This is a genomic window from Stenotrophomonas sp. RIT-551, from assembly GCF_026241915.1.
GTDB classification, from domain to species: Bacteria; Pseudomonadota; Gammaproteobacteria; order Xanthomonadales; family Xanthomonadaceae; genus Stenotrophomonas; species Stenotrophomonas bentonitica_A.
This window is the reverse complement of sequence record NZ_JAPJIU010000011.1, coordinates 1-57671: the sequence shown is the minus strand read 5'-3', so window position 1 is coordinate 57671 and position 57671 is coordinate 1. Positions and strand designations below refer to the sequence as shown.

The following is a 57671-nucleotide window of genomic DNA, read 5'->3' as shown; positions in this document are numbered from 1 at the left end:
ATTTTCGACCTGTGCGTCGATCAGCGGCCAGCCCCAGCCGTCCAGCCGATGGGCCAATCCGGCCAGGGCGACCTTGGAGCCGCCGGTGGCCGCACTGAACATGCTCTCGCCAAAAAACATCCGGCCGATCGCTACGCCATAGATGCCGCCGACCAGTTGTCCGCCATCGAACACCTCCACCGAGTGCGCGAAGCCCAGCCGGTGCAGTTCGATGTAGGCATCGCGCATGTCGCGGGTGATCCAGGTGCCGTCCTGCCCCGGCCGCGGGCTGGCCGCGCAGGCATCGATCACCTGCGCAAAGCAGCTGTCGGCGCGCAGCGTCCACGTGCTCTGCCGTAGCGAGCGGCGGAAACGGCTGGACAGGTGCACGCCGTCGGTGCGGAACACCATCCGCGGGTCCGGGGACCACCACAGCAGCGGCTGGCCCTCGGAGAACCACGGGAAGATGCCGCCGGCATAGGCATTGAGCAGGCGCACCGGCGAGAGGTCGCCACCGAGCGCGAGCAGGCCATCGGGATCGCGCAGGGCGGTCTCGGCGGGCGGGAAGGGGGCGTCGGGTGCCTCGTCCAGCCGCCAGGGCAGGCGGCGGGTCATGCCGCGTCCGCCTTGAACGGGCTGTGCGCGGCCAGCACCTGCCGATAACGGGCAGTCTCGGCGCGCTCCTGCGCGCACCACGCAGCCAGTGCCTCGGCAAAGGCCGGTTCGGCGATCCAGTGCCGGCTGCGCACGGTGTGTGGCAGGAAGCCGCGCGCCAGCTTGTGCTCGCCCTGGGCGCCGGGCTCGAAGCGGGTGAGTCCCTCGCGCAGGCAATACTCGATGCCCTGGTAATAGCAGGTTTCGAAATGCAGGCCGGGCAGGGTGGCGCCGCCCCAGTAGCGCCCGTACAGGGTGTCCGCGCCGCGCAGGCACAGCGCGCCGGCGACCGGCGCTCCGTCGCGCATGGCCAGGAAGATCACCAGCGCGCGCGGCATCGTGCGGGCGAGATGCTGCAGGAATGGCAGCGTCAGGGCGGGCGAATTGCCGTACTCGGCGAAGGTCTGCAGGTAGAAGCCGTGCATGGCGCGCAGATCGCCATCGGTCGCCTCGTCGCCGTGCACGATGCGATACGTGACGCCGCTGCGGGCGAGCTTGGCGCGTTCCTGGCGGATGTTCTTGCGGTGCTTGTGGTCCATCGCACCGAGGAAGTCGTCGAAGTGCTGCCAGCCGCCCGGGTTGTGCCACTGGAACTGGATGTCCTCGCGCAGCAGCCAGTCCGGGCTGAAGGCAGGGTCTTCGTCGGCAGGATGGAAGTTGATGTGCGCCGAGGACCAGCCCAGTCGCGCCACGTCGCCTGCCAGCAGTCCCAGCAGCGCGCCACGATCTTCCTTCGTGCGGGCGAGCACGCGTGGGCCGGTTACCGGGGAATATGGCACCGCGCCCAGCCATTTCGGGAAATAGTCCAGCCCGTACTGTGCATAGGCATGCGCCCAGGCGTGGTCGAAGACGAACTCGCCATGCGAGTTGTCCTTCAGATAGCCGGGGATGGCGGCGACCAGGGTTTCCCCGTCCCACAGCGTGAAGTGGCGTGGCCGCCAGCCCCACTCCGGGCGCAGGCAGCCATGCTCTTCAAGGCCGGCCAGGAAGGCGTGCGACAGGAACGGGTTGCGGCCGTCGTGCAGCGCGTCCCAGGCAGCGGCGGGAACATCGGACAGGCGGTGCAGAAAACGTGGATCGGGCATGGGCAGAGGATAGAGCAGGTAGAGGATCTCAAGCGCAGTGCGCAGGCCCGGCCAGCAAAAAGGCCGGTGAATCATTCACCGGCCTTCGGGTACTGCGCGATGCGGGTGGCCGATCAGCTCGCCTGGCCCTTCGCGTCCAGGTAGCGCTCGGCATCCAGTGCGGCCATGCAGCCGAAGCCGGCCGAGGTGATCGCCTGGCGGTAGTGCTGGTCGGCCACGTCGCCCGCGGCGAACACGCCTTCCACCGAGGTCTGGGTGGCGTTGCCGCCCAGGCCCGAGCGGATGTCCAGGTAGCCGTTGTTCATGGTCAGCTGGCCATCGAACAGGCTGGTGTTGGGGTGGTGGCCGATCGCCACGAAGAAGCCGTGCGCCTGGATGTCGCGGGTGCTGCCGTCCAGGGTGGACTTGACGCGCACGCCGGTCACGCCGGCCTCGTTGCCCAGCACTTCGTCGATCTGGTGGTGCCAGACGGTCTCGATCTTGCCGGCTTCGACCTTGGCGAACAGCTTGTCCTGCATGATCTTCTCTGCCTTGAGGGTGTCGCGGCGGTGGACCAGGTAGACCTTGCGGGCGATGTTGGACAGGTACAGGGCTTCTTCCACGGCGGTGTTGCCGCCGCCGACCACGACCACGTCCTGGTCGCGGTAGAAGAAGCCATCGCAGGTGGCGCAGGCGGACACGCCGCGGCCCTTGAAGGCTTCTTCGCTGGGAATGCCCAGGTACTTGGCGGTCGCGCCGGTGGCGATGATCAGGGCGTCGCAGGTGTACTCGGCGCTGTCACCGATCAGCTTGAACGGGCGCTGGGAGACATCGGCGGTGTGGATGTGGTCGAAGATGACCTCGGTTTCGAAGCGCTCGGCATGCGCCTGCATGCGGCTCATCAGGTCCGGGCCCATCAGGCCGTGCGCATCTCCAGGCCAGTTGTCCACCTCGGTGGTGGTCATCAGCTGGCCGCCCTGCTGCAGGCCGGTGATCACGACGGGCTTGAGGTTGGCGCGCGCGGCGTAGACGGCGGCGGTCCAGCCGGCCGGGCCGGAACCAAGGATCAACAGGCGGGAGTGCTTGGAGTTGCTCATGTAAGCTCGCAATAGAAGGTAGGGCGGGAGTACCGGCGCAGTGATTGCGCGGCATCCGAGCGAAGTCATAGAGTGGCGGCAGGGGCGGGGCGATTCAAGGCGCGCAGTGGAACGCGGCGACCCGCGCAGCACGACGCCCATTCCGGCGCCGGGGTTTTGACGCTGACCGTGCCGGCCAGCGGCCGGCACCTACCGGGGTGGGGTCCAGTCGTTTATTATCAAGCACTAACAGTGCATTCCCAAGGTGTGGTCTAAGGTGGCGAAACAGGTCCCGGAACGATCCAAGGCGTCCGACAGCAAGGCAGCGCCGCGCAAACCGGCCAGCGTGGACAACCCGCGCCGGCAGCGCCTGTGGCGCGACCTGGGCTTGCTCGCGGTCGCCCCGGCGCTGCTGTATCTGGTCGCCAGTCTGTTCACCTATTCGGCCACCGACCCGGGCTGGTCGCATACCGGCAGCGTGGTCGCGCCGGTCCACAACATGGGTGGCCGCGCCGGTGCCTGGATCGCCGACGTGCTGCTGCAGCTGTTCGGCTACATGGCCTTCGTACTGCCGATCGTGCTGGGCGCACTGGCGTGGATCGCGATGTTCGGCCTCAAGCGCGAGGCCAAGGGCGAGCATGACCTGGACCCGGCCCTGCGCCTGGTCGGTCTGGTCGGCTTCCTGATCGCCGGTACCGGCTTCCTGCACCTGCGCCTGTTCGTCGCCGATGTGGCCCACGCCGGCGGCATCCTCGGCAAGCTGGTGGGCAGTTCGCTCAGCGTCGGTTTCGGCGCCCTGGGCGCGAATCTGTTCGTGCTGGTACTGCTGCTGGCGTCGATCACCCTGGCCACGGGCATCTCCTGGTTCGTGGTGATGGAGAAGATCGGCAACTGGGTGCTGGCGCTGCCGCCGTTGTTCAACAAGAAGAAAGAGCAGGCCACCGAGTGGCAGCAGACCCGCGCCATGCGCGAGGAGCGCCAGGAAGTGCGCAAGGTCGACGCCGAGGTCCGCGCCAAGCGCGAGCCGGTCAAGATCGAGCCGCGCCCGGAGCCGGTGCTGGAGAAAAGCGACCGGGCCAAGCGCGAGACCCAGATTCCGATGTTCCGGGGCGTCAATGGCGATGGCTCGGACGTGCCGCCGCTGGCGCTGCTGGATGATCCCAAGCCGCAGCCCAAGGGCTACGACGAGGGCACGCTGGAGACGCTCTCGCGCCAGATCGAGTTCAAGCTCAAGGACTTCCGCATCGATGCGCAGGTGGTCGGTGCCTATCCCGGCCCGGTGATCACCCGCTTCGAGATTGAACCCGCGCCTGGCATCAAGGTCAGCCAGATCAGTTCGCTGGACAAGGACATCGCGCGCGGCCTGTCGGTCAAATCGGTGCGCGTGGTCGATGTGATCCCGGGCAAATCGGTGGTGGGTCTGGAGATCCCCAACGTCACCCGCGAGATGATCTACCTCTCCGAACTGCTGCGCTCCAAGGAATACGACAAGTCGGCCAGCGTGCTGACCCTGGCGCTGGGCAAGGACATCGCGGGCCGCCCGACCGTGGCCGACCTGGCGCGCATGCCCCACCTGCTGGTAGCCGGCACCACCGGCTCGGGCAAGTCGGTGGCGGTCAACGCGATGGTGCTGAGCCTGCTGTACAAGGCTTCGCCGAAAGACCTGCGGATGCTGATGATCGACCCGAAGATGCTCGAGCTGAGTGTCTACCAGGGCATCCCGCATCTGCTGGCGCCGGTGGTCACCGACATGAAGGAGGCCGCCAACGGCCTGCGCTGGTGCGTGGCCGAGATGGAACGCCGCTACAAGCTGATGAGCGCGGTGGGCGTGCGCAACCTGGCCGGCTTCAACAAGAAGGTCAAGGATGCCCAGGATGCCGGGCAGCCGATGATGGACCCGCTGTTCAAGCCCAATCCGGAACTCGGCGAGGCCCCGCGTCCGCTGGAGACGCTGCCGTTCATCGTCATCTTCATCGACGAATTCGCCGACATGATGATGATTGTCGGCAAGAAGGTGGAAGAGCTGATCGCGCGCTTGGCGCAGAAGGCGCGTGCGGCCGGCATCCACCTGATCCTGGCCACGCAGCGCCCCTCGGTGGATGTGATCACCGGCCTGATCAAGGCCAACATCCCGACCCGCATCGGCTTCCAGGTCAGCTCCAAGATCGATTCGCGCACCATCCTCGACCAGTCCGGCGCGGAAACGCTGCTGGGCCACGGCGACATGCTGTATCTGCCGCCGGGCACGGCATTGCCGGACCGCGTGCACGGCGCGTTCGTCTCCGATGAGGAAGTGCACCGCGTGGTCGAGCACCTCAAGGCCAGCGGCCCGACCGACTACATCACCGGCGTGCTGGACGAGGTGCAGATGATGGGCGATGGCGTGGTGGTCGGCCCCGGCGGACTGCCCGAGGCAGGCGGTGGTGGCGGCGACGAATCCGATCCGCTGTACGACGAGGCCCTGCGCATCGTCACCGAAACCCGTCGTGCGTCGATCTCCGGTGTGCAGCGTCGCCTGAAGATCGGCTACAACCGGGCCGCGCGCCTGATCGAAGCGATGGAGGCCGCCGGGGTGGTGAGCCCGCCGGAGCACAACGGCGATCGCAGCGTGCTGGCCCCGCCACCGCCCAAGTAAGGCCGGGCGCTCCCCGGCCGTCATTGATCGGCACCCGGCCGGCGACGTGCTCGCCGGCCGCTTCGCACAAGGAACCTGCAATGAAGCCGATGCGCTGGATGATGGTAGGTGCGCTGCTGGTCGCGCCCGTGGTGGCGCAGGCCCAAGCCCAAGCCCAAGCTGCGCCCCCGGCTGCCGCACCGGTCGCGCCGGGTGGGCAGGGTGCGGGCACTGAGGCGCAGGCCAGCAACAACTTCAGCTTCGTGCGCTATCGCGCCGACTACGTAGTGCGCCCCGATGCCGGCAACACCCAGACCGAAGAGTACGAGATCCTGCTCAAGACCAAATCGGCGGTCGAGCAGTTCAGCCAGGTGCGGCTGAGCTACAGCGAGAAAATGGAAACGCTGGAGGTGCTGCAGGCCTATACCCTGACCGCCGATGGCCAGCGCCGCGACGTGCCCGCCGACCGCATCTACACGCAGGAAAGCTACTCCAGCGCTGCCGCAGCGATGTATGCCGACCGCAAGGTGCGGGTGGTGGTGTTTCCGAACCTGGCGCCGGGCACGCGCGTGGTCTACCAGACCCGCCGGACCCAGAACACGCCGTACTTCCCCGGCTACTTCGGCCTGTGGGAAACCTTCAGCGTGTTCACGCCGTATGACGATGCGCGCGTGACCCTCACCGCCCCGGCCAGCCTGCCGATGCAGGTGGAGCAGCGGGGCGTGCGTGGCAGTGAGAGGCCCCGGATCCGCAATGGCCAGGCGCAGTGGGAGTGGACCTACCGCCGCAGTGAGCCGCTCAAGGCACAGAACTGGTCCGCCGCCGCCTGGGAGTACAGCCCGGGCATCATGGCCAGCACGTATCGTGACTGGTCGCAGGTGGCACAGGCCTATCAGCTCAAGGGTGGCGAGGCGGCCGCGGTCACCCCGCAGATCCAGGCGCTGGCGGACCAGCTGACCCGTGGCATCACCGACCGGCGCGAGCAGGCCGCCGTGCTGTACCGCTGGGTCGCCCAGAACATCCGCTACGTGGCGGTCTACCTGGGCAACGGTGGGCTGGAGCCGAACCCGGCGCAGAGCATCCTCGACAATCACTACGGCGACTGCAAAGACCATGTGGTGATCCTGGAGGCGCTGTTGGCTGCACGGGGCATCCAGAGCACCCCGGTGCTGATCGGCGCCGGTGGCGGGCCGACCCTGCCGACCATTCCGCTGCTGGGCCGCTTCAACCACGCGATCACCTATCTCCCCGAGTTCGACCTGTATCTGGACTCGACCACGTCCTATGCGCGCTTCGGCCAGCTGCCCGACGCTGATCTCGGCGCACCGGTGCTGCACACCCGCCAGGCCGTGGTGGCGCGCACCCCCGCCAACGATGCCAGCCGCAACGGCACCGGGCTGGAGGTTGATTTCCGCTTCGACGCGGCTGGCAACCTGGTCGGCCAGACCCTGCAGCAGCCCAGCGGCGTGGCCGAGATCGGCATGCGGGCCGCCTTCGCACGGCTCAACGCACAGAACCGGGCGCGGGCGGAAGAATCGATCATGGCCGCCTCCGGTTTCGATGGCAGTGGCGCGCTCACCCTGCTGGGGGATCCGCAGGACCTGACCCGTCCGTTCAACTTCCGCTACGACTTCCAGGCCAGTGACTACTTCGATTTCGCGGTTCTCGGCGGCATGGTGCTGCCCGATGCGCCGGGCGGTGAGTCGTTCCGTGACCTGTACGCCAGCACCTCGGCGCCGGACAACGCTACGCCGTTCTACTGCAACGACAGTCTGCGCGAGGAGCGCTATCGGCTCACCTTCCCGGCCAGCGTGCCGATCGTGGCGATTCCGCGCAGCCAGCAGTTCGACAATGCGGGTGGGCAGTACACGGTGGAGTGGACGCGCGAAGGGCAGGTGGTCACCGCGCGCCACCGGCTGCATCAACGCGCCGTGCGCGGGGCGGACGCGCTCTGCCAGCCGCAGGACTACGCGGCGTTCCGCGAGCTGTACCAGCAGGTCCGGCGCGGCTTCCGCGGGCAGGTGGTGTACGGCGATCTGAAGACGGTGCAGGCCGGGCCCTGAGTACGCTCGGTACACCCGCTTCCAGCGCATAATGCGCCCCTGATCGCCCATTCAGGATTGAATGGGCACACTGCCTTCCATCCTTCCCATTCGCCTGGATACCTCGCATGCACACCACCTTCCGCCGCTCCCTGCTTGCTGCCACTCTGGTTGTCGCCGGTGTCGGGTCGGCGTCGGCCTGGGCCGGCGCCCGTGATGAGCTCAATCGCTTCACCCAGGGCCTGAAGGGGCTGGATGGCCAGTTCAGTCAGCAGGTGTACGACAGCAAGGGCAAGGTCAAGGAAACCACCAGTGGCCGTGTCGCGTTGTCCGCACCGCGCCTGTTCCGCTGGGAATACATCAAGCCGCACGAGCAGCTGATCGTGGCCGATGGCAAGAAGGTCTGGGTCTACGAGCCCGACCTGGAGCAGGCCAGCGTGCGCCCGCAGGGCCAGGAAGAGCAGAACAGCCCGCTGACCGCGCTGATCAATCCGGCCCTGCTGGACAAGCAATACGACGTCAGCGAAGAGGCGGCCGTGCGCGATGGCCTGCAGTGGCTGGCACTGAGCCCCAAGCGCGAAACCGATACCGCCTTCCAGTACGCCGCGCTGGGCTTCAATGCCCAGGGCCTGGCACGCATGGAAGTGGTGGACGCGGTCGGCCAGCGCACGGTGATCAGCTTCACCGGCTGGAAGCGCAACCCGGGCTTTGCCTCGGGCACCTTCAGCTTCACCCCGGCCAAGGGCGTGGACGTCATCGGCGAATGACGGTGTAGATGCCGGCCGGGCCGCTGGCCGGCATCTACCCTGCAATCCGCCGCGATACACTAGGCACGTGGCCAGAAACCGAACGACTTTCAATGGGCCCGATCTGCTGACCGTGGATCGGGACAACATGCGTCCTCTCGCCGAGCGGATGCGTCCGCAGACGCTGGATGAGATGGTGGGGCAGAAGCGCCTGCTCGCCCCGGGCAGCGCACTGCGCCGCGCGGTCGAGTCCGGCCATGTGCACTCGATGATCCTGTGGGGCCCACCGGGCTGCGGCAAGACCACGCTTTCGCTGCTGCTGGCGCACTACGCCGACGCCGAGTTCCGCGCGATCTCCGCCGTGCTGTCCGGTCTGCCCGAGGTACGCCAGGTATTGGCCGAGGCTGCACAGCGCTTCGCCGAAGGCCGGCGCACGGTGCTGTTCGTGGACGAGGTGCACCGCTTCAACAAAGCCCAGCAGGATGCGTTCCTGCCGCACATCGAGCGCGGCACCATCGTGTTCGTTGGCGCCACCACCGAAAATCCGTCCTTCGAACTGAACTCGGCGCTGCTCTCGCGCTGCCGCGTGCACGTGCTGGAGTCGGTCTCGCCAAGCGACATCGTCGAGGCGCTGGAGCGGGCGCTGCAGGACACCGGGCGCGGCCTGGGCGCGGAGCATCTGCAGGTCGCGCCCGAGGCGCTGCTGGAGATCGCGACCGCCGCCGATGGCGATGTGCGGCGCGGGCTGACCCTGCTGGAGATCGCGGCCGAACTGGCCAGCGGCGATGGCGGGCGGATCAGCCCGGAGATGCTGGTGCAGGTGCTGGCCGACCGCACCCGCCGCTTCGACAAGGGCGGCGAGCAGTTCTACGACCAGATTTCGGCACTGCACAAGTCCGTGCGCAGCTCCAACCCGGATGCCGCGCTGTACTGGCTGACCCGGATGCTCGACGGCGGCTGTGATCCGTCCTACCTGGCCCGGCGGCTGACCCGCATGGCCATCGAGGATATCGGCCTGGCCGATCCGCGGGCGCAGTCGATGGCGCTGGAGGCGTGGGATATCTATGAGCGCCTGGGCAGTCCGGAAGGCGAGCTCGCCTTCGCGCAGCTGGTCCTGTACCTGGCCAGCACCGCCAAATCGAACGCCGGGTATGCCGCGTTCAACAAGGCCAAACAGGAAGTGCGCGAGACCGGCACCCAGGAGGTGCCGTTGCACCTGCGCAACGCGCCAACCAAGCTGATGAAAGAGCTGGGTTACGGCAAGACCTACCAGTACGACCATGATGCCGACGGCGGGATCGCGCTGGACCAGACCGGCTTCCCCGATGCGATGGGCGAGCGCGTGTATTACGAGCCGGTGCCGCGCGGGCTGGAGATCAAGCTGAAGGAAAAGCTGGACCGCCTGCGTGCCGCGCGCGAACAGGCACGCGCGGAGAAGGGCAGCGAGTGATGGACGGCATCGGCGTCTGGTGGCAGCAGCTGGGCCTGGTGATGGCGGGCGGCGCACTGGGCGCCGCACTGCGCTTCATGGTGGGCGATGCGATGCTGCGCCAGTTCGGCAACGGCTTTCCGTGGGGCACGCTGACGGTGAACCTGGCCGGTGCGTTCGTCGCCGGTTACGTGATGATCTGGCTGCAGAGTCGTGGCACGGCGGCGCTGTACTGGCGCGCGTTCCTGATCGTCGGGATCGTGGGCGGATTGACCACGTTCTCCTCGATGATGCTCGAATCGCTGGTGTTCACCCGCACCGACCGCAGCGTGATGGTGCCGCTGTACCTGGGCGTGAGCCTCGTCGGCGGGATGCTGCTGGTGTGGGCGGGCGCGCGTGTTGCAGAGGCGTGGCGCTGACGCTTGCGTCGCAAATGCAGAAATCCACGGAAAACGCTGGATTAAAGTGATGTCTCACGATATCGTGCGCGCCCCCGTTTGCATCCTCGTCCGTCATGCGCGATGAACAAGACCCCGGAACACTGGAACTGACGCTGCCGCGCAAGCGCGGCCGTCCGCCCACCTTCGGCTACGCGATGACCGATGCACAGCGCGCCGCCCGCTACCGGGCCCGCCGCGCCGGCCAGGCTGGCCACGCCGATGTGCGCAACTGCAGCGACATGGTGCTGCTGGACAAGATCCGCGCCTCGATCACCAGCAAGGACCCGGAACTGACCGGGTTCCTGGTGCACGTGCTCTGGCAGCGCTACCCGCTGCAGCTCAAGTAAGGACAGCCTGCCACTGGCGATACAGCCTGGCGTCGTGGTCGATCCACTGGTGCGTGATCCGGATCGACTGCATGCTCAGGCCGGCGTGACGTCCTTGCTGGCGCGCTCGTGGTTGAGAAGTTCGCCAAGGCGCATCGCCAGCATCTTGACCAGCGGGTCGGCGGTGGCGCGATGGAGCAGGGCGATCTCGAACGTATCGATCGGTGGCAGGCCTTGTTCGGCACCCAGCACGGTGTGCTCGCGGCTCAAGGCACGCGCCGGCAGCAGGCTGATGCCCATGCCATCGGCCACCGCGCCCTGGATCCCGCTCAGACTGGAACTGGTGAAGCTGATCCGCCAGCGGCGCCCGAGCGCTTCGATCGCGTCGATGATGTCATCGCGGTAGAGTCCGCGCGGCGGAAAGGTGACCAGGGGCACCGGATCCAGGCCGATGCAGCCATTGCGGGCACTGTCGATCCAGACCATGGTCTCGGGCCAGCAGGCCACCGCGGCGCGGCTGTTGCGGCGCTGCTTGACCAGGATCAGGTCGAGTTCGCCGTGATCGTAGCCGTGGGCCAGATCGCGGCTGAGGCCGCTGGTGACCTCCAGCTTCACCTGGGGATGTTCGCGGTTGAAGGCGCCGAGCAGCTGGGTGGTCGCGGCGCTGACAAAGTCCTCCGGTACGCCCAGCCGCACGGTGACGGCCACCGTGGTACCGGCCAGGGCCTCCAGCAGCTGATCGTTGAGCGCCAGCAGTTGGCGCGCGTGACCCAGGACGATCTCGCCGGCATCGGTGGGATGCACATCACGGTTGCCGCGCACCAGCAGCGGATGGCCGGCCATTTCCTCCAGCCGGCGGATCTTCTGGCTGATGGTGGATTGGGTGGAATGCAGACGGGCGGCCGCCGTGGTAAAGCTGGCGCAATCGGCCACCATCACCATGGCGCGCAACAGGTCCAGGTCGAACAGGGCCCGATTCGGTTTTTCACTGGCAGTCATGGCGCCATTGTGAAGTGCAATGACCACGGCCGCCATGGCCATGCCCGGTGGCTACACGTCCGCGGGCGTCGGCACGGCGTCGGCGGTGCCTGGGGCCAGGCTGCGTGCCACCCGCTCGCCAGCAGCCCGTAGCCGCTCGATCAGTGCGGGTGGCCCCAGTACCTCGAACTCCAGGTCCATGGCCAGCAACCAGTAGATCACCGAGCCCATCGGGTTGGCGCCACAGCGCAGCAGGCAGCGTTGGTCATCCACACCCTCGAGCACCCCGGCCGACGCAGGGATGCGCTGGCGCAGGGCAGCCAGGGGTGCGTGCAGGATGATCCGCGCCTCATCGGGGTACTGCCCGAGCGAGAGCGATCGCGCCACCCACTGGCGCAGGTCGCCGTCGCCGGGCCCGGCGCGGGGCGCGAAATGCGCGCCCACCACGGGCGTACTGGTGATCCGGTCGATGCGGAAGGTGCGCCAGTCGTCGCGTGCGGGGTCCCAGGCAACCAGATACCAGCGCCGATCAGTGTGCACCACGCCTTGTGGCTCCACCTGGCGAGAACTCGGCTGACCTGTGCGGTCGATGTACTCGAAGGCCAGTTGCAGTTGGTCGCGGCAGGCAGCGGCCAGGGCGGTCAGCCGACCGGCATCGACCAACGGTCCGATCTGATCGGTGGGCAGGATCGCTGAGCGCAGTGCCTCCAGCCGGGGCCGCAGGCGCGGTGGCATTGCCTGTTCAATCTTGACCAACGCAGTGATCGCGGTCTGCTCGATCCCGCTGATGGTGCCGGTCACCGCGGTGCGCAGCGCGATTGCGGCCGCCAGCGCTTCATCGTCGTCCAGCAGCAGTGGTGGCAGGGCCCGGCCCGGACGGAACGCGTACCCTCCGGCGACACCGGTGCTGGCGTGGATGGGGTAGCCCAGCTGGCGCAGCCGGTCGATGTCGCGGCGGAGCGTGCGTGGGTGGATGCCCATGCGCTCGGCCAGCATGCCGCCGCCCCAATGCGGGCGCGATTGCAGCAGGGACAGCAGGCTCAGCAGGCGGGCGGAGGCGGTCAGCATCGGGGAAGCGTAGCAGCCATTGCGGGCGGGTTCTGTCCGCAAGGGTGGCTAGCCTTGTGGCCACGGTGCAGGACCGCTTCGGTCGCACCCCTGACCACCCTCAAGGAGTTCCAGATGTCCCTCGTCTTCTATTGGCACCCGATGTCCAGCGCCACCCCGATCGCCTGCGCCCTGGCCGAACTGGCCGTCCCTCATGAGCGGGTCAGGATCGACATCCGCGCCGGCGAGCAGCGCACGGCCGACTACCTGGCCATCAATCCCAACGGCAAGGTGCCGTGCCTGGTGGTGGATGGCACGCCGATCTTCGAAGCCCTGGCGATCCACCTGTGGCTGGGCGAGCACTACGGCGTGGCCAAGGGGCTCTGGCCGCAGGACGGCACACCGGCGCGGCTGGAGGCGATGTCGTGGTGCACCTGGGCATATGTCACCTATGGCGCGGTGATCGGGCGCGTGTGGCTGGCCACCACGGACGATGCGCTGCGCCATGCCGACCATGCCGCAGCCGGCATCCGCGCGGCCAATGAACTGCTGGACGTGCTGGAGGCGCGCCTGTCGCAGCAGCCCTGGATGCTGGGTGAGGCCTACTCGCTGGCAGATCTCGTGGTGGGCAAGGTGGTCGGCTACGGGACCTTCGTGGGCGCTGCCGTGGACGCGCACCCGGCCGTGGCGGCGTGGCTGGCGCAGCTGCAGGGACGGCCGGCGATGCAGGGCGAGATGTGAAGCAGCATGCTCATCTGCAATGCGCATGACGCGCATTCCAAAATTTAACTGGTGAATGGACCGGGCCCGACCGTAAGGTGGCCCGGTTCTCCATTTTGCGGTGCACTGCCCATGTCCCTGCGTCTTGCCCTTCCGGTGCTGCTTGCACTGGCCCCTTCTGCATTCGCGGCCGAGCAGGCCGACCTGATGATCCGGCATGCGACCGTGGTCGATGTGGAGCATGCCTCCACCGTGCCGGACCAGACCGTCGTGGTACGCGGCCAGGACATCGTGGCGATGGGCAGTGATCGTGCGATGCGCAAGGCGTGGAAGGCCCGCGAGGAGGTCAACGGCAAGGGGCGCTATCTGATCCCGGGCCTGTGGGACATGCACGTGCATTTCGGGGGCGGCCCGGAGCTCATTGAGGAGAACAAGGCGCTGCTGCCGCTGTACATCGCCCATGGCATCACCACCATCCGCGACGCCTCCGGCGATCTGCCCGGCCAGGTGCTGCAGTGGCGCGGCGAGATCGCCAGCGGCCGGTTGGCCGGCCCGCAGCTGTTCACCTCGGGCGCCAAGATCGAAGGCATCAAGCCGGTCTGGAAGGGCACCATCGAAGTCGGCTCGCAGGCCGACCTGGATGCGGCGTTCGTGCGCTTGAAGCGCGACCGCGTCGACTTCGTCAAGATTACCGACAGCACCCTGACCCCGGAATTGTTCCTGGCGGCCGTGCGCGGTGCACGCGCCAACGGTCTGCGTGCATCCGGGCATATTCCGATGGCACTGACCGTGCAGCAGGCGGTTGATGCGGGCATCAGCTCGATCGAACACCTGGACTACGCCTACAAGGCAGGCGTCAAGGATGAGGCCGCGATCGCCGCGGACTTCGGCGCCAAGCGCATCGATCGCGCGCAGGCCAACGCGCGCTTGGATGCGGGCTTCGACCGTGACACCGCCATGGCCGCCTATCGCGGTTTCGCGGCCAAGGGCGTGTTCGTGACGCCGACCCTCAATGGCGGGCGCATCCTGGACTTCCTGGACCAGGACGACCATCGCAACGATCCCTACCTGGCCTACATCGGCCCGAAGTTGCAGGCCACCTACGCCTGGCGCGTCGAGCGCGCGGCGAAGGCGACCCCGGCACAGATCGACGCCCGCCATCGCGAGTACCACCAGGTCGCCGCGGTGCTGCCGATGCTGCAGCAGGCCGGCGTGACGATCATGGCCGGTACCGATGCGGGCTTCCTCAACTCGTTCAACTATCCCGGTATCGGCCTGCATGACGAGCTGTCGCTGTTCGTCAAGGAAGGGCTGACCCCGGCGCAGGCCCTGTCCGCGGCCACGCGCGCGGGGCCGGCCTGGTTCGGCACCCTGGATCGTTACGGTGCGGTCGCGCCCGGCAAGGCGGCCGACCTGGTGTTGCTGGAACGCAATCCGCTGGAGGATATCGAGGCCACGCGCGGCATCCAGTACGTCGTGCTGCGCGGCCAGGGCTATGACCGCACGGCGCTGGATGCGCTGCTGACGCAGACCAGGGCGAAGGTCGCTGCGTGGAAGGCGGAAGCGGCGAAGGAGTGACGCCTTGGCGCGCTCACCCGAGTGGTGGGCGCGCCCGCGTCCGGGGGATACGGGTCCGCGGGCGCACAGCTCGGGTGTCGTGCCGGCCTACGGCCCCGCCGGCGAATTGAACTCCAGCGTACGGCCGTCGGCCAGGTGGGCGGTGGCGCTGCGCGCCGGAAGCGGACGGCCATCCACCTGTCGTGGTTGATCGGAGAAATTCGCCACGATCACGCTGCCATCGGCAAATGTGGTCTGCTGCACCTGCCCGGCGGCATCGCGCCAGCGGAAGTCGGTCAGCGCCTGGTCGAACAAGTGCTCATGCACGGGACGGAAGAACGCGTCCAGCTGGCGCAGGTAGGCGATCCGTGACGGGGCGGTCGCCACGCTGAGGTTGAGCAGGGGCGGTACGTTGTACAGCTGCTGAAGCAGCTCGGTGGTGCTGCGGCTCTCGCGGAACTTGAGGCTGTCCAGGGTCCAGTGATGGGTGCTGACCACGCTGTCGTGGAAGGCTGCCTGCAGCAAGGGCAGGCGACGGGCCGGGTTGAAGTAGAGCTGCTGGTAGCGGGGCTTGAGCCGGCTCTGTTTGAAGAAGAAGGCAGGCTGGTGCTCCGGCGCCCACGCCCCGAGGTAGTACGGCGAGTCGCGCTCGCGGCGCATCTGCGGGTCGCGCCAGCCAAACCCGGCGGTCTGCGCGCCGTGTGCGAAGACGATATGCCGGTTGACCACGGCCGAGCCTACTTCCGAGCCGACCACCAGTGCCTGGGTGTCGGCCAGCCAGGCGAGGGCCGCGTTGCGGTTGGCCGCATCCTGCGCCTGCGGGGTGGGCTTGGCCGGGTCGCTGTCATCGAACAGCATGCCGGTCGCTGCGACATCCAGGAACCAGCTGTTGTAGGGCGTGGTGGCGCGCAGGTCCCGCACCCGACGTTCCATCAATGGCCGGATACAGGCTGCGTTGGTATACACCCCGCTGCCCTGGAACCCTTTGATCCGCTGGCCATCGGGTTTCATGATTCCGCAGCGCTCGAACGCGTCCTGCCCAAGCTGGGCTGACAGCCAGGACGGATTGTCGTTGCCGTCGGGCAGGGCGGTGTCATAGGAATCGTACGGCGCCACCAGGTAGCCCGCTTGTACGCCTGCTTCCACGCCACCCGGGCTCGCCCAGCCCGCCGTCCAGTCCGGCAGCCCCAGCCACAGCCGCGGCAGGCCCGCGGCCTGCAGGGCGCGGATCATCCGCGGCGACGCGCTGTCGCCCCGCATCGCCTCGGGCTGCAGCGCCGTGCCCAGGGTGGCATCCAGCTGGTGCCGGCGCTGCTGCATGGCCTGGGCGGTGTCACCGGGAAACTGTTCCGCCAGCGCGGCATTGATCGCGGCCACCAACACCTGTTGCACATAGGGGCCGCTGTGTGCGGCGGCCAACGCCTCCAACGCCTCGTCATCCTTCTGGATCCACGCGCGTGGCAGCAGCGCCTTCAGCGTCGCCCAGTCGCGCACGTCCTGTTCCACCAGCAGGCGGTCACCCCACAGATACAGGTGGCTGGCACCGATGAGCTTCTCACCGTCCGGCAACGCGGCGAGTTTGTCCTTCAGCGGCACGAAACCGCCCTGCGCCTGCAGCCACGCCCGGTAGCGTTTGGCCGGCGCCAGCCAATCCGGCGCATCCAGGCTGACGATGACGGTATACGGCTCAGACACGTTGAGCGCATTGAAATGGTGCTCGGCGGCGACCGCGACGCCTGGCCCATCGGCGCTGAAGTGAACGGTGTTGTTGAACGGTGTCGCGAACAGGATCGACAGCACGCGATCCGGCCACGCCAGGCCGATCACGGGCAGGGTAAGGTCTTCGGTGGTGTTGATCTCGCCGTAGGCATCAAGCAGTTCATCCCGCCAGACGGTGTCATCGGCGGGAAGGTAGTAGCCCTCGTGCAGCGGCAGCAGCAGGGCGTGCGGACCGGCGGGCAGTCGCGGCCAGTGCACGCTGCCCTCGGTGGTCCGGTTGAAGTGCATCTGCAGCGTATCGCCGACCAGCTCGGCCCGTACCTGCGTTGCATCGCCCCATCGCCATCGACCGGTAGCGGCGGTCTGCTTCAGCGCCGACACCGTGCCGGCGCCGCCCGCCGAAGAGATGCGGGTGGTGGTGCCGTCGGCCTGGGTGGCGGTCACCGCCAGCGTTGCAGGATCGATCTCGACGCGCCACGCCGGGTTGGTCAAGGTCAGGGCGTGGCTTTGCGTTGCGGGCAGCAACAGCAACAGAACAAGGAAGTACTTCATGCAGGGTCCGGGCGAAGGTGGCGTGCGGGGCGAGGCGGTCGCCGGAGAGTAAAGCGCCGGCGGTCGCCGGCGCCTGCTGCACGTCACAGTTGATGCGCGGGGTGCTGTCGCGATTCATGAAGCGTGCGGCGCATCATGCTCGTGTCGGTGCTTCAGCCTCGTCGCACGGCGTGCTGCCTTCTCCGCTACCGCTCACCGCTCACCGCGCTGCCGTCGCTGCCGTTGCAATCCGCTCGCCCAGCGCGAACGCACTGTGCAGGTGGGCCTGAGCGTCACCCGTGTCGGTCTCCAGCAGCAGGGTGGACGAGAGCACCGGCGCGCCGCAGTAATCGAAGATGCCGGTATCGATCTGGGTCTTCATAGCCTCGGTGTAGCCGCGCTTGTGCCAAGTGCGCGCATCGGCGCCCCCCAGGCCGACCAGATGGACGGACAGGTGCCCCAGTTTCTTGAGCACGCCTTGGCCGCTGCTGTCGTCATAGGCCCAGCCGCCCGTGAAGACGCGGTCGATCCAGCCCTTCATCAGCGCCGGCATGCTCCACCAGTAAACGGGAAACACCAGCACGAGTGCGTCGGCGCGGTCCAGGCGGGCCTGTTCGGCCAGTACATCGGCCGGGAACGCGCTCAGGCGGTGGTGGCCGTCCAGGTCGTGCCGGGTGTAGCGGGGGTCGAAGCCCTCGGCATGGAGGTCGGCCAGTTCCACGGTCGCGCCGGGGGCGGTGGATAGGCCGTCCGCGATGCGGCGGGCGACGGCCTGGGTCAGGGCGTCGGGATGGGGGTGAGAGGTGACGATCAGGGTGTGCATGGGCGTCCAAGGAGAGGAGGTTGTATACTTTCGGTAAGTTACGAACTGTAAGTTACGATTGGTATATAGCGATGTCAAGCCCGCTCGACTCTGCCGTTCCGGGGGCGCCTCGCCGCCGCATGACCCGCGACGATCGCCTGCGCCAGTTGCTGGAGGAAGCGTGGCGGCTGGTGCGCGAGGAAGGCACCGACGCGCTGACCCTGGGGCGGCTGGCCGAGCAGGCCGGGGTGACCAAGCCGGTGGTGTATGACCATTTCGGTACGCGGGCCGGTCTGCTCGCGGCGCTGTACCAGGATTTCGATGCGCGCCAGGGCGTGGTGATGGAAGCGCGCTTTGCAGACAGCGGTCCGACGCTCGCCGAGAAGGCGCAGGTCATTGCCGATGCCTACGTCGCCTGCGTCATGAAGCAGGGGCGTGAGATTCCCGGCGTGATCGCGGCGTTGGCCGGTTCGCCCGAACTGGCACGGATCAAGCGCGATTACGACGTCGTGTTTCTCGAGCAGTGCCGCGCGCTGCTGTCACCGTTCGCACCCTCGGGCGTGCTGGCCCAGGCGGGATTGTGGGGCATGCTGGGCGCGGCCGAAGGGCTCTCCTATGCCGCCACCACGGGCGATATCACCGCGCAGCAGGCCGTGCAGGAGCTGGCGGCGACGATCACCGCGATGGTGACGCGTAGCTGAGCGCTTTGTGCGGTGCAGGGCCATGGGCGTGCGAGTGAGCGATGGCCGGACGCGTATGATGTCCCGCCCTCTTGGACTGGATCCCATGCGCGTTTTCCTGCCTGTGCTTGTACTTGCTGCCGCGATCGGTGCAGCGCTGCCCGCTGCTGCCACGACGATCTCGTTGAACGAGCGTCTCAAGGCGGCGTCGCGTATCGAGGTGAACCAGGTGCCGCCGAGCGGTGCGTCATTGCTGGCCCATGTGCAGCAGTTCCGCAACGGCGACAGCCTGATCAGCCTGGGCGAAGGCGAGGGCACGCCGGTGGTGCTGACGCTGTGCAACGGCAAGGCGCATTTCAATCTGGAGGCGAACTGGCCAGGCGCGCCCGAGGCGAAGACGCAGGAAGAGAAGCAGATGCGTGCGTACGGGATGTACATGGCGGTGATGGGCGGCATGGCGATGGTGCAGGCGGCCGCGGGCGATGCGCTGGCACTGCCTGCCCCAGGACAGACCGCTACCGTGCAGCACGAAACGCCGTGGGCCTATGGCGAGGAGCACTACGCGGTGGCGGTGACCAGTGCGACCAGTGGCGAACTGCGGGTCAGGGCCACCAAGACCGGGACTACCGCCAAGGCGCCCTCCGGGGCGGATGACGTAATCAGTACCGATGACGACCAGGCCGCGCGGCTGGCCGAGCTGGAGCCGGTGGGTACCTGGCGGGAGCTGGTGATCGGCTCGGCGCCGATGGCAGCGTCGCTGCCGGACACTTTCCCGCTGAAGGGCTGGATGTCCGTCCCCGGCAAGGGCGGTGCGACCGTGGGTGCGGCACGCAAGGCGTCGGGCGATTGCGCGCGCTGAGCCCGTGCATGGCGAGCGCGATGGCAGGGCGCTCAGCGCAACGTCAGTGATACCCATTCTCATTTGAGTTACACTGGCGGGATAGCACTGTCTCTCGCTTCGGGTTGTCATGATCGTTTCTTCCTCCCTGATCTCTTCCGTATCGCCGTGGCTGCGCACGCTGGGCGTGGCCACCGCCATCGGCATGGCCGCGTTGTCGCCCGCGGCGGCGCAGCAGCGCAATCCCGAACAGAAGGTTGGCGAGACGGTGTTGGACCAGCCGGCGCAGAGCTATCGCTTTGAACATTTCGTGCTGGACAGCCCCGACAAGGCCCGCCGCTGGCGCGTGAACATCGGTGTCCCGGCCAAGGCGACCGCTGCGCCCGCCCCGGTGCTGTACATGCTGGATGGCAATGCCGCGGCGATGGTGCTGGACCAGGCCATGTTGGCCGACCTGGCCGCGCACGCCGCGCCGGTGCTGGTGTTCATCGGTTACGACAACGACCTGCGCATCGATTCGCCCGCCCGTACCCGCGATTACACCGCATGGATCGACACCGCCGACGATGAGAACGGCACGTCGCAGTCCAGCGGTGGCGGTGCCTATGCGTTTCTGGATCTGATCGAACGCCGGATCAAGCCGGAAGTGCAGCGCCGCGCGAGCATCGATCTGCAGCGGCAGTCGCTGTGGGGCCACTCGCTCGGCGGTCTGTTCGTGGTCAGTACGCTGTATACCCGGCCGGCCGCCTTCCAGCATTACGTGTCGGCCAGCCCGTCACTGTGGTGGAGCCAGGGCGCACCGCTGGGCGACATGGAACGCCAGTTCATCGCCAACAACCAGAGCCAGCCGGCGCAGGTGACGGTGATGCTCGGCGGTGACGAGCGCACCGGCAACCGCGGTGTGCGCGACATGACCAATCCGCGCGTGGTCGCGCACCTGCGCCGCATCGGCGGCGCGACCCCGGATGCCGCGCAGCAGCTGGCGAGCCGGTTGGCGAAAGTGCCCGGTCTGACGGTGCAGTACCGCGAGTTCCCCGGCCTTGGCCATGGGCCGATGCTGCCGGCCTCGCTCAAGGCCACGCTGAGCCAGCTGTACGGCATCGCCGATCGCAGCGGCACGCCCGCGCCGGCGCCCTGATTTTTCGATACCCAGGCAGTTCCGTGGCCTTGTGCCACCGCCGCAACGGACCGCGGCCACGCCAAGGCAAGCACTGTGACAACGCGCCAACCGGCGCGCCCCCAACAGAAGGAGTCTGCTGATGTACACCCTGAAATCCCTCCCGCGTGTCGCCACCCTGGCCCTCGCGCTGTCCCTGGCCAGCCCGTCGCTGTTCGCCCAGCCTGTTTTCGATGCCCCGGCCAACGGCTTCCGCGGTGAAGTGGTCAGCCGCGGCCAGAACGTGGTGCCGGGCAGCGATGCCGAGGTGATCGGCCGTCAGTTCGTGCCGGGCCAGCAGGTCACCCTGCTGCGTGGCGAGACGGTGCTCAATGCCACCCCGTACGTGGTCGATGCCGAGGGCAACTTCAAGGGCAAGGTTGCGATTCCCTCCGATGCCGTGCCCGGCCAGCAGCCGGTGATCGTGCGTGCCAGCCAGCCGTCCGCGGCAACGGTGTTGTCGCTGCGCGTCTCGCCGAACCTGCCGCTGAGCGGCCAGCAGAACTTCAACCAGACCTCGGCCAAGCTGGTCCAGGGGCTGTATCAGTCCGCGTACAGCGCGGCCAGCAACGCGGTGTTCGTCACTGCCGCCGTCGGTCGCCCGCCGGTGACCCAGTCGCAGCTGCTCAAGCTGGACCCGAAGAGCCTGAAGGTCACCGCCAGGATCACCCCGGCTGAAGTTCCGGGTGGCAAGGGCGGTGCGGTGTTCGCGGTGTATGGCGTGGGCGTGGATGATGCCAACGGCAACGTGTGGGTCACCAACACCCGCCAGGACACCGTGGCCGTGTATCGCCAGAAGGATCTGTCGCTGGTGCGCCAGTTCGATGTCGGCGCCGTACCGCATGCCCGCGACATCGTGGTCGATGGACGTCATGGCAAGGTGTTCGCTTCGGCCGCCGGTGAAGATCATCTCTCGGTGTTCGATGCCCGTACCCTGCAGCCGCTGGAGCCGATCACCCTGGCCTCGGGCGTGGACGACAAGAAGTTCGTGCCGATGAGCCTGGTGCTGGATGAAGCGTCCGGCAAGCTGTTCACCGTCAGCATCGGCACGCCCGAAGCGGCCGTGATCGACACCACCACCGGCAAGGTGGAGAAGGTGATCGATCTGGGTAACTCGATCAGCGCCTCCGGCGTTGCCTATGATGCCGCGGCGGGTCGCCTGTACGTGGCCTCGCAGGGCACCGACAACCTGTTGATCGTCGATGTCGCCAGCGGCAAGGTGCTGCACGACGTGCCGGTCGGCGCGGGTGCGCTGAACGTGGCCTTCGAGCCCGTCTCCAAGCTGGCCTACGTGACCAATCGCGGCGCCGGCACGGTGACGGTGGTCGATGGCAACGGCAAGGTGGTCGGCAACCTGGATGGCGGCACCTTCCCGAACCATGTGCGTGAGGATGGCAAGGGCAACGTGTTTGCCGTCAACAAGTCGCGTGATGCCCAGGACCCCAAGGGCGACCGCATCACCCGCATCAGCACCCGCGCGAACTGAGTTCAGCGCACTGCGTTGCTTTGACGGCGGGGCGGACAGCCCCGCCGTTCTGATTGAAGAGGAACTGCCATGAAGTCCAATGATGTCCGCCGCAGCCTGCTGGCCCTGTCCCTGGTCGCGGTGATCGCCGGTTGCTCGAAAGAGCCCGCCGCCCCTGCCACCGACACCGCTGCGACACCCATCGCGCAGTCCGCCGAAGCACTGCCGGAGGGTTGGCAGCGCGTGGTGGGCGTGGACGTGCCGGACATCGAGGGCGCCACCCAGCAGTTGCCGGCGCAGGTCACCTCCGACGATGGCGTGGCCACGACGGTGACCGATACCTCGAAGATCATCGCCGGTGGGGATGACATCATCGCCGTGCTCGAAGCCCTTGGCCTGGATGATCAGGTGTACGCCGCGCCGCTGCGCTCGGCCACCGAGTCCGGCCGCAAGGCCCCCAAACAATTCCTGTTCAACCGCACCACCGGCGTGGAAGGCGTGTTGAGCCTGCAGGGCACCCTGTTCCTGGGCAACAGCCTGCGTCGCCATTCCGATCTGGCCGCCAAGCTGCGTGGCGCGGGCGAGGCGGCGGTGATCGTGGACGATCTGCAGCCGGCGGCCGACAAGGTGCGCAAGGTCGCCGCGGCGGTGGGCATGGCCGAGCAGGGTGAAGCGCTGGCCTCGAAGGTGCAGTCTCAGCTGGATGCGGCCAAGGCGAGTGGTGCCGCGCTGGCGTGGCATCCGCGCGTGATCCATGTTTCCGCGACCGGTGCCGGCGGGGCGCCGACGGTGGCCGGCTCGGACAGCGCCTCGGGCAAGCTGATCACGCTGGCCGGTGGCATCAACATCGGCGATGAAGCCGGCGTGGCCAACTATTCCGCATTGAGCAATGAAGGCGTGGTGGCGGCAGCGCCCGACGTGATCCTGGTGACCGAGAACGATCTGGCCCTGTTCGGTGGCCAGGCGGGTCTGTGGCGCGCGTATCCGACGCTGCGCCAGACGCCGGCCGGTGCGGCCAACCGCGTGTGGGTGATGCCGGATGTGGAACTGAAATCGGCCAGCGTCGCTTCCGGCAGTGGCGCGGTCGCGCTGGCGGCCGCCTTCGCCACGGTGCCGCGCCCGTGAGGGCGTAAGGCATGGTGGTGTCGAGTCCTGCGCGTCGCCGTGGCGCGACGGTGCTGATATGGGCCGCGGTCGGTCTGCTGATTGCGGTGATCGCATCCTTCGCGGTGGGTCCGTTGCGGCTCCCACCGATGGAGGTGCTGCAGGCGATCGGGGTGAAGCTGGGGCTGGTCGATCCGGCCAGCGTCAGCACCCGCGATCTGGCCGTGGTGTGGCAGCTGCGGATTCCGCGTGCCTTGCTGGGCGCGATGGTGGGCGCTGCACTGGCGATGGCCGGTGCGAGCCTGCAGGGCCTGTTCGGTAATCCGCTGGCCGACCCCGGCATTGTCGGCGTGACCCAGGGCGCCGCCCTGGGTGCGGTCTCGGCCATCGTGCTGGGTGCCGGTGCGTTCGGCGCGTGGACGTTGCCGCTGGCGGCGTTTGCCGGTGCCGGTGGCGCGATCACGCTGACCTACCTGCTGGCACGGCCGGGGCAGGGCAGCGGCACGGCGACCTTGCTGCTGGTCGGCATCGCGATCGCCGCGTTCTGCTCGGCCGTGATCGGCTTCCTGACCTATATCGCCAGCGAGAGCGAACTGCAGTCGCTGGTGTTCTGGCAGATGGGCTCGCTGGCCCAGGCCGACTGGATGGATGTGATCGCGGTGGCGCCGGTGTTCGTGCTCGGCACGATCGCCCTGTTGCGCCTGGCGACGCCGCTGGACATGCTCGCCCTCGGTGAGCGCCAGGCCCAGCACCTGGGCCTGGATGTAAAGCGCACCCGGCTCAAGCTGATTGCCTTCAGTGCATTGCTGGTGGGCGCTGCGGTGGCCTTCGCCGGCTCGATCGGTTTCGTGGGCCTGGTCGTGCCGCACGTGGTACGTCTGCTGGTCGGTCCGGGCCATCGCTGGCTGCTGCCGGTCTCGGCCGTGGCCGGTGCCCTGCTGATCGTGGTCGCCGATACCGCCGCGCGCACGCTCGATCCGCCGTCGGAGATTCCGCTGGGGCTGTTCTCGGCCGCGCTCGGCGCGCCGTTCTTCCTGTGGCTGGTGATGCGCCAGCGCCACCGGAGCGGCTCATGAGCGCGCTGCTGCAGCTGCAGTCGGTGCAGTTGAGCCGCGGCGCGCGGCGCATCCTGGATGACATCACGCTGGACTTCCTGCCCGGCTCGGTGACGGCACTGGTCGGTCCCAACGGTGCGGGCAAATCGACGCTGCTGGCGGTGGCTGCAGGTGATCTGGCGGCCGAGCAGGGTGAGGTGCTGCTGCAGGGGCAGCCGTTGGCCGCGTGGAAGGCCAAAGCGCTGGCCCGCGAGCGCGCGGTGATGCCGCAGGAGCATGCGGTCCGTTTTGCCTTCCGTGTGCACGAAGTGGTCGCGATGGGCCGCCTGCCGCATCCGCCGGATCCGGTGAAAGACGCAGCCTGCATCGCCGACGCGCTGGCGCGTGCGGACCTGCATGCATTGATCGAGCGGGAAGTGGAGCATCTGTCCGGTGGCGAGGCGGCGCGCACGACCTTCGCCCGCGTGCTGACCCAGGACACGCCGGTGCTGCTGCTGGACGAACCCACCGCCGCACTGGATCTGCGCCATCAGGAACGCACGCTGCGCGCGGTCCGTGAACTGGCCGATGCCGGCGCCTGCGTGATCGTGGTGCTGCATGATCTGAATCTGGCCGCCGCCTATGCCGACCGGATCGTGCTGCTGGAACAGGGCCGCGTGGCGGCCGATGGCACACCGACCGAGGTGCTGACACGTGAGCATATCGAACGGGTCTACCAGCAACCGGTGCTGGTGCTGCGTCACCCACAGCGTGATGTCCCGCTGGTCGTGGTGACCGATCCCTAGCGTCGGGTATTTCTCCCGGCGCGTTGAAGGTATGACGGGCGCCGGCCAGCGGCCGGCACTACCGTTGTCGGGAGGGTCGGTTACCAGCCGAAGCGCGCGGTTGCCATCACGGTGCGGCCGCTGCCGTAGTAGCACGACGACACGCCGGTGCAGGTCGACACGAAACGCTTGTCGGACAGATTGCTGGCATTGAGTGCCAGCTGCACCTGGGTGCCACCGATCTGGCCCACGTCATAGCGGATCGCCGCATCGAACAGGGTGTAGGACGGAATCCGGTACAGGTTGGCGCTGTCGCCGTAGCTCACGCCGTTGTAGCGCGCGCCCGCCGCCAGGCTCAGGCCCTGCAGTGCACCGGCCTGGAAGGTGTAGTCCGCCCAGAACGAGGCACTGTAATCGGGCACCATCGCCAGTTCCTTGCCCTTGTAAGGCGCCGAGCGGGTCATCTCCGAGTCCATCCGCGAGGCGGCGCCGATCAGGCTGAAGCCCTCGATCGGGGTGATCCGGCCTTCCAGTTCAATGCCGCGCACCCGTCCTTCGTCGCCCTGGATCGAGCAGGTCGCCGTGCCCGTGGCGCCGCAGTTGCGATGCGACGCCACCGGATCGTCCACGATCATGTTCTGCTGGCGCAGGTCGTACAGCGACAGCGTCACCAGGCCGTCCACCGAGGCGGGCTGGTACTTCAACCCCGCCTCCCACTGCGAACCGGTCACCGGCTCGAACGCGGTCTGGGTGAAGCTGTCCAACGGCGACTTGGTCGAGGGCTGGAACGATTCGGCGTAGCTCACATACGGGGTCAGCCCGTTCTCGAATACGTACAGCACGCCCGCGCGACCGGTGAAGGCCTCGTTCTTGATCACATTGCGCCCGCCCGGCGTGGAGATGCCGGTGGCGATATTGCGGTTGGCGCTGCTGCTGTCGTCCTTGGTCCAGTCGTAGCGGCCGCCCAGGGTCATGCGCCAGTTGCCGAGCGCCAGCTGGTCCTGCAGATACACGCCGCTCTGCCGGTTGATGCCGGCGGTCGGGGTTTCCGTGGTCACTGTCGGCCGGTAGGTCGAATAGACCGGATTGAAGATGTCGATCGGGCGCGGGCTGCTCATGGCACTACGCACGCCCTCCCAGTCCGCACGTTGCCAGTCCCAACCGAGCAGTACGGTGTGATCCACCGCGCCGGTACTGAAACGGGCCTGCAGGCGGGTGTCGAAGGTGTCGCCATCGGAGTCGCCGGTGCCCATCACGCCGCGACGGTTCTGGGTGCGGCCATCGGCGTTGAGTGCGCCGAAGGTGACCACGCTGCGGAACAGCGAATCGACATGGGTGCGCCGCGCGCTCTGGGTCAGCGTGAGGTGGTCGTTGAACTGGTGCTCGAACATCCAGCCGGCGGTCCACAGGGTGCGGTCGAAGGTATTCCAGTCCGGCTCGCCAATGAAGGTGCTGTTCTTCATGTAGCCCGACGCCGTCGGGTTGAGCGTGCCGGCAGCCGGCAGGAACTGGTAGGTCGAGCCGCCATCGTCCTTCTGGTACATGCCCAGCAGGGTCAGGCGGGTACGTTCGGCAAGCTGCCAGGTGTAGCTGGGGGCGAGGAACCAGTGCTGCTGTTCGGTGCGCTTGATCTGGGTCTGGCCGTCGCGATACAGGCCGACCAGGCGGAACAGGTGATCCTCGCCCGCGGTGCCGGCACCGACGTCGAAGGCGGCGCTGTACTGGCCATTCGCATCCACGCCCAGACGCAACTGCTGCGCCTGGTCCGGCATCGGCGTTTTGCTGACCTGGTTGACCATGCCGCCGGGGGCGACCTGGCCATACATCACGGCGGATGGACCCTTGAGTACTTCCACGCGTTCCAGATTCCAGCTGTCGAACATGCTGCGGTTCCACTGGCTGCCCTGCGGCGCACGCATCCCGTCCAGGGTGACGTTGTTGGACCAGCTGCCGGCATCGAAGCCGCGGATGCGGAAGTCGTCCACGCGGTTGTCGATGCCCGAGCTTTCCAGGCTGACGCCAGCGACGTAGCGCATCGCATCGTTGAGCGACTGCACGCCGCGGGCGTCGAGCTCGGCGCGCTCGATCACTGATACCGATTGCGGGGTTTCCGCCAGGGCGGTACTGGTCTTGGTCGCGCCGCTGGTGCTGTTGGCGGCGCGATAGGCGTTGACGCGCACGGCATCCAGATCGGTGGCGGTCTGGGCGTGCGCGACGGGGACCAGGGCGGCGGCCAGGCAGGCCAGGGCCAGCAGGTTGGGGCGCAACCGGCGCGGATTCAGGGGCAGAGAGCAGGACATGGGCAACAACTCGACAACGCGGAGGAAGGGGCGCGGGCGCCGGCTCGATGCCTCATCGGCAGTGCCGGCCTCGCGGGAGTCGCCGAAGCGACGCATAGGCCGCCATTCTAAGGATTTGCGCCGCATACGCAATTGCGACACATTCGCATGTTCGAACGGGCAGGGGCCATTGCCGTCCCATCCATGACAGGCATGTCGCTCGACTGGACTTCATTGTTGCGCAGATGCATCCAATGAGGGCTTGTGGCGGCCCGTCAGAGGTCTACAATGCCGGCTACACCCCAGGTGACCCCATGACTTCGATGCCGCTTCTGACGTTTTTTACCCTGACCCGCGTTTACGCGGCACGGGCGCGTCTGCCAATCGGAGTGCGAGGCTGCTGACCGGAACACCGGTCACCCTGGACCCCAAGCAGAGCGCCCACCGGGCGCTCTTTTCGTTTCCACGTACCAGAACTGTTTGAAGGAGAACGTGCCATGCACCAGATCGCCGAGCCCCAAACCTGGCCGCACGCCCGTTAGCCAACGGCGGCGTGCGGCTCCTCGATGTTGGCAGCGAGACCCATTCCATGAACACCCATACCCCGCACCAGACCCTTTCCCTCCGGCGCAACCTCGGCATCATTGCCCACATCGACGCCGGCAAGACCACGCTTACCGAACGCCTGCTGTGGAAAACCGGCGAGATCCATCGCGTCGGCGAAGTCCACGACGGCGCGGCGACCACCGATTTTTCGACGATCGAGCGCGAGCGCGGCATCACCATCGGCGCGGCCGCCGTGCAGGCGCATTGGGCGCCACGCGATGAGCCGATCCATCACCTGACCCTGATCGACACCCCGGGCCATATCGATTTCGCGATCGAAGTGGAACGCTCCCTGCGCGTGCTGGACGGCGCGGTGGCGGTGTTCTCCGCAGTGGACGGCGTGCAGCCCCAGTCCGAATCGGTCTGGCGCCAGGCGCGTCGCCACGGGGTGCCGCTGATCGCCTTCGTCAACAAGATGGACCGCACCGGTGCCTCCTTCGAGCGCGTGCTCACGCAGCTGCGCGAGAAGCTGCGCGCCACCCCATGGGCGCTGGGCGTACCGGTCGGCACCGAAAGCCAGTTCAGCGGCTGGGTGGACCTGGTTGACCGCAGCACCGTGCAGTGGGACGACAAGGGCGGCGCCTTGCGTCACGCCTGGACGGCCGATGAGGCTGCCCAGTGGCTGCCGCAGCGCGAGGCCCTGATCGAAGCCGTGGCCGATGCCGATGACGTGCTGGCACAGGCCTGGCTGGAAGGCGAGGCGATCGACAACGCACAACTGCGCGCGGCGATCCGTCGCGGCGCGCTGGCGGGTGCGGGCGTGCCGGTACTGGCGGGCTCGGCGTTCAAGAGCAAGGGCGTGGAGACGCTGCTGGACGCGGTGGTCGACTACCTGCCTTCGCCAGTGGATCGGCCAGCGGTGGTCGCCACGGAGAACGGCACCGACGTGCGGCTGCCGCCCGACCCGGATGGCCCGCTGGCGGCGCTGCTGTTCAAGATCACGCACCAGAACCACGGTGCGCTGAGCTTCGTGCGGGTGTACTCGGGCACGCTGAAGGTGGGCGACGCACTGGCCAGCTCGCAGCACGCACACGGGCGACGCGTCAGCCGCCTGGTGCGGGTGCAGGCCGACCAGACCCACGACATCAAGCAGGCCGTGGCCGGTGACATCGTGGCGGTGCTGGGCTGGAAGGATGCGGTCAGCGGTGAAACGCTGAGTGCGCCCTCGCGCCCGCTGCTGCTCGATACGATCCAGGCGCAGCAGGCCGTGCTGGCGTGGCGGTTGACCGCGGAAAAGGCGTCCGACCTGATCCGCATCAGCCAAGGCCTGGCCAGCCTGGCGCAGGAGGATCCGTCGTTCCGCGTCGAGACCGATGCGGACAGCGGTGAAACCCTGATCTGGGGCATGGGCGAGCTGCATCTGGAGGTCATGGTCGAGCGCCTGCGCACGGAGTGGGGCGTCAACATCCGCACCGGCGAGCCGCGCGTGGCCTACCAGGAAACGCCTAAGCGCGCCGTGCAGCGGGTGGAAGGCAAGGTGGCCAAGCAGACCGGTGGCCAGGGCCAGTTCGCCCAGGTGTTGATCGACCTCGCCCCGCGCGAGGATGGCGAGGTGACCTTCGTCGATCGCACCGTGGGCGGCGCGATTCCGCGTGGGTTCGTCAATGCGGTGGAGAAGGGCGTGCGTGCCGCACTGGGCGAAGGTCCGCTGGGCCATCCGGTGGTCGGTGTCGAGGTGACGCTGGTGGACGGACAGACCCACGTCAAGGACTCTTCGGACATGGCCTTCCATCGCGCCGGCAGTGAAGCGGTGAAAGCGGCGCTGGCCCAGGCGGACACGCAGCTGCTGGAACCGGTGATGGAGATTGCCATCCACGCACCGTCGGGCAACGTCGGCGATGTGGTCGGCGACCTCAACCGCCGCAGTGGGCGGGTGGCCTCGATCGAGGACCAGGACGGGCAGGCCGAGGTGCTGGGGTATGCCCCGCTGGCGCGGCTTGGTGGCTATACCACGTCGCTGCGCTCGCTGACCCAGGGGCGCGCGTCCAGCGACATGCGCTTGAACGGGTATGAAGCGGCGCAGACGGCCTGACGGCCAAAGCGGAACGGAAAGGGAGCCGGGCAACCGGCTCCCTTTACCTGTCAGCGTTGGGAGTCCGCACAGCCGGATGCACACGGCCACAGATAGAATATCCAGTGCAGTGTCGCTGACAGCGTGAGCTGTCCGGCGACCGGATGACATCCTTGGAGTACCACCATGAGCAATACGTATTTCTATCCCATCGGCACGCCGGGCCAGCCCTGGGGTGACACCGAACGCGCCCGGTGGCGCGCAGGCCAACAGCGCCAGCGCAGCTACCACGACGATGTCGTGGCCGCGCTCGAGCGCCTGGGCGAGCGTTTCGATGTGGTGCAGTACGGGCAGCTGGACTACGCGCCGGATCATTACCCGCTGTTTGCGGTGGTCAGCCATGAGTGGGATCCGGCACTGCCGACCGCGCTGGTGACCGGAGGCGTGCACGGCTACGAAACCAGCGGCGTGCATGGCGCGCTGCAGTTCCTGGATCAGAACGCCGAGGCGTATGCAGGCCGTATCAATCTGATCGTGGCGCCCTGCGTCAGCCCGTGGGGCTATGAGCGCATCCAGCGCTGGAATCCCGATGCGATCGATCCCAACCGCAGCTTCCGTGGTGATGGCCAGATCGAAGAAGCGGCGTCGCTGATGCGCTGGATGGCCGCGCGTGGCGATGACCTGCTGGTGCACCTGGACCTGCACGAAACGACCGACAGCGACCTGCATGAGTTCGATCCGGCGCGCTGCGCCCGCGATGGCATCGCCCTGGTGCCGGACATCATTCCCGATGGCTTCTACGTGATCGGCAACAGCGAAGATCCCCAGCCGGCGTTCCAGCAGGCGTTGATCGCCGCAGTGGAGAAGATCACGCACATCGCCCCGGCCGATGCCAATGGCGAGCTGATCGGCATGCCGCTGCAGTCGCCGGGCGTGGTCTGGGGCGAATCGCGTTCGATCGGCGCCTGCGCCGGCTTCACCGACGCGCTGTACGCCACCACCACCGAGGTCTACCCGGACAGCCCGCGGACGTCGCCGCAGGAATGCAACGATGCGCAGGTCGCGGCGGTATGCGCCGGCCTGGACTTTGCGCTGGCGCATCCGCGCCGCTGATGCTCTCGTTGGAGGTCGCCGCCCAACGACGGGCGGCGCCTTGCTCCTCACGAAGGGTTGACCTGCCGGGTCAGCTTTTCAGCCACCGCTCGCAGCCTGCGCTGCTGTCGGTCGAGCTGGCGGCCTTCGCGCAGGTTTCGGTCATCCGTGCCTGCAGCCGGGCCAGGCTTTCCGCGCCGTGATGGTCGCGGCTCCACGCCTGCAATGCACCGCCCAACCGTTCAAACCGCTGGCGGGTGCGCTGGTGGTAGCCGGCTGGCTGGGCAGCCAGATCGGCGATGACCTCGGTGGTGGCCGTCTCGATCGCCGGCGCATCGTCCGGGCTCAAGCGCAGCAGCCCCTCAACGTAGAGAACGCCCCACTGCACGCGCGTGGCCGGTCCCTGCGCACCCTGGTAGGCCTTGTGCAGCCAGGAGATGGCAGAGGCCTTGTCGCCACGTTCTTCAGCCAGTTCGGCCAGTTCGGGCATGTAGTAATAGGGCGTCTGGCTGCGGTCCAGCTCGGCCAGCAGGAGCTTCTCGGCCGCGGCATCGTCCTTGATCTGGCGGAGTACATAGACGGCGGTACTGATCGTGGCCTGGCGTTCGTGTGGTGTGGTCGCGGCGGCATCGGCGGCCGCGACACGCTGCTGCGCCTTGGCCTTCAGCGCCGCTGGAATGTCCTGGTCGGGATGCTGCTGGCGCTGCAGGGCAAGCTCGGTGATGACGGTGCCGAGCCGCGCATCGGCTTTGTCGCCGAGGGCATGATCGGCAGCATCCAGCGCGCCCAGCAGCTGCGTTCCCAGTTGCTGGGCCTGGTCCGGGGTGGCACTGGCGCGGGCCACCAGGGCAGGGCCCTGATAGCCGAGCAGGTCCCGATTGGCCCGCACTTCCGCAGGGGAGGCGAGAACGGCATCCAGCAGGGCGCGGGTGCTGTCGCGCTGCGCGGCGGTCGGCGCGTTGTCCGGCTTGCCTGCACCGCGCGCCAGCAACGCGAACCGCCGCTGCAGCGCCGGTTCGGGCGCAGCAGTGGCCAGTTGCTGCAGCAGTGACGCTGCATCGCGCTCGCCCGCCAGGCGATTGGCATCCACTTCCCAGCCGTAATCGCCGAGCACGCGCCAGTCCTCCGCGCTGACATCCTGTGGTGCCGTCAAGGCATGCTGCAGCACCTCGCTCACGGCGGTGCGACGGCTGGCAGCCAGGGTGAGGGCGCGGGTCAGGGCCTCACTGTCGTTGCCACCGGCCAGGCGGGTGAGCTCGTTGCGCTGCGGGTCAAGCACGATCAGGGTCGGGTAGCCGCGCACGCCGAAGCGCTCGCCCCAGGCCTGTGCGCCTTCCTCGTCCCCGTCCAGATAGACGGGCACGTACTGACGGGTCAGCGCGATGAAGGCCGGATCCTTGAACAGCGTGGCCTTGAGCTGGTTGCAGGGCGGGCACCACACCGCGCCCCAGTACAGCAGCACGGGCTTGCCGCTGTCGCGCGCCTCGGCGAAGGCGTCGTCGACGTCGCCATGGCGCCAGGCGATCTCCGCAGGTGCCGGCGCGGTAGCCGCGGGCGCCGCAGCGTCAGCGGGAGAGGGGGCCGGCGTGCAGGCCGGCAGCAGGGCAACCACGCCCAGCAGACCAAGGGACAGAGCAAGGCGCATCAGGACATCCAGGCAGTTGGAGAGGGCAGCAGACAGGCTCGATTGTAGGAAGCCGCGCGGCCGCGGGTGAGCTGACACTGATGCAGATTGCTCATGACGGCAGACCCAGCAGTGATGAGTCACGCGCCGCACACCTGCGCCCGCTACGCGTAACCACGCAGAACCTGCCTGCGCGGTGACCCGTGTCATGGTTTCGTCGCTGTCGATATCGCCATCGGCAAACACCACATAACCCCTGCGCATTTCTGCATTGGGGCGCGAGCGGGGTTAATGAATGTGCGATGTCCAATCCGCCCCGAGGCGGTCACAGACATGGCTTCCCCCACTACCCGTACGACCTTCGATGACGACAGCTCGTTTTTCCCTGCGCCCGCGATTGCTGGCGTTGGCGGTGTTGCTTGCCACCGCCTCCCCGACCCTGCATGCACAGTCCACCACCGGTGCGATCGCCGGCCAGGCGCCGCCATCGGCGCAGCGCATTTTCGTTCGCAGCGATACCGGCCTCACCCGCGAAGTGACCGTCGACGCGCGCGGTCGCTATACCATCAGCCAGCTTCCGCTCGGCCGGTATTTGGTCGAGGCGCGCGACGCCGACGGCAAGGTGCTGCAGACCCGCCAGGACGTCGCACTGACGGTTGGTACCAGTACCGAAGTATCGTTCGGCGATGTCACCCGCCTGGATGGCATCCAGGTCAGCGCGGACCGTGCCGCCGCCGCGATCGATGTGAGCAGCGTGGATTCGCGTACGGTCATCACCGCAGAGCAACTGCAGCGGCTGCCGCTGGGCCGTTCGGCCGAGGCCATCGCCCAGCTCGCACCCGGCGTGATCGGCAACAGCGGCAACGGCACCTACGCTGGCCCAACCGGCGCCCAGCTGGTCAGCTTTGGCGGTTCATCCGCAGCGGAGAACGCCTACTACATCAACGGCTTCAACAGCACCGATCCGCTGCGCGGTCTGGGCGGGCTGACCTTGCCGTACGGAAGCATCGACCAGCAGGAGATCTACACCGGTGGCTACAGCGCCAAGTACGGCCGCTCCGATGGTGGCGTGATCAATGCGGTCGGCAAGCGCGGAACGAATCAGTGGCACTTTGGCGGCCAGGCCACCTGGGAGCCGGCATCCACGCGTGCTGACAAGGACGATGTGCGTTATCCCGGCGATGGCGCGCTGTATGCGCCGGAGAGCAAGGACCGCGAATGGGTCAGCACGCAGAGCATCTATGCCGGCGGCCCGTTGATCGAAGACCGGCTGTTCTTCTTCGGCTCCTACGAGCTGGAGCGCCGTGAGGGCACGGATGTCAAGAACGTGGAGGCGACGAATTCCTATTCCCGCTACGAGTACGAGCGCCCCCGCTGGTACGCCAAGGCGGATTGGAACATCACCGACAATCACCTGCTGGAGCTGACCGGCGCCTCCAGCCGCAACGTATACCGTGGCGACATCTTCGCCTATGACTACGACACGCTCACCCGTGGCGCCCAACGTGGCAAGGACGACACCACCAAGACCGGTGGCGACCTGTGGACAGCCAAGTACACCGGCTACCTGACCGACCGGCTCACCGTCAGCGCGCAATACGGCGAAATGCGCACGGATGACTACATCGGCAACCCGGCCTACGATGGCAGCCTGACCTACCTCAACAGCCCCAACCTGCAGAATCCGGCGTTGACCGGTGGCACGCCGATCACCAACGCGCAGACCACGTCGCTGCTGGTCAATCCGGATCGCGGCAACCGCAGCAACAACCTGCGCCTGGATGCGAACTACGTGTGGGGCGACCACAGCATCACACTCGGCATCGACAACCAGAACGCCCGCGCGTTGAACCGCGGTTCGGTCGCCTCGGCCGATGGCTACTACTGGATCTACGGGCAGTCCAACCCGAACGTGCCGATCAATACCGGCCTGGGCGTGCCGGCGACAGGTGGCATCCGCAATGGCGAGGACGGCTATTACGTACGCCAGTATGTCTACAGCGCGCTGGCTTCGGTACGGGCGTCGCAGCGGGCGCAGTACATTGAAGACAACTGGCAGGTCACCGACCGGCTGCTGCTCAATCTTGGCCTGCGCCTGGACCAGTTCACGAATTTCAACCGCGATGGCGACGCGTACATCAAGCAGACCAGCGGGCAGTGGGCGCCACGCCTGGGCTTCAGCTGGGATGTCGACGGTGACGGCCGCTTCAAGGTGTTCGGCAACGTGGGGCGCTATTACCTGGCGCTGCCGCTGAACCCGGCGTTCAACGCCGCTGGCGCGACGCTGGCCACCTCGACCTACTACACCTACGGCGGCATCGACAGCAACGGCTATCCGACAGACCTCACCCGGTTCTCCGATCCTGTTTCGGCCAACAACAACTATGGCCTGCTGCCGGATGCGAAGACCGTGGCCACCTCCGGCATCGAGCCGTCCTACCAGGATGAATTCATCCTCGGCTTCAGCAAGGCGCTCGGCCAGGACTGGGTGTACGGGGCCAAAGCGACCTACCGCGTGCTGCGCAGCGGCGTGGACGACTACTGCGATATCGATGCGGTACTCGGCAAGGCCAGCAGCCTGGGCTACAACGTGACCAAGGACAGCAACCCGGTCAGCTGCTGGCTGATCAATCCGGGGCGCGCCAATACCTTCAACCTGGTCGATACCGGCGGCAATTACGTGACGGTTCCGCTGAGCAACGCGGAAATGGGCTTCCCGCAGTTCAAGCGCAGCTACTACGCGGTGAACCTCTCGCTGGAACATCCGTTCGATGGCCGCTGGTACGCCCGCGGCGACTACACCTGGTCACGCAGTTACGGGACCACTGAAGGCCAGTTGCTCTCGGGGATCGGCCAGACGGCGGTGTCCACCACGCAGGCGTGGGACTACGCCCAGCTGATGGAGCACACCAACGGGCCGCAGAGCAACGACCACACCCACCAGTTCAAGCTGCACGGCTACTACCAGCTCACCCCGGAATGGTTGGTGTCGGCCAACCTGAAGGTACTCTCGGGTTCGCCGTTCAGTGCGCTGGGCTCGTACGGGCCGGACTTCGAAGACCCATCCGGCTACGGCATCGCGTATCACTTCTACAACGGCCAGCCGGCGCCTCCCGGGAGCCAGGGGCGCCTGCCGTGGCTGAAGCAGCTTGACCTGGGGGTGTCCTACCGCCCGGCAGTGGCCGATGGTCGGCTGGGCTTCAACCTGGACGTGTTCAATGTGTTCAACAGCCAGGTGGCGCTGTGGAAATCGCCGTACGCCGAGCTGGATCCGGGACAGCCGGATCCGCTGTATGGCGCGGCAACCGTGCGTCAGGCGCCCCGTTCGCTGCGGGTCAGCGTGAGTTACGACTACTGAGGGACAGGGCCAGGCGGGTGGGGGAGGGAGCCCCTGCCCGCCGGCAGCCGCACCAACGCGAGCGCCCCAGGGCGTGGCACGTCGTTCACGGATCACGAGGCAGTCTGGGGCCATTGCCAGAGGAGCCTCTCATGCAGACGCAGATCCGAAACAGGGCAGGGTGGATGGCGGCGGGTTTGACGGCGCTGCTGTGTGCCTGCTCGCCGCAGGGCGAGGGCGGTGCCGCACCCGTGGCGCTGCCGAGCGGCGCCGATCCGGGCGCGGCGAAGGCCGCTGATCCAGTGCCCGCCGCGGCAGCGGACGAGCGGCCGTTACCTGTCTATGAAGAAGCGAAGCCGGGCATTGCGGTGGGTCCGGTGGCGGGAGTGCGGGTTGCGCTCGATTTCCAGCGTGACTACCTGGCCTCGCCCAGTTGGAAGCTGTTTGCACCGCCGGACAGCAAGGGGACGCCGCTGGTGGCGCTGGTGCTGGAGGGATCGGATCGGGTCACGGCGGGCGAGCTGCGGATCGGCCGCAGTGCTGAGGCAAAGCAGGTCACGTCCTGCCTGGAACCGCCGGCCGAAGCAACGGGCCCTGCGGCATCGGCCTCGGTCGATATCAGCGGCGTGCCGTTCACCCACTTCACGGCTGGTGATGCCGCCATGAGCCATTACGTCAGCGCCGAGAGCTACCGCGCAGTCCACAACGGTGCCTGCTATGCGATCGATCTGGTCGTCGCCGGCACGCGCCCGGAGGTGTATGACCCGCCGCGCACGCCACCCTTCAGCCAGCAGGAAGCGGCATCCCGCTTGGCCGAGGCGCTCAAGGCCGTGTACTGGACGCAGTAACGTCGTTCACCCAGGACGCGACGGAAAGGCGAGCGTGACCTGGGCGCCTCCCAGCGCCGAGTGGCCGATGCCCAGCGTGGCCCGATGCCGTTCGGCGATCTCGGCCACGATGGCCAGGCCCAGGCCACACCCATCGCCGCTGGCATCGCCCCGCCAGAACCGTTCGGTGACCTGGCTGCGCAAAGACGGATCGATGCCGGGACCATCGTCGTTGACGCTCAGGCGCGTCTGGCCCCGTGTGGTTTCCACGCTGACCGTGATCATCCCTTCCAGTGCGCCGTAGCGCAGCGCGTTGTCGACCAGGTTGCTGATCGTCTCGCGCAGCAGCTGAGGCTCGCCCATCACCATGACGCCGGCATCGGGGCCCTCGTAGCCAAGGTCGACACCGGCGACCACGGCGCGGTCCATCAGCCGTTCCAGTTCATCGCGGGCGAGCACGGCAAGGTCCACCGGGCGCATCGCCAGCATCGCGCCGGCGCTGTCTTCGGAGCGGCTCAGGATCAGCAACTGATGGGTGAGATGGCGCAGTCGGGTCAGCCCACGCAACAGGCCGGCCAGCGCATCGCGCTGTGCTGCGCGATCCTGCTCACGCAGCGCGCTTTCCAGCTCGATCTGGAGGCCGGCCAGCGGCGTGCGCAGCTGATGCGCTGCGTTGCTGATGAAGCGCTGCTGTGCGTCCTGCATCGCCGAGAGCCGGTTCACCAGCTGGTTGAAGGCATCCACCGCCGGCCACAGCTCGCGCGGCGCGGCCTCCCGTGGATCCAGTGGCGCCAGCGCATCCAGCGGCGCGCTGGCCAGCCGTCGCGCGGCACCGTTGGTGTGCCGCGCCGCTGCGCCCGTGCCCGACCACGCCAGCCATGCCGCCAGCAGCAGGATCGTGCCCTGCAGCGGGATGCTCGCCAACAGCAGGCGATGCTCCAGGCGCAGCCGCTTGGTGCGGGTCTCGGCCACGCGGATCAGGATCGGGGCGGCAGCGCCGGGGGGTGTCATCGCGACCTGCACAACGCGCACGTCCTGCCCATCGATCACGGCATCGTAGTAAGTGCGGGCCGGGCTGTCGTCGGCGCCTTCGGCCTGCAGCGCCGTGCCGCCAGGCAGGACGGCTGCACCATACAGGCGCGTGCCGTCGGCACGGGTTACCTCGCCGTAGATCCGGTCCACGGTGTCCCAGGTGAACATGCGCGAGACGGCGGGGGAGATCTCCATGTGGACGGTGTCGCCGCGGACCTCGGTCAGCTGCGCCAGCGACATGGCCGAGTCCAGCAACCAGCGGTCGTAAACCTGCTCGGCGTAGTGCCTGGCCAATACGAACGAGCCCACGGCACTGGCCAGCAGCAGCACCAGCAGCGGCAGCCACAGGCGCCGCAGCAGCACGCCACGCAGGCTGTAGGGCGCCTCAGTCATCGCAGGCTTCCAGCCGATAGCCCAGGCCACGCAGCATGCGGATGCCAACCTTGGCGCCGGCTGCCTGCAGCTTGCGGCGCAACCGGCTGACGTGGACCTCGATTACCGACAGGCTGGCGTCGTGATCCCAGCTGTAGACCGCATCGAACAGGCGCTGCTTGGCCACGATCCGGCCCGGCTGCTGCAGCAGGATTTCCATGAGCGCGAGTTCACGTGCGGTGAGTTCCAACGGCTCATCGCCAACGCGCAGTTCGCGGGTCCCGGTGTCCAAGCGCAGCGCGCCGAGCTGACGCAGGGCGGGGGCGGTGGACTGGCGGCGCGCAAGCGCGCGCAGACGGGCTTCAAGTTCCCCGAGCGCGAATGGCTTGGCCAGGTAATCATCGCCGCCGCTGTCCAGGCCGCGGATGCGGTCCTCCACGCCGTCGCGTGCGGTGAGAATCAGCACCGGCACGCTGAAGCCGTCCTGCCGCAGCCGCGCCAGGAGCTCCAGGCCATCGATGTCCGGCAGTGACAGGTCCAGCACGACCAGGTCGTAGCTGACGCTGGCCAGCGCCGACGGCGCGGCCAGGCCGCGCGCGAGAGGGTCGCAGGCGTGACCGGCGCGGGTCAGGGCGCGCACCAGGCCATCGGCCAGTGCGGCGTCGTCTTCAATCAGCAGAATGCGCATTGCAAGGTTGACGCAAGGTTCGGGAAAGTTTGACGAAAGCGCTGCACCTTACCGTGTCGGCAATGAATACCACCACCCGATGTGCCGCGCTGATCGCGGCATTGCTGATCGCGCCTGCCACGGTCTCCGCGCTTACCCTGGCCGAGGCGGAGCGCGTCATGGCGCAGCACAATCCCGACCTGCTGGCCGCTGCGATCGAACTGCGCGGCACGCAGGGCGATGCGCAGAGCGCCGCGCGCCGGCCCAGCCCCGAGCTGAGCGTGGGCACCTCCAAGATCAGCCGCCAGGAGGGGATCGGCCCGGGCCGTTGGAAGGACAAGCGCGTGGATTCCACGCTCGGCCTGGGCTGGACGTGGGAGCGCGGCGGCAAGCGGGGCTGGCGCATGCGCCAGGCCGATGCCCTGGTCGAGGCGGCCCAGCTGGGCCTGCTCGATGGCCGCCGCCAGCAGCAGGTGGCGCTGCGGGAAGCGTACTTCGGGTTGAAGGCCGCACAGGAACTGAGCCGCATCGCCGAGGAAGATCGCCGTGCCTCGGCCGAGAGCCTGTCCGCTGCCGACCGGCAGGTCGCCACCGGCGCCATGGCGCCGATCGAGCGCGCGCGGCTTGCGGTGGATGATCTGAAAGTGGCCGATGCCGCCCGCGAGGCCGCACTGGGCCTGCGCGAGGCACGGCATGTCCTTGCGCTGCTGCTGGGCAGCGATGCGGACGAGGCACTGCATGCCGACGACGAGTGGCCACGCCCGGCCTCGGCGGCAACCGCTGCGATGGCCACGCTGGACGAGCGCGTTGACCTGCGTGCGGCCGAGGCGCGGGTGATCGCCGCCAATGCCGCGCGAGCCCTGGCGCGCAGCGAGCGGCGGCGCGACGTGCAGTTCGGGATCGAAGCCGAGCGCGAGCCGGCCGACATCGGCGGCGTGACATGGGGACTGTCGATGAGTGTGCCGCTGGGCGGCGCCACGCGCTGGCGCGGCGAACAGCAACGGGCGGAGGCGGACTACGACGCCGCCGTGCTGGAACGGCAACAGCTGCGCCGCGAAGCCGCCGCTGAACTTGACCAGCTGCGGCACGCACTGGCGGCGGCCGCACAACGCCGCGCTGCGTACGAACAGCTTCAGGGACCCGCGGCGCGCAAGAGTCTGGAGGGCCTGGAACTGGCTTATCGCCGCGGTGCCGCCACGTTGACCGACCTGCTGGATGCGCGGCGCAGCTGGCGCGAATTCGAATCCGACCTGATCGATGCGCGCCTGGCGCATGCCTCCGCCCTGGCGCGCTGGAACGCGGCCATCTCCGTTTCCGAAGGACATACCCCATGACGTTTTCGCGCACAGCCGGCTCGGCCCGTCTGCTTTCCTTGATCGTCGCCACTGTGCTGGCGGGTGGCTGCGCGCGCGATGCGGGCCCCGAAGCAGCGGCGGCGCCCGCGGTGGACGGCGCAACGATCCACTTTGCCGCCGACAGCCCCCAACTGAGGGTGCTGCGCAGCGAGACCGTGACCGATGGGTCGGCGTCGGTGCTGCAGCTGCCGGCGCGCGTCACCTGGGATGACACCCGCTCAAGCATGCTGCGCTCGCCGCTGCCGGGGCAGATCGCACGCATCGAGGCGGCGCCGGGCGAGAAGATCAAGGCAGGCCAGGTCCTGGCGTGGGTGACCTCCCCCGAATTCGGGCAGGTGCAGGCGGAAGGTGCGCGAGGTGCGGCCGAGCTGCGGCAAGCGCGCAATGAACTGTCACGGGTACGTGAGCTGCATGAGGCCGGGGTTGCCTCCGGCCGCGAACTGGGCGAGGCCGAATCCGCGCTGGCCGCCAGCGAAGCCGAGCACGCGCGGCTGCAGGCACTGACCCGTGGCTTCGGCAGCCGCCGCGGCATCGACCAGCGCATGCCGCTGCGTTCGCCGATCGATGGGGTCCTGGTCGAGCGCCGGATGAGCCCCGGCATGAGCGTCTCCGCCGATGCCGAGGTGCCGCTGGCCGTGGTGAGCGATCCGGACCGGCTGTGGCTGATCATCGATGTTCCCGAAGCGCTGGCCGGCCGTCTCGCGCCGGGTCTGAAGGTACGTGTGGCGCCTGGTACCGGTGACCCCACACAGGGGGTGTTGGGCCACGTCGATGATTACATCGACACCGAGCGCCACGTGGTGCAGGCGCGTGCCGAACTGGACAACCGTGAGCGTCGCTTCAAGGCCGGGCAGTACGTGCGTGCCGAGATCACCGTGCCGATGGACGGTGGAGTGTCGGTGCCGGAAGGTGCGGTGCTGCTGCTCGGGCGCGAGCAGGTGGTGTTCGTGGACGAGGGCAACGGGCAGTTCGCACGACGCACCGTGCAGGCCGAGGAGTTGGGCCAGGGCCGCCTGTGGGTAGGGCAGGGGCTGCCCGCGGGGGCCCGCGTGGTGGTGGACGGCGGTCTGCTGCTGCAACAGGTGCTCGACCAGAACGTTGGCACTGCTGACCGATCTGCCGGCACTGCCGCGGCAGGCAGGGGCGCCCCATGATCGATCGCCTGATTGCGTACTGCCTGCGCCAGCCGCTGATGGTCATGCTGGCGCTGCTGATCTTCATCGGCGCCTCGTTCGCGGCATTCCGCGAGCTGCCCGTGGAAGCCTTCCCGGATGTCTCCGATACCCAGGTCACCGTGGTGACCCTGCATCCGGGGCGCGCGGCCGAAGAGGTCGAGCGTGAGGTCACCATGCCGCTGGAAGTGGCGCTGTCGGGCATTCCGCACTCGGTGCGCGTGTTTTCGCATACCCAGTTCGGGTTGTCGATGATCATCCTGACCTTCGACGATGGCGCGGATGACTACTTCGCGCGTGCCCAGGTGATGGAGCGACTGCAGGGCGTGGATCTGCCCGAGGGCGTGCAGCCGGAGATGGAGGCGATGAGCTCGGCGGTGGGCGAGATCTACCGCTACGTGCTGCACGCGCCGCACATGAGTTCCACCGAACTGCGCACCGTGCAGGAATGGGTGATGGAGCGGCGTCTACGCACGGTGCCGGGCGTGGCCGACGTGGTCAGCTTCGGGGGGTTCGCCAGGACGTTCCAGGTCGAACCGGACCTGGGCAGGCTGCGTGATCGCGGGATCAGCCTGGAGGCATTCGCCGAGGCGCTCGAACGTGGCAGCGCCAATGCCGGTGGCGGCTACGTGGAGCGCGGCCAGCAGCAGTACCTGATTCGCGGCGTCGGGCTGATGCGCTCGCCCGCCGATATCGGCACGGTGGTCGTGGCAGAGCGACAGGGTACGCCAGTGCTGGTACGCGACCTGGCCCGCATCGTCGACACCGGGCTGCCCCGGCAGGGCCTGGTCGGCCAGGACGACAACGATGATGCCGTGTTCGGCATGGTGCTGATGCGCAAGGGGGAGAACCCGTCGCTGGTGCTGGATGCGCTGCACGCGCGCGTGGCCGAGATAGAGGCCAACCACCTGCCCGAGGGCGTCACGCTGGAGCCGTTCTACGATCGCTCGTGGTTGGTGTCCACCACGCTGAAAACGGTGTTCCGCAACCTGGTGGAGGGCGCGGTACTGGTGTTCCTGGTGCTGTGGCTGTTCCTCTACAACGCCCGCGCGGCGCTGATCGTGGCGGCGATGATGCCGTTGGCGCTGCTGTCCACCTTCCTCGGCCTGCACTTGTGGGGCGTGCCGGCCAACCTGCTCTCGTTGGGCGCGATGGACTTCGGCATCATCATCGATGGTGCGGTGATCGTGACCGAGCACATCGTCTCCCGCATGTCGAAAATGCCGGCCGGCAGCACCCGGCGCGAGCGCATGGCCACCGTGCTGTCCGCGGCGTCGGAGGTCGGGCGGCCGACCTTCTTCTCGATGCTGATCATCATTGCCGCGCACATCCCGATCTTCACCCTGCAGCGGCAGGAAGGCCGGATGTTCGCACCGATGGCCTATTCGGTGACGTCGGCCCTGATCGGCGCGTTGATCCTGGCGCTCACCGTGGTGCCACTGCTGTGTTTCTGGTGGCTGCGCCGCGAGCGCCTGAAAGGCGAGAACCCGGTGATGAACCGGCTGGTCGGCTGGTACCGCCCCTGGCTGGAAGGCGCGATGGCGCGCCCCCGGGCGGTCGTGCTGGCCGCAGTGGCGATGCTCGTGGTGACACTGGCACTGGGCACGCGGCTGGGCTCGGAGTTCCTGCCCGAACTGGATGAAGGCTCGATCTGGCTGACCGCCACGCTGGACCCCAGCACCAGCCTGGCCGAGGCGCAGGCGCAGTCCCGACGCATCCGCGACCTGGTGCGGACGCTGCCGGAGGTCTCCACCGTGGTGGCCAAGCTCGGCCGCCCGGAGGATGGCTCCGATGCCAAGGGTGCCAACCAGATCGAAGCACTGGTGGCGCTGAAGCCCGACTCCGAGTGGACCCGGAAGATCGACAAACGCGAGCTGGTGGCGCAGATGCAGCGCCTCCTGGAAGAGCGCATTCCCGGCCCCGAATTCTCGATCTCGCAGCCGGTGCGCGACAACATCCTGGAGAGCATTTCCCAGATCAAAGGCCAGGTGGTGATCAAGGTCAGCGGCGAGAACCTGGAGGTGCTGACCGACCAGGCCCAGGCGATCCTGGCGCAGGTCAAGCACGTAGACGGCGTGGAGAGCGCCTTCATCGACCGCGACGGCAGCCTGCCGCAGCTGCGCATCGATATCGATCGCGACCGTGCGGCGCGCTACGGCCTGAACGTGCAGGACATCGATGCCGTGATCGAGACCGCCATCGGCGGCCGCGAGGTCGGCCAGCTGTGGGAAGGCGAGCGCCAGTTCCCGATCAGCCTGCGCCTGTCCGACGCCGACCGCGACCTGCAGCGCCTGCGCACCGTGCCGGTGGGCACGGCCTCCGGCCAGACCGTGACGCTGGGGGATGTGGCGGAGTTCACCATGGCCAGCGGCGCGATCAACATCTCGCGTGAGAACGCCCAGCGCGTCAAAGCCGTGAGCATCTTCATCGCCGGGCGCGACATGGGCAGCGTGGTGGCCGACATGCGCCGGCAGGTCGACACGACCATCGATCTGCCGGAGGGCTACCGGATCGACTGGTCCGGCGAGTTCGAGAACCAGCAGCGCGCCATGGCCCGCCTGGGTTGGGTCGTGCCGCTCTCGGTGCTGATCATCTTCGTGCTGCTGTTCGATGCCTTCAAGGACGTCACCAGTGCCGCCCTGATCCTGGCGAACGTACCGCTGGCGATGATCGGCGGCATCCTGGCGCTGTGGCTGACCGGTATTCCGCTGTCGGTCTCGGCGGCGATCGGCTTCATCGCCTTGTTCGGGCAAGCGGTGCTCAACGGCGTGATCATGCTGACCCGGTTCGGCCAGCTGCGCGAGCAGGGCATGGCGCTCTACGACGCCGTGGTGCAGGGGGCACTGCAGCGCCTGCGCACGGTGCTGATGACGGCACTGTTGGCGATGTTCGGCTTGTTGCCCATGGCCACTTCGCACGCGATCGGCGCCGAAACCCAGAAGCCACTCGCGGTGGTGGTGATTGGTGGACTGCTGTCGGCGATGCTGCTGACCCTGCTGGTGCTGCCGACGCTGTACTACTGGGTGCATCGCCGGCGTGAACAGCGGCGGGGTGGGGCAGCGATGGAGGTCGAGGCGGTGTAGGGGGCGCTGAGTGGCTGGGCAGTGTGGCGAGGCGCCATTGCCCGGCCGATGGCGCTGGAAGGGCGGCAATGTGGCGACGCCATCCGACGGGGCGCCGTGATCGTTCGCGCCATCACGCTCCCGGCGTCCCCGGCGGGAGCGTGTCGTCCCGCTGGTGCCAGGACGGGAGATCCAGTGCGTGGCGTTCGAGCATGGCCTGTATACATACACGCGCGTGGTCCCTCTCCGTGTTCGCGCATTGGTCGAGGATCTCGCCAGTCAGCTGCTCAAACTGCGGCCAGAACTGCGCCGGGTGGCGCACGCGCGCCACCCAGTGGTCCAGTTGGTCGGCCAGCGCATCAAGCTGCACCTGGATTTCGGCGCGCACGTTCATCCCGGGGGCGCGCCCAGGTCGAGCACGACGCGGTAGTAATGGCCGTCGTCGCGGAGCAGGACGGTTAGGTCCGGCTGCAGGACGCCATCCACTTGCAGGGTGGGTTCACCCTGCGCCGTGCGGGTCACCTCGAACTCATACAGGCTGCGGCCGAAGCGGTAGCTCAGTTCGAATGACGGCCAATGATCGGGCAGGCACGGCGCCAGCGACAGACGATCGCCTTCGCGACGAATGCCAAGCAGGGATTCCACCAGCAGGCGGTACATCCACCCGGCCGACCCGGTGTACCACGTCCAGCCGCCGCGCCCGACGTGCGGCGACACGGCGTATACATCGGCGGCCAATACGTAAGGTTCGACGCGGTAGGTCTGGACCGCCGCCGGGTCCAGCGTGTGGTTGAGGGGATTGATCATGCCGGCCAGCTCCCAGGCACGCACCGCATCTCCCTGCTGCGCGAATGCCATCGCCGCCCACACGGCCGCGTGGGTGTACTGACCGCCATTCTCGCGCACCCCCGGTACGTAACCCCGAATGTAACCGGGGTCTTCCGTGGTCTGGTCGAAGGGCGGATCGAGGAGCTGGATCAGCTTGGCGTCCTTGCGCACCAGATGCGTGTACAGCGAATCCAGCGCCTGCGAGGCACGCTCCGGCGCGGCGACGCCTGACAGCACCGACCAGCTCTGCGAGATGGAATCGATGCGGCACTCGTCGTTCTGTGACGAGCCCAAGGTGGCGCCGTTGTCGAACCAGGCGCGGCGATACCACGCCCCATCCCAGGCGTGGTGTTCCAGGTTCTGGCGCAGGCGGTCGGCCTGCTCCTGGCACCACTGCGCACGGGCGTCATCGCCGCGCGCGTTCGCCAGCACGATGAAGCGGCGCAGCGTGTCATGCAGGAAGAATCCCAGCCACACACTTTCACCGCCCTGCTGGTCGCCGACGCGGTTCATGCCGTCGTTCCAGTCGCCGGTACCCATCAACGGAAGGCCGCGCTCGCCCAGCAAGCGGCAGCCGCGCTCGAGCGCGACGATGCAGTGCGCATACAGTGTGCCGCGCTGCACCGATGGGGTAGGCATGTCGTAATACCCTTCCTCTTCCGGTGTCACCGCGCGCCCTTCGATGAAACCGACCACTTCGTCCAGCACGCTGGCGTCGCCGGTGACCTCCAGGTAGCGGCATGCGCCCTGGGGCAGCCAGAGGTAATCGTCGGAGCAGCGGGTACGCACGCCGCGACCTTGCGGGGGGTGCCACCAGTGCATCACATCGCCTTCGGCGAACTGGTGTGCCGCGCAAAGCAGCAGGTGCTCGCGGGTCAGGTCCGGGCGCGTGTGGATCAGGGCCAGCGCGTCCTGCAGCTGGTCGCGGAAGCCGAACGCGCCGCCCGACTGGTAGTACCCACTGCGCGCCAGGTAGCGGCAGCCCAGGGTCTGATACACGAGCCAGCCATTGGCCAGTGCGTCCAGCGCCGGGTCTGGCGTACGTACCTGCACCGTGGCCAGCACATTGCGCCAGTGGATGCGCACCGCGTCCAGTGCATCGATGGCCTCATGATTGCCCTGGCGGCTTCGTGCCAGCGCGAGCGTTTCCTCGCGGTCGCGCCCCGCGCCGAGGCGGAACGTCGTTTCACTGCGGTCGCCCGGTGCCAGTTCCAGTGGCACCTGGATCGCCGCGCAGGGATCCAGGCCCGCGCCGATCCGTCCATCCAGACGTTCGCGCCGCAGCGCCGCCGGTGCGTGCAGGCCGCCGTTGCGCCCGATGAACTCCAGGCGATCACAGGTCCAGCCGCAGCCTTCGGCATCGGTGTCGAAGAAGGCCATGCGGCCGCCGAAGTCGGTGTTGTAGGTGTTGCGCGCCAGCAGCGCGCCGCTCTGCGGGTCGCGTTCGGTGAGCACATGCATGCGTGATTTTGGACGCAGGTCACCCATGACCCACTCAACGTAGCCGATGGCCGACAGCCGCCGTGTCCTGCCCGACAGGTTGTGCAATCGCAGGACCGAGAACTTCAGTGGGGCGGTGACGTCGACGAATACCCACAACTCGCTGACGATGCCGTCCTCGATATGCTCATAGACCGTGTAGCCGAATCCATGGCGCGTACGGTACGCGCCGGTGCCCCGGCATGGGAGCGGCATCGGCGACCAGACGCGGCCGGTGTCCTCGTCGCGCACGTAGAAGGCTTCACCGCCGGTGTCGGACACCGGATCGTTGAGCCAGGGTGTCAGGCGGAATTCGTGTGCGTTCTCGAACCACGTGTAGCCCGGCGCGCTCTCGCTGACGACGGTGCCCAGGCGGGCGTTGGCGATCACGTTGGCCCAGGGCGCGGGCGTCGGGGCACCTTCGCGCACCACCACGACGTATTCGCGGCCGTCCTCGCTGAAGCTGCCGGTTCCGTTGTCGAATCGGCCGGTGCCGCGGTACGGAAGGAAGGGCCACGGGTCGTCCAGCTCTTCGTCGTGCCCGGCGCCGGGGGGCATGCCCGGTTCGGGCCCGAGGTCGGCAACCACGGGCAGCCCGGGCGTTGCCTCCATCGACAGTGTCAGCTCCTGCTGCTCCACCTGTGGCACCAGGGCCGGGATCCGGCGGACGGGCAGGGGCTGGCGCCCCACCTGGGCGGCCAGCGTACCGTCCTCGTCGCTGATCACCACCCGTGCCACTGCCTGCAACAGAACGCGGTCTTCGTGACTCATGTTCTGCACGGGCCGTACGAAGATGCCGCCAGGGCGATCAAGCAGGCCGGTCTCCGAGCTGGCGGCGACCATGCCCAGAATCTGGTCCTGCAGTTCCTGGCGATAGCCGGCCTTGCTGTCGTTCCAGATCACCAGGTCGGTGTTGAGCCCCTTCTGGCGCCAATAGGCATGGGCCTGCACCAGTTGCCTGACCAGTTCAACGTTCTCCGCGTCGGTGACCTTGAGCAGGACGATCGGCAGATCGCCCGAGATGGCATGCCCCCACAGACCGGATTGGCCTCGCTGGTTCTGCTGCAGGACGCTGGCACCTGCGCGCAGCAGCGCATTGGAATACAGCACGTGGCTGGCCAGGCGCTCGTACAGCGACGCCTCGGCCTGGCTCGCATTGATCTGCCGGCGCACCACCTGGCTGTGCGTCCAGGCCAGATCGAAGACGCGGTCGGCCAGCCGGCGATCACGGTATTTGTCTACGAGTGCCTCGCAACCGGCGCGGTCGGCGCCGATGCCATAGACCATGTCCAGCTGGACGGTCTGTTCGGGCTCAAGCACGACGCGGACGCGGATGGCCACGATCGGGTCGAGCACGGAGCCGTCCGTACCGGAGAGGTCGGTATCGATGGTCAAGGCCTGCGGCGTCCGCGGCGTGTTGCCACGACCCAGGAAGCGCGCACGGTCGGTTTCGTAGGAGATCGACACTACCTCTGCGTCATGCACCGCAACCAGATGGAACATCCACGGCGGCACTTCGTCGTACGAACGTGGGCGGCGCGTGCATAGCAGGGCCTGCTTGGCAGCCAGGATCTCGCTCTGGACGAAGAGATTGCTGAAGGCCGGGTGTGCGTCGTCGGAGGCTGCAGGTGCCAGCACCACCTCCGCGTAGGTGGTGATCTCCACCGTGCGCTGGCGACGGCTGCGGTTGGTCAGGCGCAGGCGCCTGAGTTCGATGTCGTCCTCGGCGGAGATGGCCACCTGCAGGTGGCTCTCGCAACCGCGGCGCGCACCGCGGAATTCGGCCTTGGCGTCAGAGAAGATCGCCTCGTAATTGTCCACCGGCACGCAGGTGGGCTGATAGGCGGCAGACCAGTACTCGCCGCTGTCCACGTCGCGCAGGTAGCAGAACGACCCCCAGGCATCGGTGGTGCCGTCTTCGCGCCAACGGGTGAGCGAGAGGTCGCCATGGCGGCTGTAGCCGCCGCCGGCATGGGTCAGCATGCCGTGGTAGCGCCCGTTGGAGAGCAGCTGCACCTCCGGGCGCGGGCCACCCGGGTCGCGCAGGACGCGCAGGGCCGTCTCGTGCTCGGCCATGGCCGAGTGCTCGCCCAGGGCTTCCACCTCATGGGGATGGAACACGCCGATGCGCGGTATGCGCTCCTGCAGCAGCAACAAGGTCGCCTGGAACTCGACATCGGCCACGAAGCGGCGCTGCATCGGCTGGTCGCGCAACAGGTAATCCAGCGAGAGCAGGCCCATGCCCTGGTGGTGGGCCATGAACGAACGCAGCAGAACGTGATCCTGCCCCGGTGGCACGCGGGCGGGGGTGTAGTCGACTGCTTCGTACATGCCAAAGCGCCCGGAGAAGCCCAGTTCTTCCATGGCCTGGAGGTTCTGGCACGCCGCCTCCGGCGCCACCATCAGCGCCATCATGCTGGCATAGGGCGCGATGACCCGATCCTGGCCCAGGCCGCGCTTGAGACCCAGCCCCGGCACGCCGAACGCGCGGTACTGGTAGTTCAGGCGTGCATCGACGGCGTTGTAGCCGGACTCGGACACGCCCCACGGCAGGTTCAACGTACGGCCGTAGACGATCTGCGCCTCCACCGCATGCCGCGCGGTCTGGTCGAGCAGCGTGTCCGGATAGCTGGGCATCACCAGTTGCGGCATGAGGTACTCGAACATCGAGCCACTCCATGACAGCAGCGTCGGGGTGCCGTTGACCTCGGTGAGCATCCGGCCGAGCGCGAACCAGCTCTCCTGCGCCAGCTGGCCCTGGGCGATGGCGACGAAGGCGCACAGACGCGCTTCGGAGGCCAGCAGGTCGTAGAAGCTGTTGTCGAGGCGGTGGTCGTCGACGTTGTACCCGATCGAGAGCAGGTTGCGGGTACGGTAGAACAGGAACCCGTATTCCATCAGCGAGAACTGCCCGGCGCGGTGCGCGAGGGCCTGCAGCTGCTCGATGCGTGCGCGCGCCTCCGCTCCGGCCGTGCCGGGCAGCTCGGCGAGCTGGCGCAGGCTGGGTACCGGCGCCTCGTCGGCTGCGTTGGCATCGGAAGGGATGCTGGCGAGCGATGCCCGGGCAGCATGGCATTCGGCGGCAAACAGCGCCGGCCAGTGCAGCTCACCCTGCTCGGGCGATGGCGGTGCCGGCCACTGTGCCAGTACGGCATCGGCCAGGCCGGCCAGCTCCTGCAACCGGGCGAGCAGCTGGGCCGTGCCACGTGGGCGGTCGGTACGCGTTGATGCCAGGCGCTGGCGAAGGTGGTTGAGTGCCTGGCCCACGTGCGCGTCGTCGGGACGATGGCGCTGGCGTTCTTCTTCCAGCACGCCCAGCGTATCGGCCAGGCCATCGAACGTGTGCGGCGCCAGCACCGGCGCGTCCACCAGCGCGAGCAGGCCCTGGCGCAGCGTCAGCAGGTGGCCGGCAAGGTTGCCGCTGTCCACGGTGGAGACGTAGCGCGGCGGCAGCGGCGCCAGGGTTTCGGTGTCATACCAGTTCAGGAAGTGGCCGCGGTGGCGCGGCAGCTTGTCCAGCGTATCGAACGTGAGGGCGGTACGTTCGGCGACCGCATCCTGCTGCAGCCAGCCGAAATCCCACGCCGACAGGTTGGCCAACAGGGACAGGCCGATGTTGGTCGGCGAGGTGCGCCGCGCCACCACCAGCGAGGGATGCTCCTGGATGTTGTCCGGCGGCAGCCAATGATCCTGCTCGCGTACCCAGGCCTGGAAGAAGGACCAGGTACGCCGGGCCAGCCGGCCCAGGAAGGCCCGCTGCGTCACGGAAAGCTCGGCCACGCTCGCGGCCGGCGGCCGGCCCAGCCATGCCATCAATGCCGGCGCGAAGGTCCACGCCAGCAGCAAGGGCAGGGCGACAGGCAGTGCCTGCGGATGCACGCTGGCCACGAGCCCCACCAGCACGAGCGCCAGCAGCGACCCCGGTGCCATCACCCGCCATTCCGCGCCGCGGTCGCCGCCGAGGCGGCGCTCGACTTCGCTGGAGGGGTTCCATTGCAGCAGGTGGCGGCGGGTGACGGCCATGCGCCAGAGCGTGCGCAGTATCGCGCCACCGGCCAGCAGCGCCTCGTAGGGCAGGCAGGCGATCTGGGTGGACGCGCGCAGCAACGACTGCAGCGTGCCACGGCCGACCATGATGTAGTGCGCCTCGAGCGGTGTGTCATCCGGAACGCTCAGGGCATCGCGCAGCATGCCGATCAGCGGCGGCGCGAACCACAGCGCGAGCACCCACGCCGTCCATGCCGCCGGGTTTTCGGCATACAGCCAGCCTGCGACCAGCAAGGCCAAGGCGGCGACCGGCACCAGGCTCCGGCGCAGATTGTCCAGCAACTTGCCGCGCGACAGCAGGCTCAGCCGGTTGCGTTCCCATGTGGAGCCCGGGCGCGGTGTCCACGGCAGCAACCACGGCAGCAGCTGCCAGTCGCCGCGGATCCAGCGCGCACGGCGCTTGGCGTCGGCGACGTAACGCTCGGGGTAATCCTCGTACAGACGCACATCGCTGACCAGGCCAGCGCGTGCATAGCACCCTTCCAGCAGGTCATGGCTGAGGATGCGGTTCTCGGGCAGGCGTCCCTCGAGCGCATGCTCGAAGGCTTCAACGTCATAGATGCCTTTGCCCACGAACGAGCCTTCGTCGAACAGGTCCTGATAGACGTCCGACACCATGCGCGTGTACGGATCGATGCCCGGCTCGCTGCCGAACATCCTGGCAAAGCGCGAGGTGCGGCGCGTGCCGAGGCTGGTGCCGACGCTGGGCTGCAGGATGCCGTAGCCCTCCACGACGCGTTGCAGCGCCGGATCGAAGCGCGGGCGGTTGAGCGGGTGCGCCAGCGTGGCGACAAACGCGCGTGCCGCATCCCGCGGCAGTTGGGTGTCCGCATCCAGGGTAATGACGTAGCGGACGCCGATCAGGGCCGCAACGTCACCGACGGTGCGCACGAACGCGGCCGCATCGCCATGGCGGAGCAGGGCATTGAGCGCGGCCAGCTTGCCGCGCTTGCGCTCGTGGCCCATCCACACCCCTTCGCCCGGATTCCAGTGCCGGGGGCGATGCAGCAGGTAGAAGCGATCGCCGCGTTCGGACGCGTAGCGGGCGTTCAATTCCTCGATCCGCTCGACTGCGTGCGCAACCAGAGTATGGTCCGTCGGCATCTCGGCTTCTGCGGCGTCGAGGAAGTCCGTCAGCAGCACAAAGCGCAGCTGGGGATCGCGGTTGGCCTGGAAGCGGACCTCCAGCGCTTCGACCAGCACGTCGATTCCATCGATGCTGGAGAGCATGGACGGAACCGCGACGACCGTGGCGCAGGCGGCCGGGATGCCTTCGCTGAAATCGAGCTTGGGCAGTGGCCTGGGCGTGACCAGCACTGTCGCGGTCCAGTTCACCAGGACGATGCCCAGCTCACTGAACACCAGCAGCCCGAGCAGCGCGGCCAGCCACACCGGCGCCGAGCCAACGCCGGTGGCCAGCAGGCCACCCGTGGCCAGTACTGCCAGCAGGATGATCGGCAGCAGGTACAGCGCAAGCGGTACGCGATGCGCCAGTTGCCGTGCCTTGCGGTGCCGCGGCGCTGCCAGAGCCACGGCGTCAACGGTGGCGGGCAGGCCTTCGCCGACCAGCCAGTAGCCTACGTGCGTGCGCGGCCCTTCAACCGGCGCAGCCGCCCGTGCCAGGTCCAGCGCAATCGTGGCAACGCGCTCTTCCGCGACACGGCTGCCGCGGGCGATCTTCTCCACGACGTGGCGGTAGGCGTCGCGGGTGCCGAAATCCATCTGCGCATAGACCCCCATGGGGTCTTCCCGCAGCCGCTGCTCGACCACACTCATCTCTTCGACGAACGTGCGCCAGTCCATGGTGGAGAGGAAGCGCAGGCTGCCGATGCTGTTGCCGATGGAGACCTGGTCGGCCGCCTGCTGCTGCCCCTCGGCGGCGACCAGTTCATCGATGCGCTGGCCAGCCGCGGCGGCCCACTGTTCCAGCCAGGCGACCGGCATCGCCCATGCGCCGCCGCGTCCCTGCAGCGAGCGGGTAAGCTCGGCGATGAACGCACCGGTCAACGGCGGCTCGGACCGCGCCATGTCGGCCACCACCAGGACCACCTCGGTCGGGGTGTCGGACGCCGCGCGATTGAGGTTCTCAGCCCATTGCGCCGCCAGGCTGCGGTCCGTGCCATCGCGCATCACCCGGGCGGCCATGCGCCGCAGATTCTCGAGCAGGGCCAGGCGCAGCATGATGGGGACGGCCCAGAGTTCGCCCAGGCTCAGGGGAGCAAGCGACTGGTAGGAAGCGATGAAACGGCCCAGGGTATCGGCATCGATGCGACCGTCGCCGTGTGCGATGGCCTGCATCGAGAGTTCATACACACGGGGCAGGCCGGCCGAGGGGCCGGCGACAAGTGAAGGCAACTGACGGCTGTAGCCGCGCGGCAGATGGCGTCGCGCGGTCTGGATCTGTTCTTCGATCAGGTAGTAGTTGTCGAGCAGCCATTCCCCGGCGGGGGTGACCGGCCGCTGTTCACGCACCACGCTGCTGAGCAGCGTGTTGGCGTCTTCCAGGACACGCTCGTTGGCCTGCAGGCGATCGAGCAGGCGCTCTGCGCCAGGCCGCATCCGCACCCGGTGCTGGCGCGCAAGGGCGCGGCCGTACACCTCCATCTGTTCAACGCTGTACAGCGCGGCGCGCAGGGGGCCCTCGGTGGCCTCGATGGCCGGCGCCGAGGCCTGGCGCTCACGCCAGCGCCAACGGACAAGACGACGCAGACGCAGCCAACGGCCAAAAAGACGACGAAGGTGGGGCATAGGTTACCGATGGGGGGCAGGTCGCGGCCCTCATAGTTGCATTGGGGGTGCCGTGGTAGCTGTGAAGGCCACGCTTCCCACAGGAGTCGGCAGCGCGGTGGGGTGACCGCCCAGGCGTCAACGCCGTCCTGACACGCATCGGCTATGCTCGCCCGCCATCGCGTGCAGGAACCCAGCGCATGCCCTCCGCCCAAAAGCGTACCCAATGTGCGCTGTGTCGTGACGCCGAGCCGCTGTCGTTCGCGTTCAGCTATGCGTTCCAGCCCATCGTCAATATGCGCACAAGGCAGGTCTTCGCCCATGAGGCCTTGGTGCGCGGCCCGGCAGGCGAGCCGGCCAACTCGGTGCTGTCCCGGGTGACCGCCGATAACTGTTACGTGTTCGACCAGGCCTGCCGTGCCAAGGCTATCGAGATCGCCGCCCGGTTGAAGATGCCCTCGCATCTGTCGATCAACTTCCTGCCCAACGCCATTTACCGGCCCGAACTGTGCATCCGCTCCACCCTGGAGGCTGCGCGACGACACGACTTTCCGGTCGAGCGGATCATCTTCGAAACCGTTGAAGGCGAGCAGATCAACGACGGCAAGTGGCTGGCCGAGATCCTCACCGAGTACAAACGGATCGGCTTCAAGACGGCCATCGATGATTTTGGCGCCGGCTTTGCCGGCCTGAACCTGCTGGCCGACTTCCAGCCCGACATGGTCAAGCTGGACATGGGCTTGATCCGCGGCATCGACCAGAGCGCCTCACGGCGCGCCATCGTTGCCGGTGTGGTGTCCATGTGTGCAGCGCTGGCAATTGACGTGATCGCCGAGGGGATAGAAACCGCTGACGAGGCGCGCTGCCTTTCCGATCTCGGCATCGAGCTGATGCAGGGATACTGGTTTGCTCGTCCGCGCTTTGAAGGGGTAGTGACCGAGGATGAGCTTCCCGGGGCGATTGCGGCCCCGATTGCCGGCTCTCATGGACGGCCTGCTGGATCGTGATGTGGGCGATTCGGTCAGCGGCCGTTTGGTGGGCCCGTGCCACAAGGCGGGCAGGGGACTGGCGACCGTACCGCGTCGCGGGATGACTACTTGTTGAGCTGCGGAATCTCTGCGAACGCCTGTCCAAGGGATTAGGGGGTCAGGCACATTGCCGATCAAGCCGGTCGCGGGACGGACGGGGCTGTCGGACGAACAGCCACTTCGTCGTGCCTTCCTTCGTCTGCTGGGAGTGGCGCCGGGCGACTACCGGGAGCGCTTCCGCGGCAGCGCTCCTGTCCAGGCACAATGGTCTGCCTGGCCATCACTCTGACGCGGGTTCTGCACAGTGTTCGCTCACCCTGGCACCGTCAATGAAGCTGTCGACAGCCGCTACAAAGCAACGTGGAGCCACCAATGCGAGCAGATGGGCGCCGCGGTCCACCGTGTGGAACGTGACAGGCCCCGACCCGGCCAGCGTGGCCGCGTGTTCTACGGCGCCGGCGTACGCAGTATTCGGGTCAAGGCTCCCCTGCATCACCAGAGTTCGCGGAAGGGTGCGCGGACTCTTTCCGAACCATGCATCACGTGGGTAGCGCGGAACACTTCCATTCACCAGCAGGCCGGGAATGGGGCTGACGAACAGCGCGTGCTTGGCCTCTTCATTGACAGTGGCCAGGCTCAGCTCCGGACGAGCGTTGTTCTCCGAGGCGGCTATGAGCATCACCAGCGGCAAGGCCGGTTGGTTGTTTCCACCCTGTCCCAGTTGCGCCAGCGCAATGTTCCAGTCTTTTGCCGTGGCAACCAGCGAGCGGTCGTCACCAGCGGAAAGATCCTGCACGATCCTCGGGATTCGATCGCGCAGCGAAGGGAAGCTCAGCAGCGCGGCGAAAAATCGACGCACATCGCCGCCCGGCACCTCTTTCTGCCAAGCAGCATCCTTCGCCGCCAGCAGCGTTCGATAGCGCTCGAGGCTACCTTCATCCATGCTCTCCCGGCCTACCTGGTCAACAAGCGCTGTGCGCCGGCTGAGATCGAACCTTTCAGTGGTTTCCGGCGGCACCAATCCGTCAAGAATGAGGCCATCCACCTGAAGGTCGTTGACCTGGAGCGCGCGCAGCGCCAGTTGGGTGCCGTAAGAAACGCCATACAGCAGCACCTGGCCGCCGCGATCCGCGTCTGACATCAGGACGCCAAGGTCCTGCGCGGCCTCGGTAATGGAGAAGGCCGACGTCCGCTGCAGGTTGGCGTACATAGTGCCGATGCAGGGTCCCCATTCCGTTCCTGCCAGCCCCCTGCCTTCCGGGCTTTCAGGTGATTCCTGGACGGGACAGATCCGCGAAGATCGGCCTGTGCCCCGGTGGTCGGGAATCACAAGATCGAATCCGGGAAACGCACGCTGGTAGGTCTGGATCAAGGGATACAGGGATGCCCCTGACTCACCAGGACCGCCGGAGAGCAGCCAGACTTCGCCTCGTCTGGCATGATCGGCGCTGGCCGGTATGCGCCGCAGAAACAACGATATGTGCTCGCCTGATGGGTCAGCATGGCGCAGTGGCACATCGACAGAGGCGCACTGCGATCCGCGTAAAGCGGGTGATGCGTCGTCCTCGCAGGCCTGCGCCTTCGGTGCAGACGCGTAGGCACCCAACGGTGCGACCAGAAGCAACACCGCCCACAGCGCACTGCGACACATCGGCCATCCTCTAGCGTGATTGAGCAGCTAGGATGATCCGGCTGCGGAGTCGAGACGAATGCCGGAAGTAATCCCAGGCTGCCGTCTTTGTCTGCTTGTGGCTGGAAGCGGATATGGCGTAACCAGGCCAGTCCAGGGTCGCCGAAAGGCGCGGGAAGAGAGTGCCCCGCGCGGAACTGTTCCAAATCAGGAAACCCTGATCACCCGCTTCCCGAAAGCGCCCAAGGAAACCAATCTGGGCGATCTTGCCCCCAGCCTTCGTGGGGAGCACGGACCGGTTGATGCCGTCACCGCCAGCCACGTCCAGCGTGAAGTCGACGCCTTGGTCCCTGTGAGCTTGAGGAGTTCGTCTTCCCAGTTGGGATGGGTGCGGTAGTTCACACCGGCCGCCGCTCTCAGCTTTTTCAAAAGCGGACACCACGGGCGACGACTCAGCGCCATTTCGTCGGCGATCCGGGAGATTCGTCGGCGGCTTCTGTGGCTTGGTCGCAAACCGGTTGCCACGCCCGCGCGCGGACGGCACCTTGCAGCGACGATCACGTCGACCTGGTGCCCTGCATGACCCCCGTTGCGCTGTATTCGCCCGATCCGGCCCGCGGCTGGCTGCCCTGGGCCTGGCTGACGCCGATCCTGATGATCCTGTTCAACGCGGTGCCGGTGATCGCGCTGGACGGGTGGATGCAGTCACAGCATTGGTCGACGCCGGGCGGCGATCCGATCGGTCTCGCTGGCTTGTATGCGCTGCTGTGGATCGGCTTCGCGCCGACGCTGGCGGCCGTGCTCGCCTGGGTACGCTTCGTTGAAGGGCGCTCGCTGGCGAGTATCGGACTGACCGGTCCGGCACCGCTGAAAACCTTCCTGCGCGGACTGGCCGTTGGATTCGGCACGATCGCGCTGGTCGTAGTCGCGATCTGGATGGCTGGCGGCATGCAGGCGGCGGGCTTGGGGCAGGCCTGGCGGTCGCCCGTCAGCCTGCTGCACATCGGTCTGCTGCTATTGAGTTTCACGTTCCAGGCGAGCGTGGAGGAAGTCATCTTCCGCGGCTGGATGCTATCCGTGGTGGCGCGCAAGACCAATGTCACGGTGGCAGTGCTGCTGTTGTCGCTCGTTTTCTGCTTCCTGCATTTCAGTCCGCACCAGCCACCCCGGGTCATGCTCGGCACGTTCCTGTTCTCGCTGTTTGCCTGCGCCTGGGCGCTGCGGACCGGCAATATCTGGGGCGTGATGGGCTGGCACGCGGGGTGGAACTGGTTGCTCGCCACCGGCTTCGAACTGCCCGTCACCGGCATCGATACGCACTTGCCGGCGCTGCTGGTGGCGCTGCGCCCGCAAGGCCTCGACACCCTGACCGGTGGCGCGCAAGGGCCGGAAGGCAGTTACCTGTGCAGCGTCTTCTTCGTCGCCGCGATCGCGTGGATCCAGTGGCGAAAGACGCGCGGAGCTCAGAACTTCTCGCCGACCAGCAGGTAACGCCACTGCCCGGGCGGTATCGCCGGAAGCAGCGGGTGCCCGCTTTGCATTTTGCTACTGGTGCGGATTCCGCTCCAGATATTCAGCGAACTAGAGGCAGCTTAGGTTCGGGATGCGAGTGCCACTACCGGCTGTACCCGAGACTGCCATTGCTGAAGTGTCAAAGGGTGATCTGGCTCCCTCGACAAAGCTCGACTAGGCCCACCTTCGGTTTACGTT

General features: G+C 67.6%; 38 protein-coding genes (1 of these 38 running past the window's edge). 24 read left to right on the top strand and 14 right to left on the bottom strand.

What is annotated here, in order from left to right:
• The 3 genes from aat to trxB all read right to left on the bottom strand — a co-directional run.
• On the bottom strand, window positions 1-594 hold the 5' portion of the coding sequence (gene aat / locus ORK51_RS13530) for a leucyl/phenylalanyl-tRNA--protein transferase (protein ID WP_266085186.1). Its footprint begins 156 nt before the window's first position; the window shows 594 of its 750 coding nt (coding positions 1-594); it begins with the start codon at window positions 592-594; its stop codon lies off the left edge, out of view.
• Window positions 591-1718 (bottom strand): GNAT family N-acetyltransferase, encoded by a 1128-nt coding sequence (locus tag ORK51_RS13525; protein WP_266085185.1) that lies wholly within the window; start codon window positions 1716-1718, stop codon window positions 591-593. Before ORK51_RS13525 ends, aat begins: the two co-directional genes overlap by 4 nt.
• 113 nt (window positions 1719-1831) lie before the next feature.
• Complete coding sequence (gene trxB / locus ORK51_RS13520; protein ID WP_266085184.1) at window positions 1832-2794, bottom strand: thioredoxin-disulfide reductase; 963 nt, start codon at window positions 2792-2794, stop codon at window positions 1832-1834.
• Between the two features lie 256 nt (window positions 2795-3050).
• Here trxB and ORK51_RS13515 point away from each other — a divergent pair, with 256 nt between their 5' ends.
• From ORK51_RS13515 to ORK51_RS13490, 6 genes are all read left to right on the top strand, one after another.
• On the top strand, window positions 3051-5408 hold the full coding sequence (locus ORK51_RS13515) for a DNA translocase FtsK (RefSeq protein WP_070427356.1): 2358 nt from the start codon (window positions 3051-3053) through the stop codon (window positions 5406-5408).
• An 80-nt stretch (window positions 5409-5488) separates the two neighbouring features.
• Window positions 5489-7450: a DUF3857 domain-containing transglutaminase family protein gene (locus ORK51_RS13510; protein ID WP_266085183.1), complete on the top strand. Its 1962-nt coding sequence runs from the start codon at window positions 5489-5491 to the stop codon at window positions 7448-7450.
• A gap of 107 nt (window positions 7451-7557) precedes the next feature.
• Window positions 7558-8196: an outer membrane lipoprotein periplasmic chaperone LolA gene (gene lolA / locus ORK51_RS13505; protein ID WP_266085182.1), complete on the top strand. Its 639-nt coding sequence runs from the start codon at window positions 7558-7560 to the stop codon at window positions 8194-8196.
• A gap of 127 nt (window positions 8197-8323) precedes the next feature.
• Window positions 8324-9625: a replication-associated recombination protein A gene (locus tag ORK51_RS13500; protein ID WP_261998202.1), complete on the top strand. Its 1302-nt coding sequence runs from the start codon at window positions 8324-8326 to the stop codon at window positions 9623-9625.
• Window positions 9625-10023, top strand: a complete 399-nt coding sequence (gene crcB, locus ORK51_RS13495; RefSeq protein ID WP_019184751.1) for a fluoride efflux transporter CrcB — start codon at window positions 9625-9627, stop codon at window positions 10021-10023. The genes ORK51_RS13500 and crcB overlap by 1 nt, the downstream gene beginning before the upstream one ends.
• 95 nt (window positions 10024-10118) lie before the next feature.
• Window positions 10119-10391, top strand: coding sequence for a hypothetical protein (locus ORK51_RS13490; RefSeq protein ID WP_019184750.1), 273 nt, complete (start codon window positions 10119-10121; stop codon window positions 10389-10391).
• A 75-nt stretch (window positions 10392-10466) separates the two neighbouring features.
• On the opposite strand, the gene ORK51_RS13485 is transcribed toward ORK51_RS13490, so the two are convergent.
• Both ORK51_RS13485 and ORK51_RS13480 read right to left on the bottom strand, forming a co-directional pair.
• Window positions 10467-11369 (bottom strand): LysR substrate-binding domain-containing protein, encoded by a 903-nt coding sequence (locus ORK51_RS13485; protein ID WP_266085181.1) that lies wholly within the window; start codon window positions 11367-11369, stop codon window positions 10467-10469.
• A gap of 51 nt (window positions 11370-11420) precedes the next feature.
• Complete coding sequence (locus tag ORK51_RS13480; protein ID WP_266085180.1) at window positions 11421-12416, bottom strand: helix-turn-helix transcriptional regulator; 996 nt, start codon at window positions 12414-12416, stop codon at window positions 11421-11423.
• Between the two features lie 114 nt (window positions 12417-12530).
• Here ORK51_RS13480 and ORK51_RS13475 point away from each other — a divergent pair, with 114 nt between their 5' ends.
• Window positions 12531-13136: a glutathione S-transferase family protein gene (locus ORK51_RS13475; RefSeq protein WP_266085179.1), complete on the top strand. Its 606-nt coding sequence runs from the start codon at window positions 12531-12533 to the stop codon at window positions 13134-13136.
• 111 nt (window positions 13137-13247) lie between these two features.
• Entirely contained in the window at window positions 13248-14693 is a 1446-nt protein-coding gene (locus ORK51_RS13470; protein ID WP_266085178.1) for an amidohydrolase family protein, read from the top strand.
• 87 nt (window positions 14694-14780) lie between these two features.
• Here ORK51_RS13470 and ORK51_RS13465 read toward each other — a convergent pair whose 3' ends face one another.
• A complete protein-coding gene (locus tag ORK51_RS13465) occupies window positions 14781-16943 on the bottom strand; it encodes a glycoside hydrolase (protein WP_266085177.1) in 2163 nt (720 codons plus the stop codon).
• A 199-nt stretch (window positions 16944-17142) separates the two neighbouring features.
• Window positions 17143-17745: an NAD(P)H-dependent oxidoreductase gene (locus tag ORK51_RS13460; protein ID WP_266085176.1), complete on the bottom strand. Its 603-nt coding sequence runs from the start codon at window positions 17743-17745 to the stop codon at window positions 17143-17145.
• Between the two features lie 119 nt (window positions 17746-17864).
• On the opposite strand from ORK51_RS13460, the gene ORK51_RS13455 reads away from it, so the two are divergent.
• The 7 genes from ORK51_RS13455 to ORK51_RS13425 all read left to right on the top strand — a co-directional run bounded on the left by ORK51_RS13455 (window position 17865) and on the right by ORK51_RS13425 (window position 24807).
• On the top strand, window positions 17865-18425 hold the full coding sequence (locus ORK51_RS13455; RefSeq protein ID WP_266085175.1) for a TetR/AcrR family transcriptional regulator: 561 nt from the start codon (window positions 17865-17867) through the stop codon (window positions 18423-18425).
• A gap of 85 nt (window positions 18426-18510) precedes the next feature.
• Window positions 18511-19263, top strand: a complete 753-nt coding sequence (locus ORK51_RS13450; protein ID WP_266085174.1) for a hypothetical protein — start codon at window positions 18511-18513, stop codon at window positions 19261-19263.
• 109 nt (window positions 19264-19372) lie between these two features.
• A complete protein-coding gene (locus ORK51_RS13445) occupies window positions 19373-20380 on the top strand; it encodes an alpha/beta hydrolase (RefSeq protein ID WP_156785785.1) in 1008 nt (335 codons plus the stop codon).
• A 121-nt stretch (window positions 20381-20501) separates the two neighbouring features.
• Window positions 20502-21884: a YncE family protein gene (locus ORK51_RS13440; RefSeq protein WP_046272436.1), complete on the top strand. Its 1383-nt coding sequence runs from the start codon at window positions 20502-20504 to the stop codon at window positions 21882-21884.
• 69 nt (window positions 21885-21953) lie between these two features.
• Complete coding sequence (locus ORK51_RS13435) at window positions 21954-22988, top strand: heme/hemin ABC transporter substrate-binding protein (protein ID WP_266085173.1); 1035 nt, start codon at window positions 21954-21956, stop codon at window positions 22986-22988.
• A gap of 11 nt (window positions 22989-22999) precedes the next feature.
• Window positions 23000-24043 (top strand): FecCD family ABC transporter permease, encoded by a 1044-nt coding sequence (locus tag ORK51_RS13430; protein WP_070427368.1) that lies wholly within the window; start codon window positions 23000-23002, stop codon window positions 24041-24043.
• On the top strand, window positions 24040-24807 hold the full coding sequence (locus ORK51_RS13425; protein ID WP_266085172.1) for a heme ABC transporter ATP-binding protein: 768 nt from the start codon (window positions 24040-24042) through the stop codon (window positions 24805-24807). The genes ORK51_RS13430 and ORK51_RS13425 overlap by 4 nt, the downstream gene beginning before the upstream one ends.
• Window positions 24808-24887: 80 nt before the next feature.
• Here ORK51_RS13425 and ORK51_RS13420 read toward each other — a convergent pair whose 3' ends face one another.
• Window positions 24888-27086: a TonB-dependent siderophore receptor gene (locus ORK51_RS13420; protein ID WP_266085171.1), complete on the bottom strand. Its 2199-nt coding sequence runs from the start codon at window positions 27084-27086 to the stop codon at window positions 24888-24890.
• A 568-nt stretch (window positions 27087-27654) separates the two neighbouring features.
• Between ORK51_RS13420 and fusA the strand changes: the two genes are divergently transcribed.
• Window positions 27655-29703, top strand: coding sequence for an elongation factor G (gene fusA / locus ORK51_RS13415; protein WP_266085170.1), 2049 nt, complete (start codon window positions 27655-27657; stop codon window positions 29701-29703).
• A 165-nt stretch (window positions 29704-29868) separates the two neighbouring features.
• Window positions 29869-30795 carry a M14 family metallopeptidase gene (locus ORK51_RS13410; RefSeq protein ID WP_266085169.1) on the top strand — a complete coding sequence of 309 codons (927 nt, stop codon included), beginning with the start codon at window positions 29869-29871 and terminating at the stop codon, window positions 30793-30795.
• Window positions 30796-30865: 70 nt separating this feature from the next.
• Here ORK51_RS13410 and ORK51_RS13405 read toward each other — a convergent pair whose 3' ends face one another.
• Window positions 30866-32419, bottom strand: coding sequence for a thioredoxin family protein (locus ORK51_RS13405; protein ID WP_266085168.1), 1554 nt, complete (start codon window positions 32417-32419; stop codon window positions 30866-30868).
• Between the two features lie 343 nt (window positions 32420-32762).
• On the opposite strand from ORK51_RS13405, the gene ORK51_RS13400 reads away from it, so the two are divergent.
• On the top strand, window positions 32763-35756 hold the full coding sequence (locus tag ORK51_RS13400; protein WP_266085167.1) for a TonB-dependent receptor: 2994 nt from the start codon (window positions 32763-32765) through the stop codon (window positions 35754-35756).
• Between the two features lie 131 nt (window positions 35757-35887).
• Window positions 35888-36583, top strand: a complete 696-nt coding sequence (locus ORK51_RS13395; protein ID WP_266085166.1) for a hypothetical protein — start codon at window positions 35888-35890, stop codon at window positions 36581-36583.
• Window positions 36584-36589: 6 nt separating this feature from the next.
• On the opposite strand, the gene ORK51_RS13390 is transcribed toward ORK51_RS13395, so the two are convergent.
• Together ORK51_RS13390 and ORK51_RS13385 are read right to left on the bottom strand one after the other, a co-directional pair.
• The gene (locus tag ORK51_RS13390) at window positions 36590-37987 is read right to left on the bottom strand and encodes a sensor histidine kinase (protein WP_266085165.1); all 1398 of its coding nucleotides are present in this window, start codon (window positions 37985-37987) and stop codon (window positions 36590-36592) included.
• On the bottom strand, window positions 37980-38654 hold the full coding sequence (locus tag ORK51_RS13385; RefSeq protein ID WP_070427375.1) for a response regulator: 675 nt from the start codon (window positions 38652-38654) through the stop codon (window positions 37980-37982). The genes ORK51_RS13390 and ORK51_RS13385 overlap by 8 nt, the downstream gene beginning before the upstream one ends.
• Window positions 38655-38716: 62 nt before the next feature.
• On the opposite strand from ORK51_RS13385, the gene ORK51_RS13380 reads away from it, so the two are divergent.
• The 3 genes from ORK51_RS13380 to ORK51_RS13370 are packed head-to-tail and all read left to right on the top strand — an operon-like array spanning window position 38717 to window position 44243.
• A complete protein-coding gene (locus ORK51_RS13380) occupies window positions 38717-39967 on the top strand; it encodes a TolC family protein (RefSeq protein ID WP_266085164.1) in 1251 nt (416 codons plus the stop codon).
• Entirely contained in the window at window positions 39964-41142 is a 1179-nt protein-coding gene (locus ORK51_RS13375; RefSeq protein ID WP_266085163.1) for an efflux RND transporter periplasmic adaptor subunit, read from the top strand. Before ORK51_RS13380 ends, ORK51_RS13375 begins: the two co-directional genes overlap by 4 nt.
• Window positions 41139-44243: an efflux RND transporter permease subunit gene (locus ORK51_RS13370; RefSeq protein ID WP_266085162.1), complete on the top strand. Its 3105-nt coding sequence runs from the start codon at window positions 41139-41141 to the stop codon at window positions 44241-44243. Before ORK51_RS13375 ends, ORK51_RS13370 begins: the two co-directional genes overlap by 4 nt.
• A 112-nt stretch (window positions 44244-44355) precedes the next feature.
• Here the strand turns inward: ORK51_RS13370 and ORK51_RS13365 are convergent, their stop codons facing one another.
• Together ORK51_RS13365 and ORK51_RS13360 are read right to left on the bottom strand one after the other, a co-directional pair.
• Window positions 44356-44616, bottom strand: coding sequence for a hypothetical protein (locus tag ORK51_RS13365; protein ID WP_266085161.1), 261 nt, complete (start codon window positions 44614-44616; stop codon window positions 44356-44358).
• On the bottom strand, window positions 44613-53324 hold the full coding sequence (locus ORK51_RS13360; protein ID WP_266085160.1) for a glycoside hydrolase family 94 protein: 8712 nt from the start codon (window positions 53322-53324) through the stop codon (window positions 44613-44615). The genes ORK51_RS13365 and ORK51_RS13360 overlap by 4 nt, the downstream gene beginning before the upstream one ends.
• A 179-nt stretch (window positions 53325-53503) precedes the next feature.
• Between ORK51_RS13360 and ORK51_RS13355 the strand changes: the two genes are divergently transcribed.
• The gene (locus ORK51_RS13355) at window positions 53504-54310 is read left to right on the top strand and encodes an EAL domain-containing protein (RefSeq protein ID WP_266085159.1); all 807 of its coding nucleotides are present in this window, start codon (window positions 53504-53506) and stop codon (window positions 54308-54310) included.
• Window positions 54311-54611: 301 nt separating this feature from the next.
• Here ORK51_RS13355 and ORK51_RS13350 read toward each other — a convergent pair whose 3' ends face one another.
• A complete protein-coding gene (locus ORK51_RS13350; RefSeq protein WP_266085158.1) occupies window positions 54612-55982 on the bottom strand; it encodes an alpha/beta fold hydrolase in 1371 nt (456 codons plus the stop codon).
• Window positions 55983-56540: 558 nt separating this feature from the next.
• Between ORK51_RS13350 and ORK51_RS13345 the strand changes: the two genes are divergently transcribed.
• On the top strand, window positions 56541-57452 hold the full coding sequence (locus ORK51_RS13345) for a CPBP family intramembrane glutamic endopeptidase (protein ID WP_266085157.1): 912 nt from the start codon (window positions 56541-56543) through the stop codon (window positions 57450-57452).
• The last annotated feature ends 219 nt before the right edge of the window (window positions 57453-57671 follow it).

Bases quoted from the DNA above. Each gene is read 5' to 3' on its own strand.
- ORK51_RS13525 (WP_266085185.1), bottom strand. From the start codon at position 1,718: ATGCCCGATCCACGTTTTCTGCACCGCCTGTCCGATGTTCCCGCCGCT.
- trxB (WP_266085184.1), bottom strand. From the start codon at position 2,794: ATGAGCAACTCCAAGCACTCCCGCCTGTTGATCCTTGGTTCCGGCCCG.
- ORK51_RS13510 (WP_266085183.1), top strand. From the start codon at position 5,489: ATGAAGCCGATGCGCTGGATGATGGTAGGTGCGCTGCTGGTCGCGCCC.
- lolA (WP_266085182.1), top strand. From the start codon at position 7,558: ATGCACACCACCTTCCGCCGCTCCCTGCTTGCTGCCACTCTGGTTGTC.
- ORK51_RS13500 (WP_261998202.1), top strand. From the start codon at position 8,324: ATGCGTCCTCTCGCCGAGCGGATGCGTCCGCAGACGCTGGATGAGATG.
- crcB (WP_019184751.1), top strand. From the start codon at position 9,625: ATGGACGGCATCGGCGTCTGGTGGCAGCAGCTGGGCCTGGTGATGGCG.
- ORK51_RS13490 (WP_019184750.1), top strand. From the start codon at position 10,119: ATGCGCGATGAACAAGACCCCGGAACACTGGAACTGACGCTGCCGCGC.
- ORK51_RS13485 (WP_266085181.1), bottom strand. From the start codon at position 11,369: ATGACTGCCAGTGAAAAACCGAATCGGGCCCTGTTCGACCTGGACCTG.
- ORK51_RS13480 (WP_266085180.1), bottom strand. From the start codon at position 12,416: ATGCTGACCGCCTCCGCCCGCCTGCTGAGCCTGCTGTCCCTGCTGCAA.
- ORK51_RS13475 (WP_266085179.1), top strand. From the start codon at position 12,531: ATGTCCCTCGTCTTCTATTGGCACCCGATGTCCAGCGCCACCCCGATC.
- ORK51_RS13470 (WP_266085178.1), top strand. From the start codon at position 13,248: ATGTCCCTGCGTCTTGCCCTTCCGGTGCTGCTTGCACTGGCCCCTTCT.
- ORK51_RS13465 (WP_266085177.1), bottom strand. From the start codon at position 16,943: ATGAAGTACTTCCTTGTTCTGTTGCTGTTGCTGCCCGCAACGCAAAGC.
- ORK51_RS13460 (WP_266085176.1), bottom strand. From the start codon at position 17,745: ATGCACACCCTGATCGTCACCTCTCACCCCCATCCCGACGCCCTGACC.
- ORK51_RS13455 (WP_266085175.1), top strand. From the start codon at position 17,865: ATGACCCGCGACGATCGCCTGCGCCAGTTGCTGGAGGAAGCGTGGCGG.
- ORK51_RS13450 (WP_266085174.1), top strand. From the start codon at position 18,511: ATGCGCGTTTTCCTGCCTGTGCTTGTACTTGCTGCCGCGATCGGTGCA.
- ORK51_RS13445 (WP_156785785.1), top strand. From the start codon at position 19,373: ATGATCGTTTCTTCCTCCCTGATCTCTTCCGTATCGCCGTGGCTGCGC.
- ORK51_RS13440 (WP_046272436.1), top strand. From the start codon at position 20,502: ATGTACACCCTGAAATCCCTCCCGCGTGTCGCCACCCTGGCCCTCGCG.
- ORK51_RS13435 (WP_266085173.1), top strand. From the start codon at position 21,954: ATGAAGTCCAATGATGTCCGCCGCAGCCTGCTGGCCCTGTCCCTGGTC.
- ORK51_RS13430 (WP_070427368.1), top strand. From the start codon at position 23,000: ATGGTGGTGTCGAGTCCTGCGCGTCGCCGTGGCGCGACGGTGCTGATA.
- ORK51_RS13425 (WP_266085172.1), top strand. From the start codon at position 24,040: ATGAGCGCGCTGCTGCAGCTGCAGTCGGTGCAGTTGAGCCGCGGCGCG.
- ORK51_RS13420 (WP_266085171.1), bottom strand. From the start codon at position 27,086: ATGTCCTGCTCTCTGCCCCTGAATCCGCGCCGGTTGCGCCCCAACCTG.
- fusA (WP_266085170.1), top strand. From the start codon at position 27,655: ATGAACACCCATACCCCGCACCAGACCCTTTCCCTCCGGCGCAACCTC.
- ORK51_RS13410 (WP_266085169.1), top strand. From the start codon at position 29,869: ATGAGCAATACGTATTTCTATCCCATCGGCACGCCGGGCCAGCCCTGG.
- ORK51_RS13405 (WP_266085168.1), bottom strand. From the start codon at position 32,419: ATGCGCCTTGCTCTGTCCCTTGGTCTGCTGGGCGTGGTTGCCCTGCTG.
- ORK51_RS13400 (WP_266085167.1), top strand. From the start codon at position 32,763: ATGACGACAGCTCGTTTTTCCCTGCGCCCGCGATTGCTGGCGTTGGCG.
- ORK51_RS13395 (WP_266085166.1), top strand. From the start codon at position 35,888: ATGCAGACGCAGATCCGAAACAGGGCAGGGTGGATGGCGGCGGGTTTG.
- ORK51_RS13390 (WP_266085165.1), bottom strand. From the start codon at position 37,987: ATGACTGAGGCGCCCTACAGCCTGCGTGGCGTGCTGCTGCGGCGCCTG.
- ORK51_RS13385 (WP_070427375.1), bottom strand. From the start codon at position 38,654: ATGCGCATTCTGCTGATTGAAGACGACGCCGCACTGGCCGATGGCCTG.
- ORK51_RS13380 (WP_266085164.1), top strand. From the start codon at position 38,717: ATGAATACCACCACCCGATGTGCCGCGCTGATCGCGGCATTGCTGATC.
- ORK51_RS13375 (WP_266085163.1), top strand. From the start codon at position 39,964: ATGACGTTTTCGCGCACAGCCGGCTCGGCCCGTCTGCTTTCCTTGATC.
- ORK51_RS13370 (WP_266085162.1), top strand. From the start codon at position 41,139: ATGATCGATCGCCTGATTGCGTACTGCCTGCGCCAGCCGCTGATGGTC.
- ORK51_RS13365 (WP_266085161.1), bottom strand. From the start codon at position 44,616: ATGAACGTGCGCGCCGAAATCCAGGTGCAGCTTGATGCGCTGGCCGAC.
- ORK51_RS13360 (WP_266085160.1), bottom strand. From the start codon at position 53,324: ATGCCCCACCTTCGTCGTCTTTTTGGCCGTTGGCTGCGTCTGCGTCGT.
- ORK51_RS13355 (WP_266085159.1), top strand. From the start codon at position 53,504: ATGCCCTCCGCCCAAAAGCGTACCCAATGTGCGCTGTGTCGTGACGCC.
- ORK51_RS13350 (WP_266085158.1), bottom strand. From the start codon at position 55,982: ATGTGTCGCAGTGCGCTGTGGGCGGTGTTGCTTCTGGTCGCACCGTTG.
- ORK51_RS13345 (WP_266085157.1), top strand. From the start codon at position 56,541: ATGACCCCCGTTGCGCTGTATTCGCCCGATCCGGCCCGCGGCTGGCTG.